The following is a 56933-nucleotide window of genomic DNA, read 5'->3' as shown; positions in this document are numbered from 1 at the left end:
CCCGGACTCGCGGTAGTAAGGCGTCTCGTGCCACTGCCGACGCGAGTAGAAGTCCGACGTGAGGCGCACCCCCGACAGGTCCCCGGTGCGTTCCGGCAGGGAGCAGGCCGACTGCCAGTAGTGCTCCCAGAAGGCCAGCTCCTCCGGGTCGTCGGGGTCAGGTGCCACGACCTCGTCGGCGTCCTCGTGGTCGACACCTTGCAGGAAGTGGTGGCGGCGGCGCCGGCTGTCGACGTCGTTGAACGCCACGATGTCGCACTGCAGCACGCGTCGCACCCCCTGCAGCAGGCCGAGCGGCAAGCCCACCCCCGGCCCGTCCTGCTGCAGCACCTCCTGCAGCTGCCACAGCTCGTCGAGCCTCCGCACCCTCCTGGTGGCTGAGATCGACATGACGTCCTCCTTGTCGCTCGTCATCCACTCTGCCAGGCATCGCGCACCCCCCGCCAGGGTCGCGGGGTACGACGAACGTCGTATACCGCTACCGACCCGGCCGCGGCAGCGTGGAGGAGGTCAGGACACCACCGCGACAAAGGACACGATCATGACGACGAACCGCTCACGACACACGATCCTGGCTGCCGGCTCGGCGGTCGCGACCAGCTGGGCCCTGCTCGCCCCCACCGGGGCCGCAGCCAAGGACACCACCGGTGACGCACCGCCCGGGCCGGACGTCACGGTGCTGGCCCGCCACGCGGACTTCACCGACGACATCACCATGTCGATCCGGCGCTCGCTGGACGGGGGGCCCACCCAGGTGCTCAACCTGCGCGACCCTGGCCACATCGTGGTCGCCCGCGTCGAGCTGGCACCCGGCGCGGCGTTCCCGTGGCACACCCACCCCGGCCCGGTCGTCATCTCGGTGGCCGAGGGCGACCTGGTCTACCAGCAGAGCACGGACTGCCGGAAGCGTGACTACGGCCCGCAGGACGCGCTGGTCGACCCGGGAGACATCGTCCACACGGCAGGGAACGACGGGGACGTCCCGACCGTCCTCTACGCCACCTTCTACGACGTGCCGGCCGACGGCGCGCCGACCATCCCGGCGGACCGCCAGGACGGATGGTGCGAGGCCAACGTCGTGACCGGGCGGACGGCGCTCTGACCGGCGGATGCACCCGCCGGCGCGACAGAGCACCGGCGGGTGCTACCGGCTCAGGGGTGCAGCCGGGCGCCCTTGAGCACCTTGTCCACCCCGTTCTTCGGCCCGTGGACGGCCAGGCCGACCAGGTCGAGGTCGGCGCCGGGTACGGCCCGCGCGTCCGCGTAGGGGGCGCCGACCAGCTCGGGCAGGGCCGCGGCGATCCCCGAGGTGAGGAAGGCCGTGACGTTGAGCCGCTGCCAGGTCGCGAGGTCGTCGCGGACGGCCACGGCGATCTTGGTGTCGAAGGGCGGGGTGAGCAGGTCCGGGTCGGTCATGCACCCATCGTGGTGACCGGGCGCGCCGACGGTCTTGTACGGACATGATCCGGGGCGGCGCGCGACCAGGAGCGCTGGAAGCGGGCCGGGGTCGTGCCCAGGAAGGTCCGGAAGTGCCGGGTCAGGTGGGCCTGGTCGTAGAAACCGGTCTCGACCGCGACCTGCCCCGCGGGCACGCCGTCCAGCAGCAGCCGGCGGGCATGGTCGAGACGACGGCCCAGGACGTAGCGGTGCGGAGGGATGCCGTAGCAGGCCGAGAACGAGCGCACCAGGTGCGGGACGCTCACCTGGAGGTCGGCGGCGACGGCGGCGAGCGTGGTGCCGTCGGTGGGGTCGGCGTCGAGGCGCTCGCGGGCCCGGACCGCGACGAGCGGCTGCGGGCTCCGGGGCTGCGGCGTCCGACGCCGCAGGAGGTCGGCGAGCCGCTCGCGGGCGAGCGCCAGCCGCGCCTCGGCCTCTAGGAGGTCGTGGCCGACCAGGGCCCGGTGCAGCCGGTCGACGCCGGCGCGCAGGGTGGCGTCGCGCAGGAGCGGAGCGTCCACCGCTCGCCCGACTAGGTCGGGCCCCAGCTGGTCGGGGGAGAGGTAGAGCACGCGCTTGGTGAAGCCGGCGCCGCCCATGCCGCGGCCGTCGTGCGGGACGTGCGGCGGCAGCACGGTCAGCCCCGAGCGCGACGGCGCAGCCCCCGCGCGGCCGTCCAGGTCGTAGGCGACCGCGCCGTCGTCCACGAGCAGCACGGTCCAGGTGTCGTGGGTGTGCGCGGGGTAGGCGTGCTCCCGCCAGGACGCGTGCAGCACCTCCTCGACCCCGGCGAGCGGAGGCCGGAAGGCGACCACGCGGTCGGGCCGCGCCGCGGCCGTGGGGACGGGGGTCACGGCCCAGGGCGGGGGGCGAGGAGCGCGTCCAGCACCGCGGCGGCCGCATGGCCGTCGCCGTAGGGTGCGGCGTCGGTCGGCTCGGGCGTCGGCCGCGAGGCGGCCTGAGCCACGGCGGGGCCGGGCTCGACGAGGACGTTCCAGCCCAGCTCCACGGTCTCCACCCACTCGGTCTCGGTGCGGACCGTGGTGCAGGGCGTCCGCAGGGCGAAGGCCTCCTTCTGCAGGCCGCCGGAGTCGGTGATGACGCCGCGCGCCCGGCTCACCGCACCCACCAGCCGGGGGTAGGCCAGCGGCTCCCGCGTGGTGAGCGACCCGCCGTCCAGGTCCAGTCCGTGCTCGGCCGCCCGGGCCCGCAGCCGGGGGTGTGCGAGCAGCACGACCGGGTGGTCCACCTCCTGCAGGGCGGTGACGACCGCGGCCAGCCGGGCGGGGTCGTCGGTGTTCTCCGCGCGGTGGATCGTGGCGAGGGAGAAGCCGCCGGACGGCATACCGAGCTCGTCGAGGACGGCGTCGGCGTCCACCAGCTCGTCACGGACCCGGTGCAGGACGTCGATCATGACGTCGCCGACGACCACCGTGCGGGACCCGAGGCCCTCGGCCGCCAGGTGCTCCCGGGCGGCCTGCGTCGGGGCGAGCAGCAGGTCGGCGGCGTGGTCGGTGAGCACCCGGTTGTGCTCCTCGGGCATGCGCCGGTTGAACGAGCGCAGCCCGGCCTCGAGGTGGGCGACGGGCACGTGCAGCTTCACCGCCGACAGCGCCCCGGCCAGGGTGGAGTTGGTGTCGCCGTAGACGAGCACCCAGTCCGGGCGGTGCTCCTCGAGCACCGCGTCCATCGCGCCGAGGATCGCCCCGGTCTGCACCCCGTGGCTGCCGGAGCCGGCCCCCAGGTGGACATCGGGGTGGGGGATGCCGAGGTCGGTGAAGAAGACGTCGGAGAGCATCGGGTCGTAGTGCTGGCCGGTGTGCACGATGACGTGCTCGATCCCGCGGGTGGCGCACTCCTGCGCGATCGGCGCGAGCTTGACGAACTGCGGGCGGGCCCCGACGACGGAGAGGATGGTCACCCGGTCGACTCTAGCCAGCGGTCCTGCGGGGTGGAGGACGGCGCTCGTGGCGGTCGGTGGCAGGCGCGGCGGAGCGGCGGTCGCCCCGCGGGATAGCGTGAGGGTATGCGTGTCCTGGTCGTGACCACGTGGTTCCCGACCGCGGCGTCCCCGTCGACGGGGGTCTTCGTCGCGCGCGACGTCGCCGCCCTCGCCGACCGGCACGAGGTCGTCGTCCTGCACCTCGTCGCCCCCCACCTGGCCGACCCGCCCCACCTGGCCGACCCGGCCGACCCGGCCGACCCGGCCCCGGTGCCACGCGGCGGTGCGGACGGCGCGGGGCCGGCGGACGGCATACCCGTCGAGCAGCTGGTGATGGACCCGCGTCGGCCCGACCACGTGGCTCGCGCGGCCCGCCGCGTCGCCGAGCTGGAGCGGGGGGCCGACCTGGTCCACACCATGGCGGTCTCGGCCCTCCTGCCGTTCGCGAGGCGGCGACCCGACCGTCCCTGGGTGCACACCGAGCACTGGTCAGGGCTGGGGGCGCCGGAGACCCTCCCCGCACCGTTGCGGCTGGCCCGGCACGTGGTACGCCCGCTGCTGGCGCGCCCCGACGTGGTGGCGGTCGTCGGCCCGGACCTCGCGCGGGAGGTGCGCCGGCTGCGCCGGGGCCCGGTGCGGGTCGTGCCCAACATCGTCACCGCCCCGCCCGCGCTGCACCCGCGCCGGGAGCCGGGTGCCGGCCTGCGCGACCGGGGTCCGCTGCGGCTCGTGGCCGTGGGCGGGCTCATCCCGCGCAAGGACCCGGTCACCGCCGTGCGGGCGACCGCCGAGCTGCGGGCGCGGGGGGTCGACGCCCGGCTCACGTGGGTGGGGGAGGGGGTCCTGCGGGACGAGGTCGAGCGGGAGGCGGTAGCCCACGACACACCGGTCGAGCTCTCGGGGGCGCTGCCTCCGGGCGAGGTGCAGCAGGTGGTGGGGGAGGGCGACGTCTTCCTCCTGCCGACCCGGGCCGAGACGTTCTGCCTCGCCGCGGCGGAGGCCCTGGCCGCCGGGCGGCCCGTCGTCGTCGGCGACGTCAGTGGGCCGCGGGAGTTCGTCGGGCCGCCGAGCGGCGAGCTCGTGCCCCCCGGGGCCCCGGCGTCGGCATGGGCGGACACCGTGGAGACGGTCTGGGCTGCGAGCAGCGGGCTCGGGGCGGAGGACGTCGCGGCGCCGGTGGTCGAGAGGTTCGGCCGGGAGGCGTATGCCGACCGGGTCGGGCGCGTCTACGCCGAGGCGGTGGGGCACCGGAGCGGGCAGATCGGTGACCACGACCGGCGCCGGGGGACCGGTGCGGACGCAGGAGCGGCGCGGGGCGAGGGTGGCGGGGCGGCAGGGTACCGGCGTGCGGACGACCCCGGCCCCGTCGTCGACGTGGTGGTCGCCGTGCACTCCGTGCGCCGCCAGGTCGCCCGCGCGGTGCGGTCGGTCCTCGACGGCTCGGGCGACCTCCCGGTGCGGGTCAGCGTGGTCGCGCACAACCTGACCGCCGCCGACATCACGGACCTGCTGCCGGCCGACCTGCGTGAGGACCCGCGGGTGCGGGTGATGGTGGTGAGCGACGGCATACCGAGCCCCAGCGGGCCGTTCAACGCCGGGATCGAGGCGGCCAGCGCGCCGTGGGTGTCGATCATGGGCTCCGACGACGCACTCGCCCCGGGCGCGCTGCCCGGCTGGCTGGAGGCGGCGCAGGGGCGGGACCCCGACGAGCCGGTGGTCGTGCTGCCGCCGGTGCGCCTGGCCGGCCGACCCCTGCCCACCCCGCCGGCGCGGCCGGTCCGTGGTCGCGGGCGGGTCGAGCTGGTGCGCGACCGGCTGAGCTACCGCTCGGCGCCGCTGGGGCTCATCTCCCGCGGCGCCCTGCGCCTGCCCGGGACGCGGCTGCACCCCGGCGCCCGGGTCGGCGAGGACCTGCCGATGATGACCGCGCTGTATGCCGGTGCCGAGGTCCTCCTCGCGACCCGGGCCCCGGCATACCTCGTGCACGACGACGCCCCCGACCGGATCACTTCCGACCCCCGGCCCCTGCGTGACCAGCTGCTCACCGCGGACGCCCTGTGGGGCCTGCCGTGGATGGCGCGGCTCACCGCCGCGCAACGGCGCGCGGTCGGCACCAAGGTGCTGCGGATCCAGGTCTTCGGGGCGATCCTCACCCGGCCGGACCCGGGGTGGTGGACGGAGGCCGAACGGGTGGAGCTGGCCCGGGTGACGCGGCGGGTGCTGGACGCCGCCCCGGGGTGCGCCGACCCGCTGAGCCTGGCCGACCACGACCTGCTCGCCGCCGCGCTCGACCCGCAGGTGCCGGCGCCCCGGCTGCTCGGGCTCGCCCGGAGCCGGCGACGCCACGGCACCCCGCGCACGCTGCTGCCCGGCGACTGGCGGCACGCGCTGGACCCCGAGGCGCCGCTGAGGCTCATGGCGGCCTCGCTGTGGGCCTCCCGGCCCACGCGCCACGGCTGATCGTCCGCGCGGCTGGTAGGGGCTGTGCGCGGTGGTGGCCCTCTGGGGGCCGCGAGTGCGCACGGTGGGCCCGTGAGGGGCCTGCCGGAGCGTGCCGCGGCTGTCGGGGGACAGGACTGTGCGCGGTGGTGGCCCTCTGGGGGCCACGAGCGCACACGGTGGGCCTCGGAAGTGCCGCCGGTAGCGGCTGGTCCTACCGCGCGTCCGGTGTGGTCGGACCGCGCGTCCGGTGTGGTCGGACTGCGCGTCCGGTGTGGTCGGACTGCGTGTCCGGTGTGGTCGGACGGCGCGTCCGGAGTGGTCCTACGACGCGTCGGGCGCGGTGAAGCGGGCGTCGAGCCAGCCCACGAGGTCGGCCTCGACCTCGTCGCGGTTGGTCTCGTTGAGCACCTCGTGCCGGGCGCCGGGCCAGATCCGGACACTGACGTCGCGCACCCCGACGTCGCGGAACATCGCGGCCACCTCCTCGGTCCCGACCGCGCCGCCGACGGGGTCGACCTCGCCGGCCACCAGGTGCACCGGCAGGTCCTTCGGCATCTGCGCGGCGACCGAGGGCTGGCTCACCCACCGCAGCCCGGTCAGCAGGTCGCGGTAGAAGCCGGCCGACGCGACCGCGCCGGACAGCTCGTCGGCCTCGTAGGCGTCGACCTGCGCGGTGTCGCGCGTGAGCCAGTCCGAGCGGGTCCGGGTCGGTCGGAAGCGCGCGTTGTACGGCCCCATCGTCAACGCCGTCATGAGGTGGCTCGGCGCGCGAGGACCCCGCAGCCGCGCCTCCAGCGAGGCCACCTGCAGCCCGAGCCACGCCATCAACCCCGGGGGACCCGCGGTGCCGGAGAGCACCAGCGCGGCGAGGTGCTCGCCGTAGCGCGCCGCGTAGGCCCGGGCCAGGAAGGAGCCCATGCTGTGCCCCAGCAGTACCAGCGGCACCCCCGGCAGCTCCCGCCGGATCTGCTCGCCGAGCGCGTGCAGGTCGTCGACGACGGCCGCGAAGCCCCCCTCGTCGCCCAGGTGGCCGAGCAGCCCGTCGGTGACGGTATGCCCGTGCCCCCGGTGGTCGGGGGCGTAGACGGCGTACCCGTGCTCGGTGAGGAGGCGGGCGAGGTGGTCGTAGCGCGCGGCGTGCTCGACCATGCCGTGCGCGACGAGGACGGCGGCCCGGGGAGGGCCCTCCGGCGTCCATCGGCTCACGTGCACGGCGGTGCCGTCCGGGGCGGTCAGGCTGAAGGTGGAGTCGGCCATGGACCGATGATGGCCCACGACCCCGGGGTCCCGCGCGGGGAGCCGGTCGCCCGGGGCAGCCCCGGGCCACACGTATCCTGATCCCGCACGTCCCCACCCCGACGGAAGAGGCACGGATGAGGATCGCGGTCGTCGCGATGGGCAAGATCGGGCTGCCGCTGGCGGTGCAGTTCGCGGACGCGGACCCCGCGCACGAGGTGGTCGGGGTGGACGTCAACCCGGCGACGGTCGAGGCGGTCAACGCGGGCACCGAGCCATTCCCGGGCGAGGCGGACCTGGCCGACAAGCTCGCCGAGCTCGTCCCCGCCGGCCGGCTGCGCGCGACCACGGACTACGCGGACGCCATACCGGGCGCGGACGCCGTCGTCGTCGTGGTGCCGCTGTTCGTCGACGAGCGGACCGGCGCCCCCGACTTCGCCTGGATGGACGCCGCGACCGCGAGCCTGGCCGCGCACCTGACCCCCGGCACGCTGGTGTCCTACGAGACGACCCTGCCGGTGGGCACCACCCGCGGGCGGTGGAAGCCGATGATCGAGGAGCTCTCCGGCCTGACCGAGGGCGAGGAGGAAGGCTTCCACCTGGTGTTCTCCCCCGAGCGGGTCCTCACCGGGCGGGTCTTCGCCGACCTGCGCCGCTACCCCAAGCTCGTCGGCGGGCTCACCGAGGCCGGCGCGGCACGCGGCACCGCCTTCTACGAGTCCGTGCTCACCTTCGACGACCGCCCTGACCTGACCCGCCCCAACGGGGTGTGGGACCTGGGCAGCGCGGAGGCCGCCGAGATGGCCAAGCTCGCCGAGACGACCTACCGGGACGTCAACATCGGCCTCGCCAACCAGTTCGCCCGGTTCGCCGACACCGTCGGCATCGACGTCCACCAGGTCATCGAGGCGTGCAACTCCCAGCCCTACAGCCACCTGCACCAGCCCGGCATCGCGGTCGGTGGCCACTGCATCCCGGTCTACCCGCGGCTCTACCTGTCCACCGACGCCGACGCGACCGTGGTCCGGGCGGCCCGCGAGGCCAACGCCGCGATGCCGGACTACGCCGTCTCCCGGGCCGAGACGCTCCTGGGCTCGCTGGAGGGCCTGCGGGTCCTCGTGCTCGGCGCGTCCTACCGGGGCAAGGTCAAGGAGACCGCCTTCTCCGGCGTCTTCGCGACCGTCGAGGCGCTGCGCTCCCGCGGCGCGCAGGTGCTCGTGCACGACCCGATGTATACCGACGAGGAGCTCGCCGCCTACGGCTGGACCCCCTACGCCTGGGTCGACGGGCAGCCGGGCGAGCCGGTCGACGTCGCCATCGTGCAGGCCGACCACCCCGAGTACGCCCGGCTCGGCGCCACCGACCTGCCCGGGCTGCGCCTGCTGCTGGACGGCCGCCGCGTCACCGACCCCGCGCGCTTCACCGGCGTCCCCCGCCTCACCATCGGCGGAGGGGAGCAGCCCGCGTCATGACCGGCGGCGTGGGCTGGGGGGAGGTCGTCCCGGGCATCCTCCTGCTGACGGTCCTCTGGGTGCTGCCGGGGCATGCCGTGCTCCGCGGCCTCGGTGCGCGCGGTTTGCTCGCGCTCGGCGCGGGTCCGGCGGTGACGACGGGGCTGGCCGGGGTGCTCGCGATCGGCTACGCCCTGGTGGGGCTGCCGTGGACCCTGCTGACCTTCGCCCTCGGCGCCCTGGTCGCGGTCGTGGTGGCCGTGCTGCTCGGCACCGTGCTGGGCACGACCGGGCACCCGTCCGGGGTGACGGTCGCGGGGGAGCGAGCGCTGCGGCATACCGAGCGGGGGTGGTTGGCGCTCACCTGGGCCCTGGGCGGTGGTGTCCTCGCGGCCGCGATGACGACCGGGATGGGCCGCGCGGACCAGCCGCCCCAGGCCTGGGACGCGGTCTTCCACCTCAACGCGCTGTGGTTCGTCCGCGAGACGGGCGACGCCAGCTCGCTCGGCGGGCTGGCCCCGATGTACGCCGACAACGCCGCCCCGTTCTACCCCGCCGTCTGGCACTCCCTGGTCGCGGTCGCCCCCGGCTTCGAGGGCGTCACCGAGGCCGCGAACGCCTCCTCGCTCGTCCTCGGGTCGGTCGTCTGGATCGCGGGGCTGGTCGCGCTGGCCCGGGTCGTGTGGCCGGCGCGGGCGCTGCCCGCGATCCTCGTGCCCGTCCTGGCGGCGACCTTCGTCACCTTCCCCGCCGTCGCCGTGTCGATGCTGGCCGTGTGGCCCTTCGCCCTGTCCACCGCGTGCCTGCCGGGGACGATCGCGCTGCTGGTCGCGACCTTCCGCGGGGTGCTGTCCTGGCGGATGCACCTGGCGCTGGGGATCGGGCTGGCCTGGGCCGTCGTCGGTGTCGTGCTCGCGCACCCCTCGGGGCTCTTCAGCCTCGCGCTGCTCGCGCTGCCGCTGCTCACCGTGCTGCTCCTGCGGCAGCTGCGCCGGCAGTTCCGCCTGGGGCGCCGGGTCGGTGCGGTGACGGTCGGCGTGGCGTGGGTCGCCCTGGTGGGGGGAGCGGCGGCCTTCCTGCTGACCTTCCCGCCGGTGCTCGCGATCATGGACTACCGCCGCGGCGGGCAGGAGTCCTACCTGCCGGGGCTCGCCTCGCTGGCCATCGACCACCCGCTGATCTACGTCTACGCCATCACCTCGGTCAACCTCGTGACCACGCTGCTCGTGTGGCTGGGGATCGCCCTGGCGCTGCGGTGGCGGCACGCCCGGTGGCTCGTGGTCGCGCTGGTCGCCGCGGTCGTGCTCACCCTCCTCGCCGCGGGCCCGCCGGAGCAGCCGCTGCGGGTGCTGGCCGGGTTCTGGTACACCCAGGCCTCCCGCATCAACCAGCTCGTCCTCGTCCCGGCGATCCTCCTGGCCGCCGGGGCCGGGGGCTGGCTGGCCGGCCGGCTGGCGCGGGTGCTGCGGGTGCGGGTGGAGTGGGTCGCGGGCGGGCTCGTCGTCGCGCTCGTCGTCCTGACCTCGGGGCTGCGCTGGACGAGCCAGGTGCAGGTCATGGCCTCGACCTACACCGCGAGCCCGATCGCCTGGGGGACGATCCTGGAGCCGGAGGAGGTCGCCATGGTCGACCGGGCCGCGCAGACCCTGCCCGAGGACGCCGTGGTGCTCGGTGAGCCGGTCGCCGGCTCGCCCTACCTCCTGCACCGTGCGGGGGTCGAGGTCGTCTTCCCCCAGCTCAGCCCGATCCCGGACAGCCCGCAGCGCGACATCCTCCTCGACCGCTTCGACCAGTGGGCGGTCGACCCCGAGGTCTGCGAGGCGGTGCGCACGTTGGGCGTCACCCACGTGTATGCCGACTCCCTCACCTTCGACGACCCCGCCAACGCCAAGTGGGAGGAGACCTCGCCGGGGCTGCGCAACCTCGACCCGGACGGCGGCTTCGGCAGCGGCGCCGACCCGCTCGGCCGGGTGGACACGCCGGCCACCGAGCGGGCCGAGGAGGCGTGGACCCTCGTGGACGAGGGCGGCCACGCCTCCCTGTGGGAGTTCACCGGCTGCGCCTGACCGCCCGGGTGTGACCTGTGCAGGCGAGCGCGACCTGTGCACGCTGCTGCAGCCTGAGCATGTGTTCTACGGCATGCACAGGCTGGGTTCGCGTGCACAGACACCGATCCGGTGCACAGGCGGCGGTCCCGTGCACAGGCCGCGCCCAGCCCTCAGGAGTCGGCGCGGGTGTTGACCTCGTAGGAGGTGTTGATGGACTCGAAGAAGTTCACCAGCTGCAGCGTGTCGTTGGCGGTGGCCATCCACTTCGCCGGGTTGGCGACGCCGTAGGCCGGCTCGAAGCCGAGCTCCTCCAGCCGCCGGTCCGCCAGGTAGCGCACGTACTGGTTGATGTAGTCCGCGTTGAGGCCGAGGATGCCGTTCGGCAGCATGTCCCGGTTGTAGGCCTCCTCCATCTCCACCGCCTGCAGGATCATGCCGCGGATCTCGTCCGCGAACTCCGGCGTCGCGACGTCCGGGTTCTCCTCCAGGACGGTGAGGATGAGGTTGATCCCGAACTTCAGGTGCAGGCTCTCGTCCCGGACGATCCAGTCGATGAGCGAGCCGAAGTTGCGCAGCAGGTTCCGCTGCCGGAAGCTCAGCGCCACCATGAACCCGGAGTAGAACCAGATGCCCTCGAGGATGACGTTGTAGGCCACGAGGTTGCGGACGAAGTCCTGCTTGCCCTCGGTCGTGGAGATGTCGAGGGTCTGCTCGGTCATCCGCCGGATGAACCGGACCTCGAACTCCTCCTTGGCGGCCATCGACGGCACCTGCACGTGCGAGCTGTAGGCGGCCTCCCGGTCGATGGGGAAGGTCTCCAGGACGTACTCGAAGCTCATGCAGTGGTTGGCCTCCTCCCACATCTGCTTGGCGAGGTAGAGGTGGCACTCGGCCGCGTTGACGTAGGGATAGACACCGAAGGCCAGGGCCTTGTTGACGAGCAGCTCGTTGGGGTTGAAGTAGGACATGAGGAAGGTGAGGGCGTGCCGCTCGTCCGCGCTCATCCGCTCGAAGTCGCCGAGGTCCTCGCCGAGCTGGATCTCGTTGGGGAACCACGTGTTGGCGACGGCCTGGTCGTAGAGCTCCATGGCCCAGGGGTAGGTGACGGGCTTGAGCAGCAGGCCCTCGCGGATCCCGGTGCCGAGGATGCCGCTGCTGATGGTCGTGTCGAGGGTGTCGGTCATGAGGGGGTCTCCTCCAGGAGGTGAGGTATGCGGGTGGTCACTGGCAGGAGTCGCACTGCAGGCGCTCCATGGGGTCGGTCGGGCACTGCTGGCCGTCGACCTCGTCGACGACGGGCAGCTGCTCGACCTGGGGCGGCGCCTGGACGGGCGTCGGGGCCACCGCCGTCGCGGCGGGGGCCGTGCCGAACCCGCGTCGCGGCGGGGTGCTGGAGGCGCCACCGAAGCCGCGCCGGCCGCCGGAGGACCCCGCCGCGGACGGCTCGGCCGCCTTGTTGACCTTGACCGTCGACTGCTCGGCGGTGTGCCGCGGCATCATGTGCAGGTAGTAGGTGGTCTTGACGCCCATCCGCCATGCCGCGGAGTAGAGCTCGGCCATCGAGCCGATGTCGCGGCTGGCGAGGTAGATGTTGCGGCTGATGGCCTGGTCGATCCACTTCTGGGCGCGGGCGGCCACGTGCAGGAAGGCGTAGGGCGAGAGCTGGAAGCTGGTGCGGTAGATCTCCTGCAGCTCGGCCGGCACCCCCTCCACCTTGGACAGGTCGCCCTGGTGGCGCAGCAGGTCCTCGCGCACCTGCTCCCACAGGCCGTGCTGGCGCAGGTCCTCGACGAGGTTGCGGTTGACCTCCAGGAACTTGCCGGCGCTGGTGGCGCGGCTGAAGATCTGGCTGAACTGCGGGTCCAGACCCGGGGTGGTGCCGGCGACGAGACCGATCGAGGCCGTGGGGGCGATGGCCATGAGGGTCGAGTTGCGCATCCCGCCGCGGACCTTCTCGCGCAGGACGTCCCAGTCCATGGTGGCGCGGCGGTCGACCTCGACGGTGAGGCCGCGGTCGGCCTCGAGCAGGTCAATGGTGTCGACGGGCACCATGCCCTGGCTCCACCGGGAGCCCTCGAAGGTCGGGTATGCCCCGCGCTCGCGGGCCAGGTCGGCGCTGGCGTCGACGGCGTGCCAGGAGACGAACTCCACCAGCCGGTCGATGAGGTCGTAGGCCTCGGCCGACTCGTACGACAGGCCCATCCGCTCCACGACGTCGGTGAACCCCATGACCCCCAGGCCGAGGGCACGGTTCTGCTCGTTGGAGTGCTCGGACTCCGGGACCGAGCTGATGGTGATGTCGATGAGGTTGTCGAGCTGGCGCACGGCCAGCCGGGCCGACCGGGCCAGGCGGTCCCAGTCGATGGTGACCTCGCCCGTGCTGTGCCGCCCGTGCACGTGGCGGGACAGGTTGATCGAGGCGAGGTTGCAGACCGAGACGTTGTCGCGGTCCTGCGGGAGGGTGATCTCGGTGCACAGGTTGGAGGAGTGGATGGTCCCGGTGTTGTCGTTGAGCGCCCGGGTGTTGACGGAGTCCTTCCAGGTCAGCCACGGGTGGCTGGTCGTCTGCAGGGAGACGAGGATGGCCTTCCACTGCTCCCGCGCGCGCAGCCTTTTGTGCCGCAGCTCGCCAGCCTTCGCGCGGGCGACGTAGCCGGCATACCGCGCGGAGAAGTCGGCCCCCGTGGCCTCGGTGAGGTCGGGGGTGTCCAGCGGGTCGAAGAGGAACCACTCGTCGTCCGCGGCGACCCGCTTCATGAACTCGTCGCTCAGCCAGACGGCGGTGTTGGCGGTGCGGGTGCGGCGGTAGGGGTCGCCCGAGTTCTGCCGCAGGTCCAGGAAGGCCGGGAAGTCGAGGTGCCAGTTCTCCAGGTAGAAGCACAGGGCGCCGAACTTCTTGCCGCCCCGGCTCACGGCGCGCAGCGTGGAGTCGATGGTGTGCATGAAGGGGATCGGTCCGGTCGAGGTGGTGTTGTTGGACCGGATCGGGCTGCCCTCGCAGCGCAGCTTGGAGACCGACAGGCCGATGCCACCGGTGCCCTTGGTGAGCCACATGACGTCGCGCACGCTCTTGGCGATGTGCTCGATGTCGTCCTCCATCTGCATGACGAAGCAGTTGGAGAGCTGGCTGTAGGCGGTGCCGGCGTTGACGAGGGTGGACCCGGCGGCGAGGTACTCCAGGCGGGACATCGCCTCGTAGAACTGCAGCGCCGCGGCCGTGGGGTCGGCCTCGTTCAATGCCAGCCCCATCGACACGCGCATCCAGAAGAACTGCGGCGTCTCCATCACGGTCCTGGAGCGGTCGACGTCGCTCAGGGCGTAGCGGGTGCGCAGCGTCTGCGCACCGGTGTAGCGCAGCAGGTCGTCGCGCGCGGGGTCGAGCGCGGCGGCCAGGGCCTCCAGGTCGAAGAGCTCGGTCAGCCGCGGGTCCAGCAGGCCCAGGCGGACACCCTTGGCGACGACCCCGGGGAAGTACTGCCGGTGCTTGGCGGCGACGACCTCGGGGTCGTCCTCGCCGAGCAGGTCGCGGGTGTCGCCGAAGACGGCCTTGTACATCGTCTTGACGAGCAGGCGGGAGGCGATGGTGTCGAAGGCCGGGTCGTCCTTGACGTTCTGCAGGGCGACCTGGACGACCGCCTCGTCCAGCTGCTCGCTGGTGATCCCGTCGAAGAGGGTGATCTCCAGCTCGGACTGCAGCTGGGTGGCGCGCACGACCGCGTCGTCCAGCCCGGCGGCGGCCGCCTCGATGGAACGGGCGATCTCGTGCCCGTCGTAGGGCACTCGCGTGCCGTCGCGCTTGATGACAGTGATGGTGGCCATCGGTTCACCCCTCGTGAACTCGGTCCTGCTGCGGACGCGCCCGGGACGGACGAGGGGAGAGGGGTATGCCGCGGTGCCCCGCCGACGTCGCGGGTCGCCACTGCCAGCCCCAGACCGTCCCTCGCGGTCACGAGCCACGGACGGCGTCGGGCCGTCCGTGCACTGGCAGGTCTTCGGACTCACGGGCGAGGTCCGGAGAGTTCTCCGGACGGACCTACTGGTCGCGGCTTCCCACGCCCGGGGGCGCAGTGCCATGAGTGCGACGGTCGTTCCCGTTCACCGCTGCGGGGCAGTCCCGGGTTCTCACCGGGTTCCCTCTTGCGACGACCACGACCCACGGGAGTCCCACGGACCGCAGCCGAACCAGCTGCGTGCGCCACTATATACAGACGAATGACACCGATGTAACCCCCACATCTTGTGAACCCCACCGAGCGCCGCCCGTGGTTGCCCTCCGCCCCACCGAGCGCCGTGAGTGGTTCCTTGCACCCCACCGAGCGCCGTGAGTGGTGGGCCCTGCGCCACCGGGCGTCCCCGACCGGCACCTCCTGACACACTGGCCCCGTGGAGTTCTACAGCGCCTACGACCAGGGCTTCGCCCGCATCGCCTCGTGCACCCTGCCGGTCGCCATCGCCGACCCGGCGACCAACGCCGAGCGCACCGCCGAGGTGGTGCGCGGGTGCGACGCCGAGGGTGTGGCGGTCGCGATCTTCCCCGAGCTCGGGCTGACCGGGTATGCCATCGACGACCTGCTCCTGCAGGACGCCGTGCTCGACGCGACCGTCGAGGCGATCTGGTCGGTCGCGGAGGCGACCCGCGAGCTGCTGCCGGTCGTCGTGGTCGGGGCCCCGCTGCGCCACCGCAACCGGCTCTACAACTGCGCGGTCGTCCTCCACCGCGGCGAGGTGCTGGGCGTGGCACCCAAGTCGTACCTGCCGAACTACCGCGAGTTCTACGAGAAGCGCCACTTCGCCGCCGGGGTCGGCACCGACGGCCAGACCCTCCGGATCCCTCGCCCGGGGACCACGGGGGACGTGGTGGAGGTGCCCTTCGGCCCTGACCTGCTCTTCCGCGCCACGGACGTGCCGGGCCTGGTGCTGCACGTCGAGGTGTGCGAGGACGTGTGGGTGCCGGTGCCCCCCTCTGCGGAGGCGACGCTGGCCGGAGCGACGGTCGTCGCGAACCTCTCGGGCAGCCCGATCACCGTCGGCCGCTCCGCGGAGCGGCACGCCCTGTGCGCCGACGCGAGCTCGCGCATGCTGTGCGCCTACGCCTACGCGGCGGCCGGGGAGGGCGAGTCCTCGACCGACCTGTCCTGGGACGGGCAGACCATGGTCCACGAGCTCGGGCGGCTGCTCGTGGAGTCCGAGCGCTTCGCGCGGGGCCCGCACCGCAGCGTCGCCGACGTCGACCTGCTGCGCATCCGCGCCGACCGAGCCCGGCAGGGCAGCTTCGACGACAACGCGCTCGCCCTCGCCGACCGGGTCACCCGCTTCCGGACGGTCGACCTCGTGCTGGACCCGCCGCGGACCGACATCGGCCTGCGCCGCACCGTGGACCGCTTCCCCTTCGTCCCGGACGACCCCGCCGACCTGGCGCAGGACTGCTACGAGACGTTCAGCATCCAGGTCACCGCGCTGGCCCAGCGGCTGGCCGCGATCGGCGACCCCAAGGTCGTCATCGGGGTGTCCGGGGGCCTGGACTCCACGCACGCCCTCATCGTCGCGGCCCGCGCCATGGACCGCGCCGGGCGACCGCGCAGCGACATCCTCGCCTTCACCCTGCCCGGCTTCGCGACCAGCGACCACACCAAGGACAACGCCACCGAGCTCGCCACCTCGCTCGGGGTGACCTTCGAGGAGATCGACATCCGGCCCCTGGCCCGGCAGATGCTCGAGGACCTCGGGCACCCCTTCTCCGAGGGCGAGCCGGTCTACGACGTGACCTTCGAGAACGTCCAGGCCGGCCTGCGCACGGACGTCCTCTTCCGCGCCGCCAACCAGCGCGGCGGCATCGTCCTGGGCACCGGTGACCTCTCGGAGCTGGCGCTGGGCTGGTGCACCTACGGCGTGGGCGACCAGATGTCGCACTACACCGTCAACTCGGGCCTGGCCAAGACCCTGATCCAGCACGTCATCCGCTGGGTGGTGGGCGAGGGGCTCTTCGAGGCCCGCACCGGCGAGGTCCTCACCTCGATCCTGGACACCGAGATCACCCCCGAGCTGGTCCCGGCCGGCGAGGACGGGCAGGTGCAGTCGACGCAGGAGAAGATCGGGCCGTACGAGCTGCAGGACTTCACGCTGCACCACGTCCTGCGCTTCGGTATGCCGCCCAGCCGGGTCGCCTTCCTCGCCTGGCACGCGTGGCGGGACGTCGAGCGCGGCCCGTGGCCGCCCGGCTTCCCGGAGGAGGGGCGCAACGCCTACGACCTGGCGCAGATCCGCCGCTGGCTCGTGCTCTTCGTCGAGCGGTTCTTCGCCTTCAGCCAGTTCAAGCGCTCGGCGCTGCCCAACGGGCCCAAGGTGTCCTCCGCCGGGGCCCTGTCGCCGCGCGGGGACTGGCGCGCCCCCTCCGACGCCAACGCCCGGGTGTGGCTGGCCGAGCTGGACGCGCACGTCCCGCCCGCCTGAGCCGGGCCCCGCCGCTGCGGACAGGATCCCTGCGCCAGCCCCGGTCGTGACCGCATACCGTGCGGTCGGCCAGCGTGATCCCCGCAGTCGCACCGGTCCGCGTCACCGGTTTGACGCATCATCCATGCCGTGGAATAAGGTTAGGCATAATCCTTGCTTACCTCTGGGCAGGCACACCGACGTGGGTGCCTGCTCACCCTTGTGACCGGACGGAAAGCCGCACCAGATGCCGAAGAGCCAGCAGGACGCCCCGCTGATCGTCGAGGGCCCGCTGTCCGACAACGAGCGCCTCAAGCGGGAGAGCAACTACCTGCGCGGGACGATCGCCGAGGACCTGCAGGACCAGATCACCGGCGGCTTCAGCCCCGACAACTTCCAGCTCATCCGCTTCCACGGGATGTACCAGCAGGACGACCGGGACATCCGGGCCGAGCGCGCCCAGCAGAAGCTCGAGCCGCTCATCAACGTCATGCTCCGGGCCCGCGTGCCCGGCGGCGTCATGACGCCCGAGCAGTGGCTGGCCGTCGAGGACTGGGCCGAGCAGCACACCCTCTACGGCTCGGTGCGGCTGACCACCCGCCAGACCTTCCAGTTCCACGGCGTCTTCAAGCCGGACATCAAGGACGCCCACCGGGCCATCCACGCGGTGGGCCTGGACTCCATCGCCACGGCCGGTGACGTCAACCGCAACGTCCTCTGCTCCAGCAACCCCCTGGAGTCCGCGCTGCATGCCGAGGTGCACGACTGGTCCCGGCGCATCTCCGAGCACCTGCTGCCGCGGACCACGGCGTACTACGAGATCTTCCTCGACGGCGAGAAGGCGCTGAGCACGCAGGAGCCGGTGCTGGGCGAGACCTACCTGCCGCGCAAGTTCAAGACCACCGTGTCGCTGCCGCCGGACAACGAGGTCGACCTGCACGCCAACGACCTCAACTTCGTCGGGATCGTCGAGGACGGCACCCTCGTCGGCTGGAACGTCCTCGTCGGCGGCGGGCTCGCGATGACCCACGGCGACACCAACACCTACCCGCGCACCGCGGACGACCTCGGCTTCGTCCCGCTCGAGCACACCCTCGCGGTGGCCGAGCACGTCGTCACGGTGCAGCGCGACTGGGGCAACCGGGTCGACCGCAAGAACGCCAAGACGAAGTACACCCTCGACCGGGTCGGCACCGACGTCTTCAAGGCCGAGGTCGAGCGACGCGCCGGCATCACCTTCGAGCCCTCCCGGCCCTACACCTTCACCTCCCGCGGTGACCGCTTCGGCTGGGTCAAGGGCACCGACGGCACCTGGCACCTCACCGTCTTCATCCTCAACGGCCGCGTCCGCGACGAGGAGGGCAGGCCGATCAAGACGGGCCTGCGCAAGATCGCCCAGGTGCACCGCGGCCACTTCCGGCTCACCGCCAACCAGAACCTCGTCATCGCCGGGGTCCCCACGGCGCAGAAGCGGACGATCGAGCGGATCGCCCGCCAGCACGGCCTCGTCGACGACACCGTCACCCCGCAGCTGCGCAACTCCATGGCCTGCGTGTCCTTCCCGACCTGCCCCCTGGCCATGGCCGAGTCCGAGCGCTTCCTGCCCGGCTTCGTCACCCAGGTCGAGCAGCTGCTGGTCAAGCACGGCATCCCGGACGACCACATCGTCCTGCGGGTCTCCGGCTGCCCCAACGGCTGCTCGCGCGCCATGCTCGCCGAGGTGGGCCTGGTGGGCAAGGGCCCGGGGAAGTACAACCTGCACCTCGGCGGGGACCGCATCGGCACCCGGGTGCCCAAGCTCTACCGGGAGAACATCAGCCCCGAGGTCATCCTCGAGGAGCTGGACCACCTCGTCGGCGCCTGGGTCTCCGGGCGCGAGGAGGGCGAGGGGTTCGGCGACTTCCTCATCCGCACCGGGGTCGTGGCGAAGGTCACCGTCTCCCGTACCGACTTCCACGCCTGACCAGCCGAGAGGACCACCCATGAGCGCTCTCGCCACCCACGACGGCTGCAGCACCCTGCCGTTCTCGCCGCACGACCTGGGGTCGGCGGCGGCCGGCCTGGAGGGGTGCAGCGCCCAGCAGCGCATCGACTGGGCCCTGCAGCACCTGCCCGGCGGGTATGCCGTGACCTCCAGCTTCGGGGTCCAGTCCGCCGTCATGCTGCACCTGGTGACCCGGGCGGTGCCCGACGTGCCGGTCCTGCTCTTCGACACCGGCTACCTCTTCCCGGAGACCTACCGCTTCGTCGACGAGCTCACCGACCGGCTCGGCCTCAACCTGCACGTCTACCGCTCGCCGATGTCCCCGGCCTGGCAGGAGGCGCGCTTCGGGCGGCTCTGGGAGCAGGGCGTCGAGGGCATCACCGAGTACAACCGGATCAACAAGGTCGAGCCCATGCAGCGGGCCATGACCGAGCTCGGGATCGGCACGTGGTTCAGCGGGCTGCGCCGTGAGCAGTCCACCGGCCGCGCCGGGCGTCAGCCGGTGGAGCAGCAGAACGGCCGGGTCAAGGTCCACCCCGTCGTCGACTGGACCGACCGCGACGTGCACCGCTACCTCACCGAGCACGACCTGCCCTACCACCCGCTCTTCCACGAGGGCTACCTCAGCATCGGCGACACCCACACCACGCGCCGGGCCGCCGACGAGCTGGACGCGGAGGGATCGCGCTTCTTCGGTCTGGTCCGCGAGTGCGGGCTGCACGTGGAGCAGGAGGGCGCATGACGACGACGCCCCAGCTCCTCCAGGGCGCGAGCCCTCTGACGCCGGACCAGCACCAGCGCTTCGCCGAGCTGGCCGCCACGCTCACGCCGCTGCAGCGGATGTGGGTCAGCGGCTACCTCGCCGGCAGCGCCGAGGGCGCCGACCCGGCCGGCCCCGCCGCCGCGGCCTCCGCCGAGGCGGCCACCCTGACCGTCCTCTACGGCTCCCAGACCGGCAACGCCCGGCACGTGGCGGGCGACCTGGCCCAGGCCGCCCGGGCCCGGGGGCTCACCGTGTCGCTGGTCGACATGGCCGACTACAAGCCCACCCAGCTGAAGTCCGAGCGCTTCCTCACCGTCGTCGTCTCGACCCACGGCGAGGGCGACCCCCCGGAGAGCGCGGAGAAGCTGCATACCTTCCTCACCTCCCGCAAGGCCCCCGACCTCTCCGGCGCCCAGGTCACCGTCCTCGGGCTGGGCGACTCCAGCTACGAGTTCTACTGCCAGGCCGCCGTGGACTTCGAGGACCGGCTGCGCGCGCTCGGCGCGACCGTGGTCGCCGAGCGGCTGCTGCTCGACGTGGACTACGAGGACCAGGTGGACGGCTGGGTCGAGTCCACGCTCGACGTCTTCGAGCCCGAGCTCACCGCCGTCACCCCCGCGGGCGGGACCGTCGTCCAGATGCCGGGACTCGCGGCGGCGGCACCGACGGCATACTCGCGCCGCAGCCCCTTCCTCGCCGAGATCGGGGAGGTCCAGAAGATCACCGGACGGACGAGCACCAAGGACGTGCGGCACGTCGAGATCTCGCTGGAGGGGTCCGGGCTGACCTACCAGCCGGGGGACTCCCTCGGGGTGTTCTTCCGCAACGACCCCGAGGCCGTCGACGGGGTCCTGGCGGTCCTGGAGCTGGACGGGGCGCAGGAGGTGACCCTCGGCGGGTCCACGACCACGCTGCGCGACGCCCTGCTCGACGACCTCGAGCTCACCCAGTCCTACCCCGGTTTCGTGCAGAGGTATGCCGAGGCGGCCGGTCTGGAGACGCTGGCCGAGTTGGCGCAGGACACAACGGCGCTGCGCTCGTTCCTGGAGGAGCGGCAGATCTACGACATCCTCCACGAGCACCCGGCACCGGTCGGTGCGCAGCAGCTGGTCGACGCGCTGCGCAAGATGCAGCCGCGCCTGTACTCCATCGCCTCCAGCCAGCGCGAGGTCGAGGACGAGGTGCACCTCACCGTCGGCGTGCTCGAGTGGGACGGCTTCGGCCGCCCGCACCTGGGCGGCTGCTCGGGCCACGTGCGCCGCTCCGAGGAGGGCGACCGGGTCAAGGTCTACGTCGAGTCCGGCGAGCACTTCCGGCTGCCGCAGGACCCGGCCGTGCCGACGATCATGGTCGGCCCGGGCACCGGGATCGCCCCCTTCCGCGCCTTCCTGCAGGAGCGGGACGCCGCCGGGGCCGAGGGCGAGAACTGGCTGTTCTTCGGCAACCCGCACTTCACCCAGGACTTCCTCTACCAGGTGGAGATGCAGGGCTACCTCAGGTCCGGGCTGCTGACCCGGATGGACGTCGCCTTCAGCCGGGACCAGGCCGACAAGGTCTACGTCCAGGACCGGCTGCGGCAGCACGGGGCCGAGGTCTACGACTGGCTGGAGCGGGGGGCGCACCTCTACGTCTGCGGCGACGCCGACCGGATGGCCAAGGACGTGCACGCCGCCCTCGTCGACATCGTCGCCGAGCACCGTGGCGTGGGCAGCGAGGCCGCCGAGGACTACCTGGTCGGGCTGCGCGACGCCCGGCGCTACCAGCGCGACGTCTACTGAGGCCGCGCCCGGGTCAGAGGACCCCACGGTCTGCGCGGCTCGGGTGGGGCGGCCGGGTCAGGCGACCCACTGGCCGCGACGGGTCAGCACGTCCTTGAGCACGTCGGCGCGGTCGGTCATGATGCCGTCGACCCCGAGGTCCAGCAGACGCTCCATCTCGGCCGCCTCGTTGATGGTCCACACGTGCACGAGCTTGCCGATCTCGTGGGCCGCGTCCAGCGTCGTCGGGGTGACGACCTCGAGGCCGTGGTGGTGCGGCGGCACCTGCAGGGCGTCCACGGCGCGCAGGGCCCGGGCCGCGACGGTGGCCCGGATGAGCGGTGGCAGCGTCGCCGCCGCCCGGAACGACGCCGTGCTGCGCTGCCCGGCCGAGGTCGCGACCGGTCGGGTCAGACGCATGACGGCGGCGTCGCGCCGCTGGTCGGAGAAGCTGGTCACGCAGACCCGACTGTGCGCCTGCGTGCGCTCGATGACCTGCACGAGCGGCACGATCGCGCCCGGGGTCTTGATGTCGATGTTGACCCGCACCTCGGGGAAGGACCCGAGCAGGTCCTCGAGCCGGGGGACCGGCTCGCTGCCGGCGATGCGCGCGCGGGAGACCTCCCGCCAGGACAGCTCGGGGATGGCACCGCGCCGGTCGGTGACGCGGTCGAGCGTCTCGTCGTGGAAGGCCACGACGACCCCGTCCCGGGTGGCGTGCACGTCGGTCTCGACGTAGCGGTAGCCCAGGTCCACGGCCGCCTGGAAGGCCGGCATGGAGTTCTCCAGCCCGGTGTCACCGGCGTCGAACCCGCGGTGGGCCATCGCGATGGGGCCGGGGTGGTCCAGGTATGCCGTGCGCACCCTCGAAGGGTATCGGCTGGGCGGCGCCGGTCACACGTCGCTGCGCGGTGCCTCGATCTCGGAGGTCACCGGCTCGTCCGGCACCAGCTCGCCGACCCCGTCGAGGACCTCGTCCGGCCGGAACGGGTAGGACGAGAGGGTGTCCGCGGTGCTGATCCCGGTCATGACGAGCACGGTGTGCAGGCCCGCCTCCATGCCGGCGATGATGTCGGTGTCCATGCGGTCGCCGATCATGCCGGTGCTCTCGCTGTGCGCGCCGATGGTGCGCAGCGCGGACCGGAACATCATCGGGTTGGGCTTGCCCACGACATACGGCTCCCGTCCCGTCGCCTTGGTCACCAGGGCGCTGATCGCCCCGGTCGCCGGCAGGATGCCGTCGGCGCTGGGCCCGGTCGCGTCCGGGTTGGTGACGATGAAGCGGGCGCCGTCGGCGACGAGCCGCACCGCCGTCGTGATGGCCTCGAAGGAGTACTGCCGGGTCTCGCCGATGACGACGAAGTCGGGGTCCTTCTCGGTCATGGTGAAGCCGACCTCGTGCAGGGCGGTGATGATGCCGGCCTGGCCCACGACGTAGGCCGACCCCCCGGGCTTCTGCGTGGCGACGAAGTCGGCGGTCGCCAGGGCGCTGGTCCAGATGCGCTCCTCCGGCACCGGCAGCCCGGCGTGGCGCAGGCGGGCCGAGAGGTCGCGCGCGGTGTAGATCGAGTTGTTGGTGAGCACGAGATAGGGGGTGTGGGTCACCTCCCAGTGGTCGATGAGCGCCCGGGCGCCCGGCAGCGCGTGGTTCTCGTGCACCAGGACGCCGTCCATGTCGGTCAGCCAGGCGTCGATGTCCTCACGGGTCCGCATGGTCCCAGCGTAGGGCCGCCAGATGACGGCGAGGTTTCCCCGACCGGTAGGGACCGCGCTCCGGGCTGCCCGTGAGGGCCGGCTCAGCGCAGCCGCAGCGGGCCGGAGTCCGGCGGCGGGGGAGAGGGCTCACCCACCTCGTCGAAGGGGCGGACCCCGCGCTCGGCCGCCGCGACCTCGGTGCTGGGCCGCCAGCGGGTGGGAAAGGGCGCCCGCGCGGCGGCGCGCGTGAGGGTCACGTCGTCCACGGGCCGACGGGAGGCCACCAGCACGACGTTGCCGTAGCGCTTGCCGGAGGCCACCTCGCGCAGCACGAGCTGGCCGACGTGCGGGAGCGCGGTGCGCAGGGTGGCTCCGAGCCGGGCCACCCAGCGCAGGCCCGGCAGGTCGGCGGCGTTGACGAGCAGCAGGCCGTCAGGGGCGAGCACCCGGGCCAGCTCCCGGGCGAAGGCCTGCCCGGCCAGCGCACCAGGGACCCGGCCCTCGTCGTAGGCGTCGACCACGACGACGTCGGCCGAGCCGTCGCGCAGGCCCGGGAGGCCCTCCTGGCCGGTCTGCGGACGCACCCGGATCCGGTGGCCCCGGGGCAGCGGCAGCTCGCGGCGCACCAGCTCGGTGAGCGCGGTGTCCGGCTCCAGGACGATCTGCGGCGACCCCGGGTGGGTGCGGTGCACCCAGCGGGCCAGCGTCATCCCGGCCCCGCCGACGTGCGTCACCGCCAGGGGAGCGGGGTCCGGCCGCAGCGACTCGAGCACCAGGGCGAGGTGCTGGACGTACTCGAAGACGAGCAGCAGCGGGTCGTCGGTGTCGACGTAGGACTGCGGGTGGCCGTCCCGCAGGACGGTCACCCCGCCGCGCTCGTCCCGGACGAGCTCCACCTCAGATGTCGCGGAAGGTCTGGATCCGCGCGCCGAGCGCGTTGAGGCGGGTGGCCAGGTCCTCGTAGCCGCGGTTGATGACGTAGACGTTGCGCAGCACCGAGGTGCCGGGAGCGGCCAGCATGGCCAGCAGGATCACCACGCCCGGGCGCAGGGCCGGCGGGCACATGATCTCGCCGGCGCGCCACCGGGTCGGACCCTCGATCATCACCCGGTGCGGGTCCATGAGGTGGACCTTGGCCCCCAGCGTGGTGAGCTCGGTGAGATAGATGGCGCGGTTCTCGTAGACCCAGTCGTGGATGAGGGTCGAACCCTGCGCGCAGGCCGCGATGATCGCGAAGAACGGCAGGTTGTCGATGTTCAGGCCCGGGAAGGGCAGCGGGTGGATCTTGTCCAGCGGCGCCCGCAGCGGACCCGGCACGGTGGTGAGGTCGACCAGCCGGGTATGCCCGTTCGCGCTGGCGTACTCCTCCGACAGGTCGCACTCGAAGCCCATCGTGCCCAGGACGGCCAGCTCGATCTCCATGAACTCGATCGGCACCCGTCGGATGGTGATGGCGCTGCCGGTGACGACCGCCGCCGCCAGCAGGCTCATGGCCTCGATCGGGTCCTCGGAGGGGGCGTACTCGATGTCGGTGTCGATCTCGCCGACGCCTGTCACGGTGAGGGTGGTCGTGCCCAGCCCCTCGATCTGCACCCCGAGCTGCTGCAGGAAGACGCAGAGGTCCTGGACCATGTAGTTGGAGCTGGCGTTGCGGATGACCGTCGTGCCGGTGTGCCGGGCGGCGGCCAGGAGGACGTTCTCGGTGACCGTGTCGCCGCGCTCGGTGAGCACGATCGGTCGCCCCGGGGAGGCCGCCCGGTCGACGGTGGCGTGGTAGCTGCCGGTGGTGGCGGTGACGTCGAGACCGAAGTGACGCAGCGCGATCATGTGCGGCTCGACGGTGCGGGTGCCGAGGTCGCAGCCCCCGGCATACGGCAGCTCGAAGGTGTCGAACTCGTGCATGAGCGGCCCGAGGAACATGATGATGGTGCGGGTGCGGCGCGCCGCGGCCTCGTCCATCGCGTCGAGGTCGATGCGCTCCGGCGGGACGATCTCGAGGTCGGAGGAGTCCGGGAGCCAGCGGATCTTAAAGCCGATGCTGCTCAGCACCTCGGTGATGCGGTTGACCTCCTCGATCCGGGCGAGGTTGCGCAGCGTGGTGCGCCCCTTGTTGAGCAGCGAGGCGCACAGCAGCGCGACGGCGGCGTTCTTGGAGGTGCGGACGTCGATGTCCCCGGACAGCTTGACGCCCCCCTCGATGCGCAGGTTCTGCGGGATGCCCGAGGAGACCTGGACGATCTCGGAGTCCAGCTTCTCGCCGATCCGGGCGATCATCTCCAGGGAGAGGTTCTGCTTGCCCTGCTCGATGCGGGCGACGGCGCTCTGGCTGGTGCTCAGCAGCTCGGCCAGCTCGGCCTGGGTGAGGTCCTTGTGCCGACGGGCGTCGCGGATGAGCCCGCCGATGCGGGAGAGGTAGCTCTCGGTCATGGAATCAACCTTAGATCACATATATGAGATATGGCTGGGTGGATGCGGTGGTGGTGCGCCGGGATCGTTCGGCGTTGCGCTCCGGGCAGCGGCGGCACCCGAGGCCTACGCTGGGGACGTGGTGAGCCGGATCTCCGACCAGCGGCCGCGGCGCCGAGCCGCGGCGGACCCTGTGACGCCCGACGCCGGCGTCTTCCAACGCGCTCTCGACGGTATCAGGAGCGTCGCCCTGCGACCGGAGATGGTCATCGAGGAGGTGCCCGCCCCCAGCCGGCTGGCCCCGCACGCCGTCGCGCTCTCCGGGGAGGTCGTCCCCTCCCGGCTGGAGGACGAGGACCCCATCGCCACCGGCCGTTTCGTGGTGCTGCACGACCCGGAGGGCCCCGAGCCGTGGGAGGGGACGTGGCGGGCCGTCACCTACGCCAAGGCGCAGATGGAGCCGGAGGTCGGGCACGACCCGCTCGCCGGGCAGGCCGGCTGGTCCTGGCTCACCGACGCCCTGGAGCAGGCCGGGCTCGGCTGGACGGCCGCTGCCGGGACCGTGACCTGCGTGACCTCCGAGAGCTTCGGGGCGCTCGCGGACCGTGAGCCCTCGGTCGAGCTGGAGATCCGCGCCTCGTGGACCCCGGTCCTCACCGACGGCGACGAGGCCCGTGAGATGGCCGCCCACCTCGGCGCGTGGGGAGACCTGCTCTGCACGCTGGCGGGGCTCCCGCCGCTGCCCGAGGGCGTGGTCGCGCTGTCCGGGGTCCGCCGCTGAGATGAGCTCCGACCTCCCCGACGACGACCCCGGCTCGGACTTCCATCGGCTGGAGGCACCGCCCGAGGGGGTGCCGACGGTCGTGGACACCCCCGAGGGCATGGACGACGCGCTCGCCGCCCTGGCCGCCGGCGAGGGACCGGTCGCCGTCGACGCCGAGCGTGCCTCCGGCTACCGCTACGGCCAGAAGGCCTACCTCGTCCAGCTGCGGCGCGAGGGCGCGGGCACCTGGCTCATCGACCCGGTCCCCTTCCCGGACCTGCGGGGGTTGGACGAGGCCCTGGCCCCGGCCCAGTGGGTGCTGCACGCCGCCACCCAGGACATCCCGTGCCTGGCCGAGCTGGGCCTGCGCCCGCGCTCGCTCTTCGACACCGAGCTGGGGGCCCGGCTGGCCGGCCTGCCGCGGGTGGGGCTGTCCGCGGTCCTCGAGTACTACCTCGGCTACACCCTGGCCAAGGAGCACTCGGCCGTCGACTGGTCCACCCGGCCGCTGCCCGAGCCGTGGCTGCGCTACGCCGCCCTGGACGTCGAGCTGCTCGTCACGCTGCGCGCCCGGATGGAGCGCGACCTGCGCGAGCAGGGCAAGCTGGAGTGGGCCGAGCAGGAGTTCGCCGCGCTCTGCGACTTCACCGGTCCGCCCGGGGCCGACGAGCCGGACGCGTGGCGGCGGACCACCGGGATCCACCGGTTGCGGAAGCGACGCTCCCTGGCCGCGCTGCGCGAGCTGTGGCTGACCCGCGACGCCATCGCCCGGGAGCGCGACGTGCCCCCGGGCCGCGTCCTGCCCGACGGCACCCTCCTCGACCTCGCCCAGCGCATGCCCGGCCAGGCCTCGGCGCTGGCCTCGGAGCGCAAGGAGAGCTCACGGACCCGGCAGCGGCGGGCCGAGCAGGGCCTGCTGCGCCACCAGCGGGCGTGGCTGTCGGCCATCCGCACGGCCGCAGAGCTCGCCGACGAGGACCTGCCCGAGCCCGCCCGCCGCAGCGACGCCCCGCCGCCGCCCCGCGCCTGGGCGGACCGCGACCCGGCCGCGGCGGACCGCCTCACCGAGGTGCGCGCCGCGCTGGCCGAGCTGTCCGAGCGGCTGGAGATCCCGGTCGAGAACCTCATGACCCCCGACGTCGTCCGGAGGGTGCTCTGGACGCCGCCCGAGGACCCGACGACCGAGGTGGTGGAGCAGCGCCTCGCCGAGCTCGGTGCGCGCCCGTGGCAGCGCGAGCTGGTGGTACCGGTGCTTGTGCAGGCGCTCCAGGCGCACCGCTGACGGGACGCGCACCGCAGACTTCGCTGCGCGGGGATCCCCACCGAGCGTCGCGGATGGTTGCCCCAGCCCCCACCGAGCGCCGCGGATGGTTGCCTCAGTCCCCACCGAGCGCCGCGAATGGTTGCCTCAGCGGGCGGAGATCTCGTGCACGAGCTCCACGACCCGGGTCAGCACGGTGGGGTCGGTGTCGGGCAGCACCCCGTGCCCGAGGTTGAAGATGTGCCCGGGGGCGTTCCGGCCCTCCTCGACGATCTCCCGGACCCGCGCCTCCAGCGCCGACCAGGGGGCGAAGAGCAGCGCGGGGTCGAGGTTGCCCTGGACGGCGTACCGGCCGCCGGTCCGCTCCACCGCGTCGGTGAGGCTGACGCGGTAGTCGACCCCGATGACGTCGGCGCCGGCGTCCGCCATGGCCGGCAGCAGCTCCCCGGTGCCGACGCCGAAGTGGATGCGCGGGATGCCGAGGTCCGCGACCCCCTCGAGCACGGAGCGGCTGTGCGGCTCGACGTGGCGCAGGTAGTCGGCCCGCGAGAGGTGCCCGGCCCAGGAGTCGAAGAGCTGCACGGCGCTCGCGCCCGCCTGCGCCTGCACCCGGAGGAAGGCCCCGGAGATCTGCGCCAGCCGGGCGCACAGGTCGCTCCACAGCTGCGGGTCGCCGTGCATGAGCGCCTTGGTGCGCTCGTGGTTCTTGGAGGGACCGCCCTCGACGAGGTAGGACGCCAGCGTGAAGGGCGCACCCGCGAAGCCGATGAGGGGGGTGCCGCCCAGCTCGGCGGTCAGCAGCCGGACCGACTCGGTGATGTCGGGCACGTGCTCGGGGGTCAGCTCGGGCAGCCGGTCGAGGTCGGCGCGGGTGCGGATCGGCTCGGCGATGACCGGGCCGGTGCCCGCGACGATGTCGACGTCCACCCCCACGGCCTGCAGCGGGACGACGATGTCGCTGAAGAAGATCGCGGCGTCGACCCCGTGCCGGCGCACCGGCTGCAGGGTGATCTCGGTGACCAGCTCGGGGGTGCGGCAGGAGGTCAGCATGGCGACGTCCTTGCGGACCTCGCGGTACTCCGGCAGCGAGCGTCCGGCCTGCCGCATGAACCACACCGGGGTATGCGGCACGGGCTGGCGTCGGGCCGCGCGCACCAGGGTGCTGTCGGCCAGGTCGGGGGTGGGGTCGAGCGTCGGCGAGGCGGCGGAGGTCACCCCTGCAGTGTCCCACGCCCGGCCGGGCCCGCCGGGGTGCGCCGGCGCCGCAGCCACCACAGGGCCGGCACGGCCACCAGGGAGGCGACGAGGGCGAACGGCAGCAGTGCGCCGACCAGGGTGAGGACCATCGTCACCGACGTGGTGAAGGCCTGCCACCCCTGGCCCAGCCCGCCGACGAAGCCCGTGCGGGGTGCCACCTCCTCGAGGTCCTCGGTCCTCTCTGCCAGGTGCAGGGTGATGGTCGAGAGCGCCACGTCGTCCTCGAGCACCTGCATCCGGGCCTTGAGCGCGTCGAGCTCGGCCTCCCGGGTGGTCAGCTCACTCTCCAGGTCGGCGATGTCCTGGAGCGAGGAGGCTTCCGCCACGAGCTCGCGCAGCCGCTCCGCCCCTGCCTCCATGGTGGCGATCCTGGCCTCCACGTCGCGGTACTCGGTCGTGACGTCCTCGGCGTTGCTGCGGCTGGCCCGGACCTCGCCGAGCTCGCCCAGGCTGGTGACGACCGTGTCGAGGTCGGCGGAGGGGACCCGCAGGACGAGCGAGCCGTAGCCGTCCCCGGACTCCCGGGCCGGGACGACGTCCTCGGAGGAGACGTAGCCGCTCGCGGCGGTCGTGGTCGCGCGCGCCCGGGTCACCGCCGCGCCCACGTCGTCGACGACCAGCTCGAGCTCGACGCTGCGCACCATGAGGGGGGCCTGCGCGTCCGCGGCGGACGTGCCGAGCTCGGCGGCGGTGCCGAGCTCGGCCTCGTCGTCCACCGACACGTCATCCACCGACCCGTCGTCCGCACCGGCCGCGTCGCCGGCCTCCGCCCCGGCGTCGGAGACGTCCACCGCCTGATCGGAGGTGCTGGTGCCTCCCGAGCCGGTGCACCCGGTCAGCAGGAGCAGGAGGGCGAGCAACCCCGCCGTCAGTCGTGCGGTCATGGGGTCCTCCTGGGGTCGGGCGCATCGTGTCCTGCGGTCGTGACCTGCGACGGGGCAGCCGTGGGGGCCGTTCCGGGCGCGGCGTCACGATCCGGTCACGGTGCGGTCACGGCCCCGCACCCGGGGCCGGTGCCCCGGGTGAGACGCTGGAGGTATGACGTCCACCCTGGTCATCGGCGGCGGCATCAGCGGTCTCGCGGCGGCGCTGGCGCTGCTCACCGAGGACGGGCGCCTGGCGGCCGGGGACGAGGTCACCCTGCTCGAGGGGGCCGACCGGGTGGGCGGCAAGCTGCGCGGCGAGCAGGTCGCGGGGCAGCTGGTCGACACCGGGGCCGAGGCCATGCTCGCGCGGCGGCCGGAGGGGACCGACCTGGTGGCCCGCGCCGGCCTCGCCGACGACCTGGTCCACCCCACCGGGGCCCGCGCGCAGGTGTGGAGCCGCGGACGGATCCACCTGCTCCCGCCCCGCACCCTCATGGGGGTGCCGGCGGACCCCACCCTGCTGGACGGGGTGCTGACCGACCAGGAAGTGGACCGCGCCCTCGCGGAGGAGGTCAGGCCGCTGGAGGAGGACGACGTCTCCGTGGGGGACCTGGTGGGCTCTCGCCTCGGCCCGGCCGTCGCCGAGCGGCTGGTCGAGCCGTTGCTGGGCGGGGTCTACGCCGGGCACGCCCGGCTGCTCTCGGCCCGGGCCGCGCTGCCGGCCCTGCTGCGCGCGGCCCAGGACGGGCAGCGGCTGCAGGACGCCGCCGGCCGGCTGCTGCCCACCCCGACCGACGGCACCCAGTCGGCCGCCGCCGCCCCCGTCTTCGCCGGGGTCCGTGGTGGGCTGCACCGCTGGCCGCAGGCCCTGGCCGGCCTGCTGTCCGACGCCGGCGTCCGGCTCGAGACCGGGGTGGTCGCGCGCGAGCTCCGACGAAAGCCCGAGGGGGGCTTCGAGGTGGTGACGGGGCCGCGGCCGAGCCCCACGGCATACCGGGCCGACCGGGTGGTGCTCGCCCTGCCCCCCGCCCCCGCGGCCCGGTTGCTCGACCCGGTGGCGCCCGGCGCCGCCCGCGCGCTGGGCACGGTCGAGACGGCCTCCATGGCCGTGCTGACCTTCGCCCTGGACACCGCGGAGCTGGGCGGGCTCGACGGCTCCGGCATCCTCGTGCCGCCCGTGGACGGGCGCACGATCAAGGCGGCGACGTTCAGCGCCACCAAGTGGGCCTGGGTGCACGAGCTCGGCCGGGACGCCGGCGGGCCGGGCCGCCACCTCACCTTCCTGCGGGCCTCGATCGGCCGGCACCGGGAGGAGGTCACGCTGCAGCGCCCCGACGGTGAGCTGCTCGACGCGGCGCTCACCGACCTGGGTGACGCCCTGGGCCGCGCGCTGCCGGCGCCGGTCGACGCGCACGTGCAGCGCTGGGGCGGCGCGCTGCCGCAGTACGCCGTCGGTCACCTCGACCTCGTCGAGCGGGTGCGCGCGGACGTGGCCCGCGTCCCCGGCCTGGCGGTCTGCGGGGCGACCTACGACGGGGTCGGCATCCCGGCCTGCATCGCCTCGGCCCGCCGTGCCGTGGCCGACCTGCGCCAGGGACAATGAGAGATATGGCCGACTACTCCCACCCCACCGCCGAGCAGGCCGAGGAGATCAACGCCTCGATCCGCTACGCCGCCTACTCCGTCTTCCGGGCCGTCACCCCGCTGCCCCAGGGCAAGGCCCGCGCCGCCCTGGCCACCGAGGTCGCCGAGCTGTTCGCCACGCTGGAGGCCGAGGGTCTGGTCGTGCGCGGCGTCTACGACGTCTCGGCCCTGCGCGCCGACGCCGACCTCATGATCTGGTGGCACGCCGAGCGGGTCGAGACCGTGCAGCGGGCCTACCAGCAGTTCCGGCAGAGCGCCCTGGGTCAGCACCTGGAGCCGGTCTGGAGCAACGTCGCGATCCACCGGCCGGCGGAGTTCAACCGCGGCCACGTGCCGGCCTTCCTCTCCGGTCAGGACGCCAAGGACTACCTGTGCGTCTACCCCTTCGTCCGGTCCTACGACTGGTACGTGATGGACGCGGGGGACCGGTCGCGGATGCTGCGCGAGCACGGGGAGGCGGCGCGCGACTACAAGGACGTGCTGGCCAACACCCTCGCGAGCTTCGCGCTGGGGGACTACGAGTTCCTGCTGGCGTTCGAGGCCGACGAGCTGCACCGCATCGTCGACCTCATGCGCGAGCTGCGCAACACCGAGGCGCGCCTGCACGTGCGCGAGGAGGTCCCGTTCTTCACCGGGCCGCGGGTGGAGCTGCCGGCGCTCGTCGCCGGCCTGCCCTGAGCCGACGACCGGGAGCAGGTATGCCGCCGCCCGCGGCGGGTGCGCCGCGGGCGGTCCGACGTGGGGCTGCTCAGGCCTTGGGCTGCAGCGTCATCGCGATGCTGTTCATGCAGAAGCGCTGGTCGGTGGGGGTGTCGTAGCCCTCGCCCTCGAAGACGTGACCCAGGTGGGAGCCGCAGGAGGCGCACCGCACCTCGGTGCGGGTGCGGCCTAAGGAGTCGTCCTGCAGGTACTCCACCCGGTCCTCGGCGAGCGGGGAGTAGAAGCTCGGCCAGCCGCAGTGGCTCTCGAACTTGGTCTCGCTGCGGAACAGCTCGGCGCCGCAGGCACGGCAGGCGTAGACCCCCTCGGTGGTGGTGTTGGTGTACTCACCGACGAACGGGCGCTCGGTGCCGGCCTCGCGGAGCACGGCGTACTCCTCCGGCGAGAGCTGCTCGCGCCACTCCTGCTCCGAGCGGGTGGTGCGGTAGCCCTTCGCGTCGGGCTTGCTGGCGTCGGTGGCGGGCGTGCTGTGGTGGTTCATGCCGGTGACAACGACGTGAGGGGTCGATTGCTTCCGGGCAGGTCGGTGGGTGCCGCTAGGTTGTCATCATGCCCGCCGACGCGCAGACCCTCACCGCCCCGGGGCCCGACGGCCGGGTCCGTGACGTCCGGCTGTCCAGCCCGGACAAGGTCGTCTGGCCGGCCACCGCGCACGGCGCGACCGTCACCAAGGCCGGCCTCGCGGCATACCTGGAGGCCGTCGCCGAGCCGATGCTCCGCGCGCTGGGCGACCGGCCGGTCACCCTGCAACGGGTGCGCGGGGGCATCGAGGGGGAGGAGTTCTACTCCAAGAACCCGCCGAAGGGGGTGCCCGACTGGTCGCGGACCACGGTCTGCACCTATCCCTCGGGGCGCAGCCACCCCCAGCTCGTCATCGACGGGGGCGACCTCGCGACGCTGCTGTGGACCGCGCAGATGGGCACCGTCACCTGGCACCCGTGGCCGGTGCGCTCCGGCGACAACGACCACCCGGACGAGCTGCGGATCGACCTGGACCCCCAGCCCGGGCGCGCCTTCGCCGACGTCGTCGAGGCCGCCACCGCGCTGCGGGAGGTCATGACGGAGGCGGGGCTCACGCCCTTCGTCAAGACGACCGGCAACCGCGGGGTGCACGTCTTCGCCGCGATCGAGCCGCGGCTGGAGTTCCTCGAGGTCCGGCACGCCGTCATCGGTCTCGCCCGCGAGCTCGAACGGCGCCGGCCCGACCTGGTGACCACGGCGTGGTGGAAGGAGGAGCGGGGGGAGCGGATCTTCGTCGACTTCAACCAGGCCACGCGCGACCGCACCCTGGCCGCCGCGTGGAGCACCCGCATCCTGCCCGGTGCCCCCGTCTCGGTCCCGGTGACCTGGGACCAGCTCGCCGAGGTCGACCCCACGGCCCTCACCCTGCACACCGTCCCCGACTTCCTCGCCGAGCACGGGGACGCCTGGGCGGACCTGCACGCGTCCCCGGGGGTGGTCGACGGAGCCTACGCGCTGTGGGAGGCCGACCTCGAGCGCGGGCTGGGGGAGCTGAACTTCCCGCCGGACCACCCCAAGATGCCGGGGGAGCCGCCGCGGGTCCAGCCCTCCAAGAAGGTCGCCGAGCACTGGGACGAGCACGGTAACCGGGTCGAGAAGGCCTGAGCGCGCCGCGCCCACCGCGCCCTGGTCGAGAGGGTCCTGTGGACGGCGTCGGGCCCGTGTACGAGTCCCCCGGGACCGTCTGCGTAGGGGTCGGTCAGCCCAGGGTCGGTCAGACCACGGTCGTCGCGAGGTAGAGGGCGCCCGAGCCCTCGAGCGTGATGCGGCCGGGGCGGTCGACGAAACCCGCCTCGCCGCGGGCCAGGGTCAGCCCGCCGCCCGGGTCGCCGTGGCGCCCGCTGCGCAGCGTGAACTCCCCCTCCAGCACGAGCGCGACCGCGGCGCTGCCGGCAGCCACCTCGGCCGGGCCGGTCACCTCCACCAGCTGCCAGGGCACGGTCGCGCCGGTCTCCTGCGTGCTCGGACGGTAGGCCCGCACCCCCGGGCCGAGGTCGACGGGCGCCAGCAGCGGGGGCGGCCCCGGGGTGACGTCCAGCACGTCCAGCAGCTCGGGGACGTCCACGTGCTTGCCCGTCAGGCCTCCGCGCAGGACGTTGTCGCTGGGGCCCATCACCTCGACGCCCAGCCCGCAGAGGTAGGCATGGATGTTGCCCGCCGGCAGCCACAGCGCCTCACCGGCGGCCAGGGTGACCCGGTTCAGCATGAGCGCGACGGCGATCCCCGGGTCGCCGGGGTGGTGGCGCGCCAGCAGCCGGACGAGGTCGTCCTCGGCCTCCGGCAGGCCGGTGGGACCCGCCCCGCTCAGCGCATCGACCATCCGGTCCACCGCCTCGTCCCCGGAGAGCAGCCACCGCAGCGCCGCACCAGCCCCGGCCGCGGGGCTGCCGGCGGCGACGAGCAGCGAGCGCCATCGCGACCAGCCGTCGGTCGGGACCCCGGCCGCCAGGCGGTCGAGCAGATCGACGACCTCGGCCACCGGCCGGAAGCCGCACAGCGCGTCGAAGCCGTCCTCCACGGCGAGCAGCACCTCGGGCTTGGCGTGCGGGTCCCGGAAGCTGCGCGCGGGTGCGTCCCGGGGGATCCCGGCGGCCTCCTCCCGCGCGAAGCCGGCGCGGGCCTGCTCGGGGCCGGGGTGGGCCTGCAGCGACAGCGGCGCACCGGCGGCGAGCAGCTTCATGAGGAAGGGCAGGGTGTCGCCGGTGGCGTGCTCCCAGGCCGCGAGGTCGGGCCAGGGCGCGCCCCCGGGGTGGCCGGTCAGCACCCGGCTGGGCGCGGCCGGGTGGGCGCCCAGCCACAGCTCGGCCTCGGGCCGCCCGGTCGGCTCCTGGCCGCGGACCGCCGAGATGCCCCCCGGCCGCCCCCAGGCGTAGTCCCGGACCACGCCGTCGATCCTGACGATGCCGCTCATCCGGCCACCCTACTGAGCCGCACCGCCGCCGAGCCGGGCCGCCACCGAGCCGCGCCCCCGCCGGCGGGTGCGCACGGGCATACCCGTCCTCTGTCGGTGCCATCGGGCACACTGGCGCTTGTGGACCTGCCCGTCATGCCCCCGGTCACGCCGATGCTCGCCAAGCCAGCCGCGGCGCTGCCGCCCGGGTGGCTCTACGACCCGAAGTGGGACGGCTTCCGCTCCGTCGTCTTCCGCGACGGCGACGAGGTCGAGCTGGGGTCGCGCAACGAGAAGCCGATGACCCGCTACTTCCCCGAGCTCGTCGAGGCCGTGCGCGCCGAGCTGCCCGAGCGCTGCGTCGTGGACGGCGAGATCGTGCTCGCCTCGCCGAGCGGGCAGCGGCTCGACTTCGATGCCCTCGGGCAGCGCATCCACCCGGCCGAGTCCCGGGTGCGCATGCTCAGCGAGTCCACGCCCGCGGCCTTCGTCGCCTTCGACCTGCTCGCGCTGGGCGACGACGACCTCACCGGTATGCCGTTCCGCGAGCGCCGCGCCCGGCTCGAGTCGGTGCTCCCCGCCGTCAGCGCCGGCTCGGTCCACCTGTCGCCGCTCACCGACGACCTCGACCTCGCGATGCGCTGGTTCGTCGACTTCGAGGGGGCCGGCCTGGACGGGATCATCGGCAAGGACCCGGACGCGCCCTACCAGCAGAACAAGCGGGTGCTCACCAAGCTCAAGCACACCCGCACCGCGGACTGCGTGGTCGCCGGCTACCGCACCCACAAGAGCAGCGAGGAGGCGATCGGCTCCCTGCTCCTGGGGATCTACACCGACGAGGGCCGGCTGGCCCACGTCGGCGTCAGCTCCTCCTTCCCCATGGCGCGGCGGCGCGAGCTCTTCGCCGAGCTGCAGCCGTGGGTGACCGACTTCGAGGGTCACCCCTGGGACTGGGCGGGCCAGCTGCAGGCCGACACCCCGCGCAAGAGCGAGGGGTCGCGCTGGGCCGCGGGCAAGGACCTGTCGTTCACCCCGCTGCGCCCCGAGCGGGTGGTCGAGGTCCGCTACGACTACCTCGAGGGGGGCCGTTTCCGGCACACCGCGCAGTTCCTGCGCTGGCGCGAGGACCGCGACCCCCGGTCGTGCACCTTCGACCAGCTGGAGCAGCCGGTCGACTTCCCCCTCGACGACGTGCTCGGCGCCCCGGTGACCCCACCCGGTGGGCAGGGCAGGTCGTGAGCGGGCGGATGACCGCGGCGGGCCGGGCCGCCGCCGTAGGCACCGCCGTCGCCGGGGGAGCGGCGCTCGGCGGCGCCGTCTCGATGGGCACCGCGACCTACTTCGCGCACCGCGTCATCACCCCGGAGCACGAGAAGAAGGATGACGTCACGGTCGTCGCGGTGGACCCGGACGCCGGGACAGTCACGCTGCGGGCGGACCCGCAGACCACCTCCTCGGGCCGCTACGGCCTCTGGCTGGACGGCGGCGCCGGCCACGCCCGCGTGGGCGAGGTGGTGGAGCCGGCCCACGAGGAGGAGGGGGCCAGGGGGTCCCGCCGGCAGATGGTGGTGACCCGGGAGCTGCTGGGCGTGGACGCCGGCGACCTCGGGCCGGGGCCGGCCCGCTGGAACAAGTACTTCTACTGCGGCGACCCCGGGAGCGCCCTGGGCCTGGAGCACGAGGACGTGCTCGTCACCTCCGACGTCGGCGACCTGCCGGCCTGGCGGGTGCCCGGTGCGTCGGCCGCGACGGCCCACCAGGACGACTGGGCCGTCCTGGTGCACGGCCGCAGCGCGCAGCGCGGGGAGACGCTGCGCGCCGTCCCGGTCCTGCACCGGCTGGGCTACACCTGCCTCATCCCGATGTACCGCAACGACGTCGGCGCCCCGCCCTCCTCCGACGGCCGCTACAGCCTGGGGCTGTCGGAGTGGCGCGACATCGACGCCGCCCTGCGCTACGCCCTGGCCCACGGCGCCCGCCGGATCGTGCTCGTGGGCTGGTCGATGGGCGGGGCGCTCGTCCTGCAGGCGCTCAACCGCTCCGACGTCGCCCACCGGGTGCACCGGGTGCTGCTCAACGGGCCGGTCATCGACTGGGGGTCGGTGCTGGCCCACCAGGCCGACCTGCACCTCATCCCCCGCCCGGTGGAGCAGCTGGCCCGCAGCCTGCTGCGCAGCAAGGCCTCGCGGCACCTGCTCCGGGTGGCCGAGCCGGTCGACGTGGCGGCCACCAACTGGGTGGACCGGGCCGAGGAGGTCACCCACCGCATGTTCATCATCCACTCCGCGACCGACGACACGGTGCCCTTCGGCCCGTCCCAGGACCTCGCGCGCCGGCGACCCGGTCTCGTGCAGACCTTCGTGTGGCCGCAGGCGCGCCACTGCCAGGAGTGGAACACCAACCCCTCGCTGTGGGAGGACCTCGTGGCCTCCTTCCTGCGGTGAGGGGGCGAGGAGGATCGTGAGCCGAGCAGACGTGTCGACCGGTCAGGGTCCGCTGGGCGAGGCCGAGCTCGACGACTGGTATGCCGTGCCGTCCGACCGCGCGGCCGGCCGGTGGGTGCGGGGCGGGTTCATCACCACCCTCGACGGGCGCGCCACCGGACCCGACGGACGCAGCGGCAGCCTCAACGAGGGCTCGGACGGCGACGCGGCCGCCTTCGCCACCCTGCGGCGCTGGGCCCAGGCCGTGGTCGTGGGCGCCGGCACCGCGCGGGAGGAGGGCTACGGCCCCCTGGAGGGGAAGGCGCTGGTCGTCGTCACCCGCAGCGGCGAGGTGCCGGTCGAGCTCGCCGACCATCCTGGGGTGCACGTGGTGAGCGGCGGCGGGGAGGACGTCACTCCGGAGCAGGTGCTGGACGTCTGCGCCGGTCACGGCTGGGACCGGGTCGTCGTGGAGGGCGGCCCGGCGCTCTTCGGTGCCTGGGTGCGTGCCGGGGCGGTCGACGAGCTGTGCGTGACCGTGCGGCCGGTGCTGGCGGGGGGCGACGGCCAGCTTCTGCTGCCGGGCAGCGCGACCCTGTCCGGGCCGACCGGGCGGCTGACCCACCTGCTGGAGTGGGAGGGTGATCTGCTGCTCCGCACCCGTCTGCGCTGACGCGCGGGGTCGGTTCTGCCAGACTGCCCCGATGGCGAAGAAGAAGGACACGAAGGCGGCGAAGAAGAAGAAGGACTCCGCGAAGGTCACGAAGGCGGCGAGGAAGAAGGACTCCGCGAACGCCGCGAAGGCATCGAAGGCCCCCGAGGCCGCGGCGCCGACCTGGGCCGACGCCCTGCGGGTGGGGGAGGGCTTCACCCTCGCGGACGTCGACCCGCGCTCCACCCCCGCCTTCGCGGGCGACAAGCAGGCCGGCAAGGACGCCCTGGCCGCCGCCGACGCCGAGCTCGACACCCTGCAGGAGCAGCTCTACGCCGAGTCCCGGGCGGGTGGGCGCCGGCGGGTCCTGCTCGTCGTGCAGGGCATGGACACCTCCGGCAAGGGCGGCATCATGCGCCACGTCGTCGGGTCGGTCGACCCCCAGGGCGTCGAGCTCACGGCGTTCAAGGCGCCGAGCGCCGAGGAGAAGAAGCACCCGTTCCTGTGGCGGATCCGTCGCGCGCTGCCCGGGCCCGGCATGATCGGCGTCTTCGACCGGTCGCACTACGAGGACGTGCTCGTCGTGCGCGTCCACGACCTGGTGCCCCCGGCCCAGTGGAAGCGTCGTTACGCCACCATCAACCGCTTCGAGGAGTCGCTCGTCGACGACGACGTCACCATCATCAAGGTCATGCTGCACATCAGCCCGCAGGAGCAGAAGGCGCGGCTCGGCGAGCGCCTCGAGCGGCCGGACAAGCACTGGAAGTTCAACCCGCGCGACCTCGACGAGCGCGAGCACTGGGCGGACTACCAGGAGGCCTACCAGGTCCTGCTCGAGCGGTGCAGCACCGAGCGGGCCCCGTGGTTCGTCGTGCCGGCGGACCGCAAGTGGTACGCCCGGCTCGCGGTCCAGCAGCTGCTCCTGGAGCACCTGCGCGGACTGGACCTGACCTGGCCGGTGGCCGACTTCGACGTCGAGGAGCAGCAGGCGCGCCTGGCCGCCTCGGAGGTCTGACCCCCGGTTCTGGACCTCGGGTTCTGGGGCCCGTCCCCCAGAACCGGAGGTCCAGAACCGGCAGGTATGCCGTCTACTCGGGCGCGAGCTCGGGCTGCGGCGTGGCCTGGAGCACGACGACGGCGCGCGGCGGCACCTCGTGCGTCCCGCCGGTCTCCCAGGGCACGTCGTCGTCGAGCTCGTCGCCGCTGGTGTCGACGACGACCTGCCAGGTGGGCGTGTTCATCCCGTCCGGCACGGTGAAGTCGACGGCCTCGTGGTGGCCGTTGAAGAGCAGCAGGAAGTGGTCGTCGGTCACCTCGCGGCCCCGCTCGTCCCGCTCGCTGATGGCCTCCCCGTTGAGGAAGACCATGACCGCCTGCTCGCGGCTGTGCCAGCGCTCGTCGGTCATCACCTCGCCGTCGGGGGAGTACCAGTGGATGTCGCCGAGGTCGCTCTGGCCGCCGTGCTCGGCGTCGCCGAGGTAGAACCGACGCCGGCGGAACGCCGGGTGCTCCTTGCGCAGCGCGATGAGCCGGGAGGTGAAGTCGAGCAGGTCGGCCTGGTCGGGGTCGAGGTCCCAGTCCATCCAGGCCAGCTCGTTGTCCTGGGCGTAGACGTTGTTGTTGCCGTGCTGGGTGCGTCCCATCTCGTCGCCGTGGGCCAGCATGGGCACCCCCTGGCTGAGCATGAGGGTGGCCAGGAAGTTCTTCTGCTGGCGCAGCCGGAGCGCGCGCACCTGCGGGTCGTCGGTCGGGCCCTCGACGCCGCAGTTCCACGACCGGTTGTGGTCCTCGCCGTCGGCCCCGCCCTCGCCGTTGGCCTCGTTGTGCTTCTCGTTGTAGGACACGAGGTCGGCCAGGGTGAAGCCGTCGTGGGCGACGACGAAGTTGATCGAGGCGTAGGGGCGACGGCCGCTGTGCTCGTAGAGGTCGCTGGAGCCGGTGATCCGGGAGGCGAACTCGCCCATGGTCGCCGGCGCCCCGCGCCAGTAGTCGCGGACGGTGTCGCGGTACTTGCCGTTCCACTCGGTCCACAGCGGGGGGAAGTTGCCGACCTGGTAGCCGCCGTCCCCCAGGTCCCACGGCTCGGCGATGAGCTTGACCTGGGAGATGACCGGGTCCTGCTGCACGATGTCGAAGAAGGCCGACAGCTTGTCGACCTCGTGGAACTGCCGCGCGAGGGTGGCCGCGAGGTCGAAGCGGAAGCCGTCGACGTGCATCTCGGTGACCCAGTAGCGCAGGCTGTCCATGATGAGCTGCAGGACGTGCGGGGAGCGCATGAGCAGGCTGTTGCCGGTGCCCGTGGTGTCGTAGTAGTGGGCCTTGTCGTAGTCGACGAGCCGGTAGTAGCTGGCGTTGTCGATGCCACGGAAGGAAAGCGTCGGCCCGAGGTGGTTGCCCTCGGCGGTGTGGTTGTAGACGACGTCGAGGATGACCTCGATGCCCGCCTCATGCAGGGTCTTGACCATCGACTTGAACTCGGTCACCTGCTGGCCACGGTGCCCGTAGGCCGAGTAGCCGTTGTGCGGTGCGAGGAAGCCGATGGTGTTGTAGCCCCAGTAGTTCGACAGCCCCTGGTCCTGCAGGTGCGGGTCGTCGACGAACTGGTGCACGGGCAGCAGCTCGAGCGCCGTCACGCCCAGGCTGGTGAGGTGGTCGACGACGGCCGGGTGCGCCACCCCGGCGTAGGTGCCGCGGAGCTCTGGCGGCACCTCAGGGTGGTTCATCGTCAGGCCCTTGACATGGGCCTCGTAGATGACGCTGTCGTGGTAGGCGTGCTGCGGCGGCCGGTCGTGGCCCCAGTCGAAGAAGGGGTTGACCACGACGGAGGTCATGGTGTGCAGCGCCGAGTCGTCGGTGTTGTAGGACGAGGGGTCGCCGAAGTCGTAGGCGAACAGCCCCTGGTGACCGCGGATCTGGCCGGCGATCGCCTTGGCGTAGGGGTCCAGGAGCAGCTTGTGCGGGTTGAAGCGGTGGCCCTCGGAGGGCTCGTACGGGCCGTGGACCCGGAAGCCGTAGCGCTGTCCCGGCTGGCAGTTGGGCACGTAGCCGTGCCAGACGTGCGCGTCGACCTCGGTCAGCGGGACCGTGGTCTCGATCGAGCGGTCGTTGACCAGGCACAGGTCCACCGCGGTGGCGTGCTCGGAGAAGAGGGCGAAGTTGGTGCCGCGTCCGTCGAAGGTCGCGCCCAGGGGGTATGCCGTTCCGGGCCAGAGGTCCATCGGGTGGTGGGGCCTTTCTTGGTTGTGGGAGTCGCGGTAGGAGGACCGCGTCGTCACCAAGAAACCACTCTACGGGCCGGAACGCCCCCGGCCCGACGGCGGGCTACCGGCACGCCTCCGGCCCGTCTGTGCCAGATGGGGCTAGCGTGACGCCTGTGACTGTGGTGGACGTGACGTTCCGCCGTCGTCTGCGTCGGGTCATCGCACCCGTCCCGGGGGCGGTCCCCCTGGTGCGTCTGAGCGCCGAGACCGCCGTCGTGGCCTTCCGCTACCGGGCCACCGGGCTCGCGGCCGAGGCGGCGTTCTTCACCCTGCTGTCCCTGCCGCCCCTGCTGGTGGCCCTGGTCGCGGGTGCCGGCTTCGCCTCGGAGTGGCTGGGGCCGCAGACCCTGGAGCGGATGAGCAGCGCCCTCGAGCAGTGGACGTTGACCTTCCTCACCCCGCAGGCCGTGGAGCAGGTCATCATGCCGACCTTCCAGCAGACCCTCACGGCCCGCCGCGGCGACTACCTGTCCATCGGGTTCCTCGTCGCGCTGTGGTCCGGGTCGCGGGCGCTGCACATCTTCCTCGACGCCATCTCGATCATGTACGGGCAGGGCGGGCACCGCGGACCGGTCGGCGCCCGGGTGCTGTCGCTCACGGCATACCTCGCCTCGACGGTCGTCATGGGCCTCACCCTCCCGCTGCTGCTGATCGGGCCGGGGTATCTCCTGCGCTGGCTGCCGCAGCGTCTCGACCTGCTCGTCGAGCTGTACTGGCCCCTGGTCGGTCTGCTGGGCATCGTCAGCCTCACCGGTCTCTTCCACGTGGCGACCCCGGCCCGGTCGCCCTTCTGGCGGGACCTGCCGGGTGCGCTGCTGACGGTGCTCCTCTGGGTGGTGAGCTCGGTCCTCATCCGGCGCTGGGCCGAGCTCGCCGCCGGCGGCTTCTCGGTCTTCGGCCCGCTCACCGCGCCGATCATCCTCATGGTCTACCTCTACTTCCTCGCCTTCGCCGTGCTCGTGGGCGCCTCGCTCAACGCCGCCATCCGCCGGCTCTGGCCCCCGCCGGAGTACCGCGGGCCGAGGGCACGGGTCAACGAGTGGTGGGAGGAGCGGCGAGCCACCCGCGAGGCGCGCCTGCTGGCCCGTCGGGCGGAGCTCGCCGCCGACGCCGCGACCGACGACGAGGAGGGTCGCCGGATCGCCGCCATGGACGGCATACCGGGGCCGCGCTGAGCGCCGGGCGGCGCGCCGGCAGAGGTGATTTGGAATCGCCCGCGCCCGTCGGATAGTGTTTCTTCTCGCGCCGCTGGTGACAGCGGAGCAGGCGGATGTAGCTCAGTTGGTAGAGCGCAACCTTGCCAAGGTTGAGGTCGCCGGTTCGAGCCCGGTCATCCGCTCTGAGGCAGCACCACCAGATGCCTCACGGTGGAGTGGCCGAGAGGCGAGGCAGCGGCCTGCAAAGCCGTATACACGGGTTCGAATCCCGTCTCCACCTCGCACTCGCGGGTCCACCGCGCAGGGACGATTGGCGCAGCGGTAGCGCGCTTCCTTGACACGGAAGAGGTCACTGGTTCGATCCCAGTATCGTCCACCAGCACAGCAGGCCCCTGACCAGCGAAAACGCCAGTCAGGGGCCCGTTCCTTTTTAGAGCGTGCAGGATACGTGCAGGACTGGTGGCGTGTCGTTCCCGCTCCGGGTGCGGGCTACCCAGTCCCGGATCGTGACCGGCCGGTCGTTGTGAGGCTCTTGCCGTGATGGTTCACCGGAGGGCGGTTGCATACTGGGGTGGTGGTGATCGTGCGGGCGACGCGTGAGCTGCTTCCGCGGCTGGGTGGGGCACAGGCTGCGCCGGGTGAGGTGTCGGACACGCTGCTGGGGGACTGGTACGTGAAGAAGCTGGCGTGGCGTCGCCAGGTGGCGCTCCTGGTGAGTGAGTCGACGTTGCTACCGGTGCTGGTGCCGTTGGCGCCGGCGGTGACCTTGTTGGACCGGTTCCCGTCGGTGCTCGCCGGGCTGCTGCGTCTGCACGGTCTGCGGGAGACCGTGGTGGAACGCGAGGTGCGGGGAACCGCTGACTATCGCCTCGCCCCCACGGCGAGTCGCAGCGTGATCGGGTCCATGAACGAGTTCGCGTTCCTGGCCGACGTCTACCGCGAGCAGGACGCGGAGCCGGACCTGATGGGGTGGTCACTGCGTCTGGCTACCGTTCCGTGCGGGCCGCTGCTCTCGAGGCACGTAAGCCCGGACCGGGAGCTGGCCGCGCTTGTCGACCCGTAACTGGCGCGCCTAGCGTCTCTTGCAACGGGATACGCCGGTGATAGCGCTGATCGAGATAGCTCTTTATAGTTGGTGCGAGTTATAAAGACCTATCGGGGAAGGGCGGTGAGGTGCCGTGGTCGCGAGTCCGTTCACGCCGGGGGAGACCGCGTGGGAGATCCCGGGCCGGGAGGCTCAGGTGACGCAGATCATGGGTGTGCTGGGCCGGGTCGCGGTCGAGGGCCGCTTCGCCGGCCGGGTGCGGGTCGATATCGGCCCACGGGGTGTGGGGAAGACGAGTCTGTTGCGTCGGGCGGAGCGCGCGGCCAGGGACCTGGGGTTGGCCACGGTGTTCGTGACGGCGGGCAACGGCACGCTGACCTCGGTGGTGGCGGATGAGGTGGCCGTGTTGACCCGTGGCTGGGGCCACGGTGATGTCCTGGGAGGGCGCGTGGACCAGGTGAAGGTCTCGGCGGGTGTGCCCGGGGTCGCGGCGGTGGAGGTGTCCGGTGGGGCCCGGCCCGGGCCGGAGGTGACGAGGGCGTTCCGGGACCTGGTCACGGCTGTTGCCCGGGCTGCGGTCGAGGACGCCGACCGCAGGGGGCTGGTGCTGCTGGTCGATGAGTTCCAGTCCGCGGACGCCGAGTCGTTGCGGACGGTCGCGTACGCGTGGCAGGAGCTGCAGGCCGCGGAGTCCCCGGTGCCCGCGGCGCTGTTGGGGGCTGGCTTATCGCACACTCCGGATGTGGTGACCCGCGCGGTGACTCACGCGGAGCGGTTTCAGTACCGGCCGATGCGTGATCTCGAAGCGCACGACGCCAGACAGGCGTTGACAGCGCCGACCGCGGCCCTGGGGGTGTCCTGGGCCACGGACGCGCTAGAGACAGTGGTCGAACGTGCTCAGGGGTACCCGTACTTCATCCAGCTGTATGGGGACGAGGTGTGGCGTGCCGCGGGCGACCCAGGCCTTGGGGGCCGTCTGAGCATGGACCATGTCCTGGCCGCGCAGGACCAGGTCGACATCGATGTGAACGAGCTGTACCGATCCAGGTGGGCCAAGGCCACGGCTCGGGAACGTGACCTACTCACCGCGATGGCCGCCCAGCAGGACGGTCCGGTCGCCCGCCGAGACATCGCCGAGGCGCTCGGGGTCGAGACCACGGCCCTGTCCATGGCCCGCCAGTCACTCATGGACAAGGGCATCGTGGACGCACCCGCCCACGGGATGATGCAGTTCACCGTCCCCGGCTTCGGGACCTACGTCCGCACACTCACCCAGCACTGAGCGTCAAATCTGTCGTTGGACTGCGACAGGTCCCGCCCTGCAATCACGGCGGTCGGGTCAGGGAGCGAATTCGGCCGGCCCCACGACCGCGTAGCGGCACAGCGCCGCGCTCCAAAATGTTGCGCACCGCCCCGTGGCTGCGGCCCGTGACCTCGGCAAGCTCGTAGTGACCGGCCCACGAGGTACTCGCGGACAACGTAGTCCTTCAAGTCAACCGGTAGCCGGTACAGGTCATGCCCAGCGTGCGAGATCAGGATCTGGCATGAGGCTAGATGGACGGCCAGGGTAGGGCAGGACGTACGCACTCCTCTCTGCGCTGAGACTTCCCTCGGAAAGTGGCGTCGAGGATCGACCTGCGATGGGTCAGCAGCGGCGCCCAGACGATCCCTGCGAATGGCTGGCTAGACCCGGGCCGGATGGCCCTCCATCAGGGGATAGGCGGGTCTGAGCCTCGGCCTGGGTGACCATCCGTGGGAGTACGTCAGTAGCGGCGGAATGACGTGCAAGCTGCCACTGAGGAAATATCAACAGTGTCGTTTTCGCGCGGTTCTCGAGCGCCGCAAACGCTCAGCTTCTGAGTGCCGCCGGCAGCATGACGTGCCGGTCAGCGAATCGTGTCAGCGTCGAGGCCACGGACCGCGAAGCCATGTTCCGGGAGCCTTTTGGTCTGCCGACCCCCATGCCTGGCGAGCAGCACCGCAGCCAGGAGCCACAGCACCCAGCCCAGCGCCTCGACGCGCCAGTCGACACCGCCTGAGTCGGCTACCGACTGCAGCTGGAAGACGCGGACGCTGTTGATCGCCCCGTGGACGAGTACGGGTGGCCACACTGATCCAGAGACGAGTCGCAGGGCCACGAGGAAGGGCGCCCATGAGGCGATCCCCAGCAGGTAGGCGGCAGACTCGGCCGAGATTGGGTCGGGCAGGAACGTGAGCGCTGGAAGGTGCCAAAGCGTCCAGGCCCCTGCCGAGATGGCTGCAGCTGCCGGGAACCCGAGGTGTCGGGTCCGGCTGAGCAGCCATCCGCGCCAACCGGTCTCCTCGCCGACGGCGAATGTTGCCTGCAGCACTAGGAGGGGTAGGACGACGGATGCGGCAGTCAGGATCTCGGCGGTTGGTCGTGGGCGCCACCCGAGGAGCAGCCCCGAGACCAGTTGAGCTGCCCCGATCAGCATCAGGATGCCCACTCCCATGGCCGCCCAGCGGCCGGAACGGTTCCAACGAAGCGCCAGCAAGTCACGTGCCCGCCCGGGGCGCAGCACCCGAACGAACACCAGCGCGGCGAGTAGGGGTGTGAGCTGGGCAACCGGAACCAGTGCGGGGGCTAGTTCAGCGTCGATGAACCCCAGCATGGCCGGGGCGATCACGAGCCAGCACAGCCCGCTGGCCAGGGCGACGTAGCCGGCGATCTCACGCCAGGACGGATGGGGGGCGGCCGGTCGGTCGCGCTCACTGTGGGTGTTGGAGGACTGGTTGCCGTGTGTCTGCATGGTGCATCTCCTCGGTGCAGCGAAAGCGGGAAGGTCGTGCGAGGATCTCGGATGCCTTGGGATGTGGTGGCTCACTGGCCGTCAACGTCAGTAGTGCTGAGCCTGAACCCCCGGACGGGGACTTGGGAGGGCTAGGGAGCCAGGAAGAGCATCAGGACGAGAGTGAAGAGGAACAAGCTCTGCGCGCTGTGGGTGATGATCCCGACGAGGGCGCTTTGGTACCGGCGAGACGGTAGTGACAAGAGGAACGTGTCGATGAGGGCGATCGGGATCACCCAGGGGACGTGCAGGTGATAGACGGCGAAGAGGACACCGTTGGCGATCCAGTCCCACGATCCAAAGACGCCCCTCATCCGGGGCAAGAGGTAGCCCCGGAAGAGCAGCTCCTCACCCAGGACTGTGTTGAAGACGAAGAAGGCCAGTAGAACCCCCAGCCAGAGCCAAGAGCCGGAGACCGTTGCCTGTCCGTCAGGGGACCCGAGAAAGTCGCCGAAGTCGCGCCCTGTGGCAGGGGCGAGCTCGAACGGAAGAAATTCCATGAGAGCGAACGCGATGACGCAGATCGGGACGACGAGCCATGTTCGTCCGCCGCGTCGGCCCGTACGCGGGTCACGGGGAGCACGCAGCCAGAGCACGTCCCGGACGACGGACCACCTCAAGGTCCGCTGCTCCTTGTGGACGAGAAGTAGGACCAGGATGAACTGCCAGACCATGCCCGCAGTGAGCACCACGATGAGGGACTGCGCGAGGGCGAGGGGTGACTCCCATCCGGATGCGAGCAGGGGTGCGAGCACCCACGCTAACCCGGCCATGGGTACAGCGGCTGCTGCCCAGACTCCTATCACCCCGGGGAGGGTGAGTTGCGGGATCGGGTTCTCGGCTGCGATGTCACGCTCCGCGCTGCCTTCGGCTGACGCGGGCGGAGGAAGGGATGTCATGATCTGCTGCTCTCCGGCGGCAGGACAGCGAGGCGGGTAGCAGTCATGCCTGCTGCGGCGCGGGTCGCCCTTCGGAGACCGAGGTCGAGGGTGATGCGGTGCGGCGTGGCCAGGCCCAGGCGGAGCGAAGGATGAAGGCGAGAACGACCACTTCCAGTGCGACGCCCAGGACGTAGAAGTACATCCAGGGCTCGCCCAATTCCCCCACCGCGTTGAACGCCGCGAAGGGGACCTGTAGCGAGGCCACGACCAGGTTCGTGATGCGGTTTGCCCGGGCGGGAAGGGTCATCGAGAGCACGACCATGAGGATGGGTATGGCCAGGAGAGTCAAGGCCGAGATGGCCCAGGTGGGGGTGATGTCGAGCTCCCAGACGACCCCGGCCAGGATGCCGTCGACGACGCCGGGCTTGTAGAGGGCCAGGATGTCCACGTAGACGTAGAGGAACATGAAGCTGGTCCAGGCTGCGGCGAGTTTGGCCTGCACGGGGATCGGTGGGGTATCGAGCTGGTCCGGGGTGTTCGTTCGGTTGGTCATCGGTTCTTCTCCAGGGCAGAGCGGTCCTTCAGCCGCAGTGACGTCAGGTCCGAGGGTGAAAAGGGCACGAGGTGCCGTTCTGGTCGTCGTGGTCCTCAGATGGTGACCACGACCTTCCCCCGGGTGTGGCCGGCCTCGACGTAGCGGAGGGCGTCGGCCGCTTCGTCGAGGGGACAAATGCGGTCGATCACGGGTGTGACCTGTCCAGTGGTGAGAAGGTCGGCCAGGGTGAGCAGGTCTCTAGGCTTCTCGACCGATGCGAAAGGCTTCAGATGCTGACGGGTGAACCCGGACAGCACGCGCGCTCTGACGATCCGAGCGAGGGGCCCGAGCCAGCGGCCGCCGCGTCCACTGTTGGGAATGAGCGTGCCGGCAGGCGTCAGCGCTCTGCGGACAGCTGCCAGGGGCTGGGCCTCCACGTTGTCGAGGATGACGTCGTAGCGACTCTCGGCGCGGGTGAAGTCGGTCCTGGTGTAGTCCACGACGTGGTCGGCACCCAGCGAACGGACCAGGTCGACGTTGCGGCTACTGCATACACCGGTCACCTCGGCGCCCAACGCCTTGGCGATCTGGACGGCGAAGGAGCCCACCCCGCCCGACGCTCCCGTGATCAGCACGGTCTGGCCAGGTCCAACCTTCGCGACGTCGCGCATGGCCTGTAACGCTGTCAAGGCCGAGGTGGGGACTGCCGCCGCCTCCACGAGCGATGTGCCGACGGGCACGGGCGCGACGTGGTCTGCCGGGACGCAGGCGTATTCGGCGAGCGTTCCCGCCGTGCTCCAGCCGAACACCTCGTCCCCGGGACGCACAGCGGTGACGTGCTTGCCGACCGCCGCCACGACGCCCGCGAAGTCCCGGCCGGGGATCCCATGGCGCGGCCGGCGGAGCCCGAACACCAGGCGCAGCACGTACGGCTTCCCGGTCATGACGAAGTAGTCACCAAGATGTACCGAGGCCGCGCCCACCTTGACGAGCACATCGCCCGGACCGGGCAGCGGCAGGTCGACCTCAGTCGTCCGCAGCACCGACGGCGGGCCGTAGCGCTGCTGGACGACGGCCCGCATCGATGCCGGCCTGTCCTCCGCCGCCTGGCGCGCTGGACCATCCGATGACTGCGTGGCTTTCACCGAAGTCTCCTTACGTCATAGGGTCAACAGCCGACAGCGTCGTACGGTGTACGCACCAGTCGTACGACGTACTATCGACGTACGCTGTACGATTGTCAAGAGGGTTGAGGAAGGGAGGTCACCCGTGCCTGTGGGGAACGAACGTCAGCCCGCGTCGGAGACGGGTCTGAGCAGGCATCGGGTCGTGGTCGAGGCCGTCCGGCTCGCCGACCAAGACGGGGTGCACGCGCTGAGCATGCGCCGGCTGGCAGGCGTGCTCGACGTTGGTGCGATGTCGCTCTACCACTACGTGGCGAGCAAGGAAGAACTGCTGGACGCCATGATCGACGTGGTGTTCGAGGAGATCGAACTTCCTCCCCAGGAGAGTGACTGGCAGACGGCGATGCGACGGCGGGCAGTGTCGGCCCGGCAGGTTCTCACCCGCCACCCGTGGGCGACCGGATTGATGGAGTCGCGGACGACGCCGGGGCCCGCGAACCTCCGTCACCGCGAAGCGGTCACCGCCTGCCTGCGCAGGTCCGGCTTCACGGTCCCGATGGCGACGCACGCCAACTGGTTGCTCGACAGCTACGTCTACGGGCACGCCTTGCAGGAAACGACCCTCCCGTTCGACACCGCCGACGAGCTCGCGGACATGGTCGAGGACGTCTACCTGCCCCAGCTCCCTCCCGACCAGTTTCCCTACCTCCACGAGTCCGCCGCGACGCTCGCCGCCACCGGTTACGACCCGGCAGAGGAGTTCATCTTCGGCCTCGACCTCATCCTGTCCGCGCTCGAGCCCCTGAGAGCCTCCGCATAGTCGGACAGGCCGAGGGGCGGTCCTGCTCGGTGACTCAGGAATGTCTGTGAGACAGGCCACGGCCCGCAACCCCATCAGGACGACGAAGCCTCCCCATACCGTCTCGGGCGGCCCTGCCGCAGGCGCAGCCAGCGCTGCTCACAGCAGCGCTGCTGTGAGCAGCGCCCTGACGTCTGGGCCGAATCCTGACTGAGAGTGGTCACATGAGCACCGAATCAGCACCGGCGGGTCGATCTCTAGACGAGGAGATGTACCGGCGCCTGTTTGAGCGTCGAACGCTGCTCCTGGGCGAACCGCTGGAGGACTGGAACGCCAACCGCTTGTGCAACGGCCTGCTCCTGCTGGCCGTCGAGAACCCGGCCGCGGACATCAGGCTACTCATCAACTCACCCGGCGGCTCGGTGCCGGGCATGCTCGCGATCCGCGACTGCATGCGAGCGATCGGGAATGACGTGGTCACAGTCAACGTCGGCATGGCCTACAGTGCCGGTCAGTTCCTGCTGTCCTCCGGCACCCCGGGAAAGCGGTTCGCGATGCCACGCTCCAAGGTGCTGCTGCACCAGGGGTCGGCCGGCATCGGCGGCACGGCAATGGACATCGCCATCCAGGCCGACGACCTGCGGCATACCCGGGACACCGTCCTGAGCCTGATTGCCGAGGACACCGGTCAGGACGTGACCACCGTGGAGCGCGACTCGCGGCGGGACCGATGGTTCGATGCGCACGAGGCGATCGACTACGGGTTCGTGGACCACGTCATCGACAACATCGACCAGGTCATGCCGGTCGCCAGCCGGCCGGTCGGCCTCGGAGGACGTCCATGAGCAGCCACCCCATCCCCTACGTCACCACCCGCACCCACCAGGGAGAGCGCACGGTCGACATCTACTCCCGCCTGCTCGCCGACCGGATCGTCTACCTCGGCACCCCGATAGACGACGGGGTCGCCAACGCGATCATCGCCCAGCTCATTCACCTGGAGTCCGAGAATCCAGACCAGCCGGTCCAGCTCTACATCAACTCCCCGGGCGGCTCGATCCCCGCGATGCTGGCGGTCTACGACGCGATGCAGTTCGTGCGGGCGGAGGTTCACACCACCTGCGTGGGACAAGCTGCCTCCACGGCGGCTGTGCTGCTCGCCGGTGGCGAGGCCGGGCGTCGGGCGATCCTGCCGCACGGCAGGGTCGTCATCCACGCGCCTGCCGCCGAGGGACGAGGCGCGATCCCCGACCTGATCCTGGAGGCCGACGAGGTCGAACGGGTCCGCACCATGCTCGAGGAGGTCCTTGCCACTCATACCGGCAAGCCACGAGAGCAGATCCGGGAGGACACCGAGCGCGACTTGATCCTCACTGCAGAGGGGGCCGTGAACTACGGCGTCGTCGACGTCGTCTACACCAGCCGCGTCAGCAATGGCGAGTGAGCGTCAGGCCGCCAGGCAGACCGGGCCGCGACTCATCTGCGTGGCAGCCCGCCGCGTGACCTCACCAGCACCAAGGTCCAAAGCGCCGGCGACCGCGCTGAGCACTTCGGAGGAAGGGTCCTTGCGGCCACGCTCAATCTCCGAAAGATACTGCGGCGCAATGCCCGCGCGCTCGGCGACGTCAATGATCCGCTCGCCCCGGTCGAGTCGCTCCTGCCGGACGGTGTCACCCACCGCCTCACGCCACAACGGCTCGGCCAAGGTTGTGTGGCGGCTCGGGAAGCGGATCACCTCGGACACATTGCCCAGCCTACCCAACGGCAACCTGCCATCCGGTCCCACGGGACTGATGCTCCGTTCTGCCGCTTGGCAGCGCATAGGAATGCGGCCCGGACCGAGCAGCCTGAGCCTGAGCGATCCTGCCGGCAAGACCGCACGCGTACCCGTCTCAATGCGCGCGACTGGCGGCGGTATGACGCGCGCGCCGCGCGGCATGATCCCATGGGTGGCCGGATGACGGGCGCAGGTTAGTGCGCCAGTCTGTAGTGGGCTCACTTGGAGGGCTAGTTGTACCCGGCCAGGAGGTTGGTGACAGTGGGGGTGTTGACGTGAGGAGGACCTCCGGGTGGGGTGTGGCTTGTCGAGAGTCAAACCCTGAACTCGGAGGTCCTCATGCCCCACGCTAATGCCCGTCCGACTATCCATGGCCGCCTGCTGCTGGTGCAGCGGGTCCGCGAGCAAGGGTGGGCCGTTGCTCACGTCGCCAAGGCGATGGGTATCTCGCGCCAGTGCGCCCACCGGTGGCTGAACAGGTACGACCGTCACGGCGTCGCCGGGCTGGGTGAGCGCTCCAGCCGGCCGCACACCTGCCCGCATCGCACACCGGCGCAGGTCGAGCAGCAGATCCTGGACTGCCGCCACCGGCACCGGCGTGGGCAGGACTGGATCGCCGGCGAGCTCGCCCTGGCCCCGCGCACCGTGGGCCGGGTGCTGCGCCGCGCGGGCGTGGGCTACTTGAGGTGCCTGGACCCGATGACCGGTGAGGTGATCCGCTCCTCCAAGGCCACCGCGGTCCGCTACGAACGCGACAGGCCCGGGGAGCTGGTGCACGTCGACGTCAAGAAGCTGGGCAAGATCCCCGACGGCGGCGGATGGCGCGCCCACGGCCGGGCCGCATCCGGGCACCAACGGGACAAGAAGGTCAAGATCGGCTACGACTACGTGCACTCGATGGTCGATGACCACTCCCGCCTGGCCTACTCCGAGATCCACGACGACGAGACGTCAGCCACCTGCGCCGGCTTCCTGACCCGCGCGGCTGCCTACTTCACCGCCCACAGCATCACCAGGATCGAGCGGGTGATGACCGACAACGCCCTCGCCTACCGGCACGGGCGCGCGTTCATCGACGCCGTCGCCGCCATCGGGGCGGTGCGCAAGTTCATCAAACCGCACTGCCCCTGGCAGAACGGCAAGGTCGAACGGTTCAACCGTACCCTGCAGGCCGAGTGGGCCTACCGGTACGTCTTCACCAGCAACCAGGCCCGACGCGACGCCCTTGCACCCTGGCTGCAGTCCTACAACACTGAACGACGCCACAGCGCACTCGGCGGCCTGCCGCCCACGAGCCGACTGTCACCAACCTGATGGCCGAGTACAGCTAGTCGGGTACTTCGATCGGGGCGCTGCCACACCCCCTAGTCGTCGTTGGTGAGCGCATCCAACCCCCTAGACGCGGGGGCAGAATGCCCGTCAGGATTGCTGTCATGCGCTTCGTCTTACGCCCGACACCCCGCGAAGCGGCACGACGTCGGGAGGCCCCTCAGCGGCTTGCCATGGCGACCCTGGTCGCCGATTCGTTGGGACTCGGTACGGGCAAGCAGGAAGGCGATGTATCCGCTGATCTCTTTGCCGCCTTCGGTGTCGACCTGGCTGCTCTGGAAGCCGACCTTCCGCAGCACACCCCCGATCGCGCCGCCAAATTGCGCGCTGTAGCTGCAAAGGCACTGAGTCGAAACGCGCCAAACACCGGTTCCATCGTCGCCGAACTCGTACGGACCAACAGCCTGCTAGTAGCAATGATCGAGCAGATTTATCGCCTGCTGTGCGACTGCGAGGCAACCACGACAGGCACGAGCGAACAGTTCCGTATCCTGCCTAGCGACGTCGACGGTGTGGAGCTCACCCTCAGCCCGGCATTTTTCACGCAGGTTACACACCTCTTAAGGAAAACTGTCGCAGCAACCCTCAATACCCTCGACTCCAAGGCCCTCGAAACGTTCGTAGGCCTCGACATGGGTATCCCCTACGGGCAATGGCCACTACCTCGGAGCGAGAGCATATGGTCCCCGATCGGTGTTACGCAGGCCGAGGCACAGTACCCACTGGCAGCCGCCGTTCTGCAGGTTGGCGAGGCGGTGCATCGCTTGGGAGAGCGGGCGGTCGTCGATCCCTCATGGGTACAACCAGCTCGGGCGGCGGGTGAAGCGCTCGAGGCGGCCGAGCAGTTGGTACAGGAGGCCGAGAGGGTAGTCAACGGGTTCACTTCGTGGATAGACCATCTAGCCAACACTGCGCCAATTGGCGTTCCGGCGGGGACATACGTAGCGGAGCACGCGTACGGCGTCAGCCCCGACTCTCACGACGAGGGAATCACCGGCGAGATCGAACGTTACCTGCGCGATAGCTTTCTCGGTGCACAGGCATTGTTCCCTGCCAGCGGCAGCGAACGCGTCGCACACGAAGTCGGAATGTGCAAAGGGGAGCCGATCGTGAACATAGTAAATGGAGAATGGTACCCCTCCTCAGCCGTCGCCGCCTTGGCGGCTTGGTGTTCCATGTTCCGGGAGGGCCTGGACCCGGGACTGCCCAGCCACAAGTGGACAACACCGACTGAGTGGACCGCGTGGCTGGAACGCCTGAGTACCGCGTGCACGGAGGCGACAATCTGGATGAGAAAAACGCTTGTCTTGCTGCAGGAGGAAATCACGGGTGAACGGGTCTACGAGGAGGTTAAGCAACTGCTGGACTTACCACTGTGGCAACATCGCGACCTTCTCTACGAGGTGTGGCTTCTATGCACCACGCTGCGCGCCTGTGAGCAAGCTGGGTGGACTATGACGCTAACCGGGCTTGACCCCGACACTCGGGCATGGGTGTTGCCAGGGTCGCAGGCTGCTGAACCGGTCGCGTACCTCACTCGGCAGCTGGGAGGTGAGCGGCTCGAGGTCTGGCGAGAACCGCTGCGAACCTTTGGCGACGACCGGAAGCTCACGCCCGACGTAACTATTAGCGTCCCCGGAGAACACCCCCGCGACTTGGTAGTCGTGGAGGCTAAGGACCGGATCAAAATGTCGGAAGGCTCCGCGCTCGGTTACGCTCGGCGGTACGCTGACGCACTCTCACCGCGCCTTACCTGGCTGTGCAACCATTGTGACCTCCGTCCCCGGAAGACTGGCCGCTCCTCGTCGACTTGTGCCTACGAACGTGCTGAGCAGAATCACGGGGACCCATGGCACGCTATTCACATGGCTGGGATGTTCCGGCCAGGGTCGGTGCCAGCGGTGTTCGCCGAGACGATCGCGGCAGCGATTCGCCCACTCAATGCGGCAGATGCCGCACAGCCGTCATCAGCGGACCCCTGCTCTCACGTGGTGTCGGATGTCCCGCTCGCCGACTGTGGTCGGTTAACCCGTGATGCCGCCAGCTCCTCGTTAAACCAGCCGGCGGCGACCCGGTCAGTTGGCGGCTACCTCAGGCGCGCCTTTTCGAGTCGAATACCGAGTGCTGCGTCCAAGCGGCCCAAGGTGGAGTAAGTTTCATTCTTCTTGTCGACTTCGCACCAAGATACCATTTGACCGGCAGCTCGGCATAGGTCCTCGTGAGCGTGCTCAGGTGCATTCGGGGCTAACAATCACGGTTCACGGGGTTGAACGAGCGGCTGGTTGGCCGCTTAGTGCTCTATGGGCCCGTCCGGACATGGCCAGCCAGGGTCTTGTGAGGCTCGCGGAGCGCTGGCACAATCTCGCATATGGCGAATGAACGACAGGCCGTCGTCCTCATACACGGAATAGGCGAGCAGCGACCGATGGACACGCTGCGCTCGTTCGTCGTCAGCGGGCTAGGCATCACGGATTTCTGGAGCAAGCCAGACCGGCTCTCGGAGTCCTTCGAGTTGCGTCGCTTCACCCTGAAGGGGACGGCGAGCCGGCCACCCACCGACCTCTACGAGTTCTACTGGGCACACCACTTCGATGCCGGCGACCTACGCGAAACGCTGCGGTGGACGCTCACACTTCTATTGCGGCGGCCTTTCTGGCGTCTGGACAACACCTTACGCGCGTGGTTCTGCGTGCTGCAGATTCTGCTCATGGGTCTCCTCGCGCTAATCGTGTGGCAGGTCATTGACCAGCTCCACCGCGGCTCTGTCGGCGACATCTGGAACTCTTGGAAGACGTGGTTCGCCAGCGCGATCGTACTGGTGCAGCTCGTAGCGGGCGGGTTCATCACGAAGTCACTCGCCGACGCCGCGCGCTACCTGACCCCCCAGCCGCCAAACATCGCAGCCCGCAATGAAATCCGTGCTGAGGGTCTCGCCCTGATCCATAAGCTACACAACGAGGGCAAATATCAGCGGGTGGTGGTCGTCGGACACAGCCTCGGCGCTGTAATCGGGCTCGACCTGATCAGGCTCGCCTGGGATGAGCTGCGGCACCCAAACCCCGCGCAATGGGCCGACCAACCCGAGGCCAAACTGTTTGGCAAGAGCGTCGAGGCGCTCGGCGTGAACCCCAACGACCAGCGGCGATCAGAGTTTCAAAAGGCGCAGCTGAGGCTATGGCGGGAAAATCGCGCCGTCGGCGTACCGTGGCTGGTCACCGACTTCGTTACGCTCGGCGCACCGTTGGCCCACGCGTCACTGCTGCTAAGCACCAAGCGGGTTCCCCTATCACGTCGCCAGGACGAAAAGGAGTACCCCACCTGCCCACCGCTGGCCGACGGCAAGACCTCATTCGTCTCCGATGACGTCGACATCGGCGGCGGGCAGCTCCGCAACCTTTTGACCGGCCACCACGGCGCACCCTTCGGACCCACCCGGTGGCACAACCTATATTATCCCGTTCGATTCCCCCTGTTCGGCGACCCAGTTGGCGGACCCGTCGCTGGTGAGTTCGGTCCTGGCGTGTGGGACCGGCAGGTGCGGCCCTCGGCCGCCGGCTGGCGGGCAAGGCTCTACCGGACGACGCTGCTCTCTCACACCCGCTACTGGGCATGCGGGCCGGAGATCGACGACGACCAGACGCGGGTCGAGCGCGATCGGGCGACCGGCACACATGAGGCCGTGCGCGCACTGCAGAGCGCCGTGGGTCTCGGCATCAAGCGCGGGACTCCGTACCCCTCGCCCCCTCCACCGCGGTAGCCAGGATCGGGGATCGGCTCCAGAGGTTCCCGGACGAGCCGCGCCTCCACAACCGCGATCAGTGAGTCGAGGGCCCCTGACGTCGCGTCATCTGCGAGACATGGTGCGAGCGGGTCAGCGAACACATGAATGTCTTGAAGCAAGCGGGTTCTGATGGGCGGCGTAAGACCCGTCGAACGTCCAATTCTGGATGATGTTGGGCCGGTCCGCGCTCCGTAAATTGTCGCTAATCCGAGGCACGATCAGCCTCCAGTCCAGCCATAAGGCGACTGGTGTCAAGGGACAGTGGGACTTCCCTGTAGGCGGACAGTAGATCTCCTTGCTGGCGGACAGTTCATCTCCCTGTCCGTGGTCAGCTGATCTCCCTGGGGC

48 protein-coding genes, 3 tRNA genes and 1 riboswitch (1 of these 52 running past the window's edge) are annotated in these 56933 nt (G+C 71.4%); of the genes, 29 read left to right on the top strand and 22 right to left on the bottom strand.

What is annotated here, in order from left to right; all coding sequences use genetic code 11:
- Positions 1-390: the beginning of a helix-turn-helix transcriptional regulator gene (locus AVL62_RS17825; RefSeq protein ID WP_235585634.1), read on the bottom strand. It extends 411 nt beyond the left edge of the window; the window shows 390 of its 801 coding nt (coding positions 1-390); it begins with the start codon at positions 388-390; the stop codon falls past the left edge of the window.
- A 151-nt stretch (positions 391-541) separates the two neighbouring features.
- On the opposite strand from AVL62_RS17825, the gene AVL62_RS08840 reads away from it, so the two are divergent.
- Complete coding sequence (locus AVL62_RS08840) at positions 542-1102, top strand: cupin domain-containing protein (protein ID WP_058891293.1); 561 nt, start codon at positions 542-544, stop codon at positions 1100-1102.
- A gap of 50 nt (positions 1103-1152) precedes the next feature.
- Here AVL62_RS08840 and AVL62_RS08835 read toward each other — a convergent pair whose 3' ends face one another.
- The 3 genes from AVL62_RS08835 to wecB are packed head-to-tail and all read right to left on the bottom strand — an operon-like array spanning position 1153 to position 3358.
- Entirely contained in the window at positions 1153-1416 is a 264-nt protein-coding gene (locus AVL62_RS08835) for a DUF2000 family protein (RefSeq protein WP_058891292.1), read from the bottom strand.
- The gene (locus AVL62_RS08830) at positions 1413-2291 is read right to left on the bottom strand and encodes a helix-turn-helix domain-containing protein (RefSeq protein ID WP_058891291.1); all 879 of its coding nucleotides are present in this window, start codon (positions 2289-2291) and stop codon (positions 1413-1415) included. The genes AVL62_RS08835 and AVL62_RS08830 overlap by 4 nt, the downstream gene beginning before the upstream one ends.
- On the bottom strand, positions 2288-3358 hold the full coding sequence (wecB, locus tag AVL62_RS08825; protein WP_058891290.1) for a non-hydrolyzing UDP-N-acetylglucosamine 2-epimerase: 1071 nt from the start codon (positions 3356-3358) through the stop codon (positions 2288-2290). The genes AVL62_RS08830 and wecB overlap by 4 nt, the downstream gene beginning before the upstream one ends.
- Positions 3359-3463: 105 nt before the next feature.
- On the opposite strand from wecB, the gene AVL62_RS08820 reads away from it, so the two are divergent.
- On the top strand, positions 3464-5839 hold the full coding sequence (locus tag AVL62_RS08820; protein ID WP_058891289.1) for a glycosyltransferase: 2376 nt from the start codon (positions 3464-3466) through the stop codon (positions 5837-5839).
- Positions 5840-6142: 303 nt separating this feature from the next.
- Here the strand turns inward: AVL62_RS08820 and AVL62_RS08815 are convergent, their stop codons facing one another.
- On the bottom strand, positions 6143-7078 hold the full coding sequence (locus AVL62_RS08815; RefSeq protein ID WP_058891288.1) for an alpha/beta hydrolase: 936 nt from the start codon (positions 7076-7078) through the stop codon (positions 6143-6145).
- A gap of 116 nt (positions 7079-7194) precedes the next feature.
- On the opposite strand from AVL62_RS08815, the gene AVL62_RS08810 reads away from it, so the two are divergent.
- Both AVL62_RS08810 and AVL62_RS08805 read left to right on the top strand, forming a co-directional pair.
- A complete protein-coding gene (locus AVL62_RS08810; RefSeq protein WP_058891287.1) occupies positions 7195-8529 on the top strand; it encodes a nucleotide sugar dehydrogenase in 1335 nt (444 codons plus the stop codon).
- The gene (locus tag AVL62_RS08805) at positions 8526-10574 is read left to right on the top strand and encodes a DUF6541 family protein (RefSeq protein WP_058891286.1); all 2049 of its coding nucleotides are present in this window, start codon (positions 8526-8528) and stop codon (positions 10572-10574) included. The genes AVL62_RS08810 and AVL62_RS08805 overlap by 4 nt, the downstream gene beginning before the upstream one ends.
- Positions 10575-10726: 152 nt before the next feature.
- On the opposite strand, the gene AVL62_RS08800 is transcribed toward AVL62_RS08805, so the two are convergent.
- Complete coding sequence (locus AVL62_RS08800; RefSeq protein ID WP_058891285.1) at positions 10727-11740, bottom strand: ribonucleotide-diphosphate reductase subunit beta; 1014 nt, start codon at positions 11738-11740, stop codon at positions 10727-10729.
- A 37-nt stretch (positions 11741-11777) separates the two neighbouring features.
- Positions 11778-14375, bottom strand: coding sequence for a ribonucleoside-diphosphate reductase subunit alpha (locus tag AVL62_RS08795; RefSeq protein WP_058891284.1), 2598 nt, complete (start codon positions 14373-14375; stop codon positions 11778-11780).
- 146 nt (positions 14376-14521) lie between these two features.
- A riboswitch (cobalamin riboswitch) is annotated at positions 14522-14758 on the bottom strand.
- Between the two features lie 181 nt (positions 14759-14939).
- On the opposite strand from AVL62_RS08795, the gene AVL62_RS08790 reads away from it, so the two are divergent.
- The 4 genes from AVL62_RS08790 (at position 14940) to AVL62_RS08775 (ending at position 21510) form a co-directional block, all read left to right on the top strand.
- On the top strand, positions 14940-17006 hold the full coding sequence (locus AVL62_RS08790) for an NAD(+) synthase (RefSeq protein ID WP_058891283.1): 2067 nt from the start codon (positions 14940-14942) through the stop codon (positions 17004-17006).
- Positions 17007-17232: 226 nt separating this feature from the next.
- Positions 17233-18948 carry an assimilatory sulfite reductase (NADPH) hemoprotein subunit gene (gene cysI, locus AVL62_RS08785; RefSeq protein ID WP_058891282.1) on the top strand — a complete coding sequence of 572 codons (1716 nt, stop codon included), beginning with the start codon at positions 17233-17235 and terminating at the stop codon, positions 18946-18948.
- A gap of 19 nt (positions 18949-18967) precedes the next feature.
- A complete protein-coding gene (locus AVL62_RS08780) occupies positions 18968-19711 on the top strand; it encodes a phosphoadenylyl-sulfate reductase (RefSeq protein WP_058891281.1) in 744 nt (247 codons plus the stop codon).
- A complete protein-coding gene (locus AVL62_RS08775) occupies positions 19708-21510 on the top strand; it encodes an assimilatory sulfite reductase (NADPH) flavoprotein subunit (RefSeq protein ID WP_058891280.1) in 1803 nt (600 codons plus the stop codon). Before AVL62_RS08780 ends, AVL62_RS08775 begins: the two co-directional genes overlap by 4 nt.
- 57 nt (positions 21511-21567) lie before the next feature.
- Here AVL62_RS08775 and AVL62_RS08770 read toward each other — a convergent pair whose 3' ends face one another.
- From AVL62_RS08770 to AVL62_RS08755, 4 genes are all read right to left on the bottom strand, one after another.
- Positions 21568-22353 (bottom strand): glycerophosphodiester phosphodiesterase, encoded by a 786-nt coding sequence (locus AVL62_RS08770; protein ID WP_083518825.1) that lies wholly within the window; start codon positions 22351-22353, stop codon positions 21568-21570.
- 30 nt (positions 22354-22383) lie between these two features.
- On the bottom strand, positions 22384-23202 hold the full coding sequence (locus tag AVL62_RS08765) for an HAD-IIA family hydrolase (RefSeq protein WP_058891279.1): 819 nt from the start codon (positions 23200-23202) through the stop codon (positions 22384-22386).
- A gap of 83 nt (positions 23203-23285) precedes the next feature.
- Positions 23286-24080: a spermidine synthase gene (locus AVL62_RS08760; RefSeq protein WP_058891278.1), complete on the bottom strand. Its 795-nt coding sequence runs from the start codon at positions 24078-24080 to the stop codon at positions 23286-23288.
- Between the two features lies 1 nt (position 24081).
- Complete coding sequence (locus AVL62_RS08755) at positions 24082-25611, bottom strand: helix-turn-helix domain-containing protein (RefSeq protein WP_058891277.1); 1530 nt, start codon at positions 25609-25611, stop codon at positions 24082-24084.
- Positions 25612-25729: 118 nt separating this feature from the next.
- Between AVL62_RS08755 and AVL62_RS08750 the strand changes: the two genes are divergently transcribed.
- Positions 25730-26371 carry a DUF3000 domain-containing protein gene (locus AVL62_RS08750; RefSeq protein WP_083518824.1) on the top strand — a complete coding sequence of 214 codons (642 nt, stop codon included), beginning with the start codon at positions 25730-25732 and terminating at the stop codon, positions 26369-26371.
- Between the two features lies 1 nt (position 26372).
- Positions 26373-27635, top strand: coding sequence for a ribonuclease D (locus tag AVL62_RS08745; protein WP_058891275.1), 1263 nt, complete (start codon positions 26373-26375; stop codon positions 27633-27635).
- 126 nt (positions 27636-27761) lie between these two features.
- Here the strand turns inward: AVL62_RS08745 and hemE are convergent, their stop codons facing one another.
- Positions 27762-28829, bottom strand: a complete 1068-nt coding sequence (hemE, locus tag AVL62_RS08740) for a uroporphyrinogen decarboxylase (RefSeq protein WP_058891765.1) — start codon at positions 28827-28829, stop codon at positions 27762-27764.
- Positions 28826-29755 (bottom strand): DUF4349 domain-containing protein, encoded by a 930-nt coding sequence (locus AVL62_RS08735; RefSeq protein WP_058891274.1) that lies wholly within the window; start codon positions 29753-29755, stop codon positions 28826-28828. Before AVL62_RS08735 ends, hemE begins: the two co-directional genes overlap by 4 nt.
- Positions 29756-29909: 154 nt before the next feature.
- On the opposite strand from AVL62_RS08735, the gene hemG reads away from it, so the two are divergent.
- Both hemG and hemQ read left to right on the top strand, forming a co-directional pair.
- Positions 29910-31340 carry a protoporphyrinogen oxidase gene (hemG, locus tag AVL62_RS08730; RefSeq protein ID WP_058891273.1) on the top strand — a complete coding sequence of 477 codons (1431 nt, stop codon included), beginning with the start codon at positions 29910-29912 and terminating at the stop codon, positions 31338-31340.
- A 5-nt stretch (positions 31341-31345) separates the two neighbouring features.
- Positions 31346-32059 carry a hydrogen peroxide-dependent heme synthase gene (gene hemQ, locus AVL62_RS08725; protein ID WP_058891272.1) on the top strand — a complete coding sequence of 238 codons (714 nt, stop codon included), beginning with the start codon at positions 31346-31348 and terminating at the stop codon, positions 32057-32059.
- A gap of 70 nt (positions 32060-32129) precedes the next feature.
- Here hemQ and msrB read toward each other — a convergent pair whose 3' ends face one another.
- The gene (gene msrB, locus AVL62_RS08720) at positions 32130-32582 is read right to left on the bottom strand and encodes a peptide-methionine (R)-S-oxide reductase MsrB (RefSeq protein ID WP_058891271.1); all 453 of its coding nucleotides are present in this window, start codon (positions 32580-32582) and stop codon (positions 32130-32132) included.
- Between the two features lie 68 nt (positions 32583-32650).
- Between msrB and ligD the strand changes: the two genes are divergently transcribed.
- Positions 32651-33727 carry a non-homologous end-joining DNA ligase gene (ligD, locus tag AVL62_RS08715; protein WP_058891270.1) on the top strand — a complete coding sequence of 359 codons (1077 nt, stop codon included), beginning with the start codon at positions 32651-32653 and terminating at the stop codon, positions 33725-33727.
- A 109-nt stretch (positions 33728-33836) separates the two neighbouring features.
- Here ligD and manA read toward each other — a convergent pair whose 3' ends face one another.
- Complete coding sequence (gene manA / locus AVL62_RS08710; protein ID WP_058891269.1) at positions 33837-35033, bottom strand: mannose-6-phosphate isomerase, class I; 1197 nt, start codon at positions 35031-35033, stop codon at positions 33837-33839.
- Positions 35034-35153: 120 nt separating this feature from the next.
- Here manA and AVL62_RS08705 point away from each other — a divergent pair, with 120 nt between their 5' ends.
- The 4 genes from AVL62_RS08705 to AVL62_RS08690 are packed head-to-tail and all read left to right on the top strand — an operon-like array spanning position 35154 to position 39102.
- Positions 35154-36251 carry an ATP-dependent DNA ligase gene (locus AVL62_RS08705; protein WP_058891268.1) on the top strand — a complete coding sequence of 366 codons (1098 nt, stop codon included), beginning with the start codon at positions 35154-35156 and terminating at the stop codon, positions 36249-36251.
- Entirely contained in the window at positions 36248-37456 is a 1209-nt protein-coding gene (locus tag AVL62_RS08700) for an alpha/beta hydrolase (protein ID WP_235585633.1), read from the top strand. The genes AVL62_RS08705 and AVL62_RS08700 overlap by 4 nt, the downstream gene beginning before the upstream one ends.
- Positions 37457-37472: 16 nt before the next feature.
- Positions 37473-38108, top strand: a complete 636-nt coding sequence (locus AVL62_RS08695; RefSeq protein ID WP_161937867.1) for a dihydrofolate reductase family protein — start codon at positions 37473-37475, stop codon at positions 38106-38108.
- A gap of 31 nt (positions 38109-38139) precedes the next feature.
- On the top strand, positions 38140-39102 hold the full coding sequence (locus AVL62_RS08690; RefSeq protein WP_058891265.1) for a PPK2 family polyphosphate kinase: 963 nt from the start codon (positions 38140-38142) through the stop codon (positions 39100-39102).
- 73 nt (positions 39103-39175) lie between these two features.
- Here the strand turns inward: AVL62_RS08690 and glgX are convergent, their stop codons facing one another.
- Positions 39176-41305 carry a glycogen debranching protein GlgX gene (glgX, locus tag AVL62_RS08685; RefSeq protein WP_058891264.1) on the bottom strand — a complete coding sequence of 710 codons (2130 nt, stop codon included), beginning with the start codon at positions 41303-41305 and terminating at the stop codon, positions 39176-39178.
- 155 nt (positions 41306-41460) lie between these two features.
- Between glgX and AVL62_RS08680 the strand changes: the two genes are divergently transcribed.
- The 6 genes from AVL62_RS08680 to AVL62_RS08655 all read left to right on the top strand — a co-directional run bounded on the left by AVL62_RS08680 (position 41461) and on the right by AVL62_RS08655 (position 44831).
- Entirely contained in the window at positions 41461-42522 is a 1062-nt protein-coding gene (locus AVL62_RS08680) for a YihY/virulence factor BrkB family protein (RefSeq protein WP_161937866.1), read from the top strand.
- A 91-nt stretch (positions 42523-42613) separates the two neighbouring features.
- Positions 42614-42686 (top strand) — tRNA-Gly (locus AVL62_RS08675).
- Between the two features lie 27 nt (positions 42687-42713).
- Positions 42714-42784: transfer RNA gene (locus AVL62_RS08670), tRNA-Cys, on the top strand.
- 24 nt (positions 42785-42808) lie between these two features.
- Positions 42809-42883, top strand: a tRNA-Val gene (locus AVL62_RS08665).
- A 195-nt stretch (positions 42884-43078) separates the two neighbouring features.
- Entirely contained in the window at positions 43079-43567 is a 489-nt protein-coding gene (locus AVL62_RS08660; RefSeq protein WP_058891764.1) for a DUF6933 domain-containing protein, read from the top strand.
- A gap of 115 nt (positions 43568-43682) precedes the next feature.
- Positions 43683-44831 carry an ATP-binding protein gene (locus AVL62_RS08655; RefSeq protein ID WP_058891262.1) on the top strand — a complete coding sequence of 383 codons (1149 nt, stop codon included), beginning with the start codon at positions 43683-43685 and terminating at the stop codon, positions 44829-44831.
- A 43-nt stretch (positions 44832-44874) separates the two neighbouring features.
- Here the strand turns inward: AVL62_RS08655 and AVL62_RS18210 are convergent, their stop codons facing one another.
- The 5 genes from AVL62_RS18210 to AVL62_RS08635 form a co-directional block, all read right to left on the bottom strand.
- Complete coding sequence (locus tag AVL62_RS18210) at positions 44875-45027, bottom strand: helix-turn-helix domain-containing protein (RefSeq protein ID WP_419177487.1); 153 nt, start codon at positions 45025-45027, stop codon at positions 44875-44877.
- A 408-nt stretch (positions 45028-45435) separates the two neighbouring features.
- On the bottom strand, positions 45436-46320 hold the full coding sequence (locus tag AVL62_RS08650) for a CPBP family intramembrane glutamic endopeptidase (protein ID WP_058891261.1): 885 nt from the start codon (positions 46318-46320) through the stop codon (positions 45436-45438).
- 131 nt (positions 46321-46451) lie between these two features.
- The gene (locus AVL62_RS08645; RefSeq protein ID WP_083518822.1) at positions 46452-47258 is read right to left on the bottom strand and encodes a CPBP family intramembrane glutamic endopeptidase; all 807 of its coding nucleotides are present in this window, start codon (positions 47256-47258) and stop codon (positions 46452-46454) included.
- Positions 47259-47301: 43 nt separating this feature from the next.
- Positions 47302-47793: a DUF6326 family protein gene (locus tag AVL62_RS08640; protein WP_058891260.1), complete on the bottom strand. Its 492-nt coding sequence runs from the start codon at positions 47791-47793 to the stop codon at positions 47302-47304.
- Between the two features lie 95 nt (positions 47794-47888).
- On the bottom strand, positions 47889-48920 hold the full coding sequence (locus tag AVL62_RS08635) for an NAD(P)-dependent alcohol dehydrogenase (RefSeq protein ID WP_235585627.1): 1032 nt from the start codon (positions 48918-48920) through the stop codon (positions 47889-47891).
- Positions 48921-49104: 184 nt separating this feature from the next.
- Between AVL62_RS08635 and AVL62_RS08630 the strand changes: the two genes are divergently transcribed.
- From AVL62_RS08630 to AVL62_RS08620, 3 genes are all read left to right on the top strand, one after another.
- Positions 49105-49719: a TetR/AcrR family transcriptional regulator gene (locus tag AVL62_RS08630; RefSeq protein WP_235585621.1), complete on the top strand. Its 615-nt coding sequence runs from the start codon at positions 49105-49107 to the stop codon at positions 49717-49719.
- Between the two features lie 203 nt (positions 49720-49922).
- Positions 49923-50543 (top strand): ClpP family protease, encoded by a 621-nt coding sequence (locus AVL62_RS08625; protein WP_058891257.1) that lies wholly within the window; start codon positions 49923-49925, stop codon positions 50541-50543.
- The gene (locus AVL62_RS08620; protein ID WP_058891256.1) at positions 50540-51142 is read left to right on the top strand and encodes a ClpP family protease; all 603 of its coding nucleotides are present in this window, start codon (positions 50540-50542) and stop codon (positions 51140-51142) included. Before AVL62_RS08625 ends, AVL62_RS08620 begins: the two co-directional genes overlap by 4 nt.
- Before the next feature lie 3 nt (positions 51143-51145).
- Here the strand turns inward: AVL62_RS08620 and AVL62_RS08615 are convergent, their stop codons facing one another.
- Positions 51146-51442, bottom strand: a complete 297-nt coding sequence (locus tag AVL62_RS08615) for a helix-turn-helix domain-containing protein (RefSeq protein ID WP_028130775.1) — start codon at positions 51440-51442, stop codon at positions 51146-51148.
- Between the two features lie 372 nt (positions 51443-51814).
- Here AVL62_RS08615 and AVL62_RS08610 point away from each other — a divergent pair, with 372 nt between their 5' ends.
- The 3 genes from AVL62_RS08610 to AVL62_RS08600 all read left to right on the top strand — a co-directional run bounded on the left by AVL62_RS08610 (position 51815) and on the right by AVL62_RS08600 (position 56561).
- Complete coding sequence (locus AVL62_RS08610) at positions 51815-52789, top strand: IS481 family transposase (protein ID WP_058891255.1); 975 nt, start codon at positions 51815-51817, stop codon at positions 52787-52789.
- A 188-nt stretch (positions 52790-52977) separates the two neighbouring features.
- A complete protein-coding gene (locus AVL62_RS17060) occupies positions 52978-54957 on the top strand; it encodes a hypothetical protein (protein ID WP_153011727.1) in 1980 nt (659 codons plus the stop codon).
- A 272-nt stretch (positions 54958-55229) separates the two neighbouring features.
- Positions 55230-56561 (top strand): hypothetical protein, encoded by a 1332-nt coding sequence (locus AVL62_RS08600; RefSeq protein ID WP_058891253.1) that lies wholly within the window; start codon positions 55230-55232, stop codon positions 56559-56561.
- The last annotated feature ends 372 nt before the right edge of the window (positions 56562-56933 follow it).

Origin of the sequence: Serinicoccus chungangensis (assembly GCF_001483745.1) — a bacterium.
Classification (GTDB): Bacteria; Actinomycetota; Actinomycetes; order Actinomycetales; family Dermatophilaceae; genus Ornithinicoccus; species Ornithinicoccus chungangensis_A.
This window is presented reverse-complemented; position numbering and strand designations above follow the sequence as displayed.

What these genes read in the sequence shown, in the direction of transcription:
- AVL62_RS08795 (WP_058891284.1), bottom strand. Translation starts at nt 14,375, where the DNA reads ATGGCCACCATCACTGTCATCAAGCGCGACGGCACGCGAGTGCCCTAC.
- AVL62_RS08600 (WP_058891253.1), top strand. Translation starts at nt 55,230, where the DNA reads ATGGACACGCTGCGCTCGTTCGTCGTCAGCGGGCTAGGCATCACGGAT.
- AVL62_RS08810 (WP_058891287.1), top strand. Translation starts at nt 7,195, where the DNA reads ATGAGGATCGCGGTCGTCGCGATGGGCAAGATCGGGCTGCCGCTGGCG.
- AVL62_RS08735 (WP_058891274.1), bottom strand. Translation starts at nt 29,755, where the DNA reads ATGACCGCACGACTGACGGCGGGGTTGCTCGCCCTCCTGCTCCTGCTG.
- AVL62_RS08650 (WP_058891261.1), bottom strand. Translation starts at nt 46,320, where the DNA reads ATGCAGACACACGGCAACCAGTCCTCCAACACCCACAGTGAGCGCGAC.
- AVL62_RS08805 (WP_058891286.1), top strand. Translation starts at nt 8,526, where the DNA reads ATGACCGGCGGCGTGGGCTGGGGGGAGGTCGTCCCGGGCATCCTCCTG.
- AVL62_RS08625 (WP_058891257.1), top strand. Translation starts at nt 49,923, where the DNA reads ATGAGCACCGAATCAGCACCGGCGGGTCGATCTCTAGACGAGGAGATG.
- AVL62_RS08690 (WP_058891265.1), top strand. Translation starts at nt 38,140, where the DNA reads ATGGCGAAGAAGAAGGACACGAAGGCGGCGAAGAAGAAGAAGGACTCC.
- AVL62_RS08820 (WP_058891289.1), top strand. Translation starts at nt 3,464, where the DNA reads ATGCGTGTCCTGGTCGTGACCACGTGGTTCCCGACCGCGGCGTCCCCG.
- AVL62_RS08775 (WP_058891280.1), top strand. Translation starts at nt 19,708, where the DNA reads ATGACGACGACGCCCCAGCTCCTCCAGGGCGCGAGCCCTCTGACGCCG.
- AVL62_RS08645 (WP_083518822.1), bottom strand. Translation starts at nt 47,258, where the DNA reads ATGACATCCCTTCCTCCGCCCGCGTCAGCCGAAGGCAGCGCGGAGCGT.
- AVL62_RS08745 (WP_058891275.1), top strand. Translation starts at nt 26,373, where the DNA reads ATGAGCTCCGACCTCCCCGACGACGACCCCGGCTCGGACTTCCATCGG.
- AVL62_RS17060 (WP_153011727.1), top strand. Translation starts at nt 52,978, where the DNA reads ATGGCGACCCTGGTCGCCGATTCGTTGGGACTCGGTACGGGCAAGCAG.
- AVL62_RS08835 (WP_058891292.1), bottom strand. Translation starts at nt 1,416, where the DNA reads ATGACCGACCCGGACCTGCTCACCCCGCCCTTCGACACCAAGATCGCC.
- AVL62_RS08800 (WP_058891285.1), bottom strand. Translation starts at nt 11,740, where the DNA reads ATGACCGACACCCTCGACACGACCATCAGCAGCGGCATCCTCGGCACC.
- AVL62_RS08755 (WP_058891277.1), bottom strand. Translation starts at nt 25,611, where the DNA reads ATGACCGAGAGCTACCTCTCCCGCATCGGCGGGCTCATCCGCGACGCC.
- manA (WP_058891269.1), bottom strand. Translation starts at nt 35,033, where the DNA reads ATGAGCGGCATCGTCAGGATCGACGGCGTGGTCCGGGACTACGCCTGG.
- hemQ (WP_058891272.1), top strand. Translation starts at nt 31,346, where the DNA reads ATGGCCGACTACTCCCACCCCACCGCCGAGCAGGCCGAGGAGATCAAC.
- AVL62_RS08815 (WP_058891288.1), bottom strand. Translation starts at nt 7,078, where the DNA reads ATGGCCGACTCCACCTTCAGCCTGACCGCCCCGGACGGCACCGCCGTG.
- glgX (WP_058891264.1), bottom strand. Translation starts at nt 41,305, where the DNA reads ATGGACCTCTGGCCCGGAACGGCATACCCCCTGGGCGCGACCTTCGAC.
- ligD (WP_058891270.1), top strand. Translation starts at nt 32,651, where the DNA reads ATGCCCGCCGACGCGCAGACCCTCACCGCCCCGGGGCCCGACGGCCGG.
- AVL62_RS08840 (WP_058891293.1), top strand. Translation starts at nt 542, where the DNA reads ATGACGACGAACCGCTCACGACACACGATCCTGGCTGCCGGCTCGGCG.
- AVL62_RS08620 (WP_058891256.1), top strand. Translation starts at nt 50,540, where the DNA reads ATGAGCAGCCACCCCATCCCCTACGTCACCACCCGCACCCACCAGGGA.
- hemG (WP_058891273.1), top strand. Translation starts at nt 29,910, where the DNA reads ATGACGTCCACCCTGGTCATCGGCGGCGGCATCAGCGGTCTCGCGGCG.
- AVL62_RS08640 (WP_058891260.1), bottom strand. Translation starts at nt 47,793, where the DNA reads ATGACCAACCGAACGAACACCCCGGACCAGCTCGATACCCCACCGATC.
- AVL62_RS08765 (WP_058891279.1), bottom strand. Translation starts at nt 23,202, where the DNA reads ATGCGGACCCGTGAGGACATCGACGCCTGGCTGACCGACATGGACGGC.
- AVL62_RS08780 (WP_058891281.1), top strand. Translation starts at nt 18,968, where the DNA reads ATGAGCGCTCTCGCCACCCACGACGGCTGCAGCACCCTGCCGTTCTCG.
- cysI (WP_058891282.1), top strand. Translation starts at nt 17,233, where the DNA reads ATGCCGAAGAGCCAGCAGGACGCCCCGCTGATCGTCGAGGGCCCGCTG.
- msrB (WP_058891271.1), bottom strand. Translation starts at nt 32,582, where the DNA reads ATGAACCACCACAGCACGCCCGCCACCGACGCCAGCAAGCCCGACGCG.
- AVL62_RS08610 (WP_058891255.1), top strand. Translation starts at nt 51,815, where the DNA reads ATGCCCCACGCTAATGCCCGTCCGACTATCCATGGCCGCCTGCTGCTG.